Raw genomic sequence first — 56,688 nt, 5'->3', positions numbered from 1 at the left:
GCGGCGCGGCGCGCGATCACCGATCGCCGTGCACCGGTGCGGTATCCGGTGGTGGAGGTGTCGATGGGGAAGTCGGTGAGCAGAGCGGCCGCGCGGCCGATCGTGTCGGCACCGAGACCACGGCCCGGCAGCTCGACGAGGTGCGGGAGCCCGGGCAGTTCGCCGACGACGGTCGCCGCCGCCTCCCGCGGATCGGTGCCCGGCCACGAGCCGATTCCGGTCGCGTGCCCCGCGACGAGCGGCGTCACGAGGCGACGCGCGCGGACGTGCCGGCGATCGTGCCGCTGCCGAGCACGAGGTCCCCCTGGTCGGCGTCCGGCCGGTACATCACGACCGCCTGTCCCTTTGCGACACCGGTGAGCGGCTCGCGCAGTGCGATCCGGATGCCGTCGCCGACGGGCTCGGCGACGGCGGGCGCCGTGCCACCGTGCGCACGCACCTGCACGACGCACTCGACGGGCCCGGTCGGCGCCGTTCCCGACGTCCAGATCGGTCGGGTGGCGTCGATCGCGTCCACCTCGAGATCCTGTGCCGAGCCGACGCGGACCGTCCCGGTGTCGGGTTCGATCGCGGTGACGTAACGCGGCTTGCCGTCCGCGGCGGGCCCCGCGACGCCGAGCCCCTTGCGCTGGCCGATCGTGAAGCCGTGCACGCCGTCGTGCTGCGCGAGCACCTCACCCGACGACGAATCGACGACGGCGCCGGGCCGCACGCCGATCTTCGCGCCGAGGAAGGCGCGGGTGTCACCGGACGGGATGAAGCAGATGTCGTGGCTGTCGGGCTTGTTCGCGACGGCGAGCCCGCGCTCGGCGGCCTCGGCGCGGATCTCGTCCTTCGGGGTGTCGCCGACGGGGAACATCGCGTGCGCGAGCTGCTCCGCCGTCAGGACGGCGAGGACGTACGACTGGTCCTTGTCGGCGTCGACCGCGCGGCGCAACTCGCCGTTCTGCAGCCGCGCGTAGTGGCCGGTGGCGACGGCGTCGAAGCCCAGCGCGAGTGCGCGATCGGCGAGCGCGGCGAACTTGATCTTCTCGTTGCAGCGCAGGCACGGGTTCGGCGTCTCGCCCGCCGCGTACGCGGCGACGAAGTCGTCGATGACGTCTTCCTTGAAGCGATCGGCGAAATCCCACACGTAGAACGGGATACCGAGCATGTCGGCCGCCCGCCGCGCGTCGCCCGCATCCTCTTTCGAGCAACAGCCCCGCGCGCCGGTCCGGAGCGTGCCGGGATCGGTGGACAGCGCGAGATGCACCCCCACGACGTCGTGTCCCGCGGCCACGGCGCGCGCCGCGGCGACGGCGGAGTCGACGCCGCCGCTCATCGCTGCCAGTACTCGCATGGGTGCTTCTCTCCTCGGCGGTGCGCCGTGTCTCGGGTCGTGTGGTGCGGCTCGGGTCGTGTGGTGCGGATGGTTCAGATCGCGCGTGCGACGGCGCGTCCGGCCGCACGCGCGCGTTCGAGTACGTCGGGCAACGCCTCCGCGAGTGCCCGCACGTCTGCTTCGGTCGTGGTGTGTCCCAACGTGAATCGCAGCGATCCTCGCGCGAGTCCGGGGTCCATGCCCATGGCCGTGAGGACGTGGCTCGGCCGCGCGACGCCCGCCGTGCACGCCGACCCGGTCGAGCATTCGATACCCGCGGCGTCGAGCAGCATGAGCAGCGAGTCGCCGTCGCACCCTGGGAACGTCACGTGCGCGTTGTTCGGGAGGCGCGACGACCCGGTCGGGCCGTTGACGATCGCGTCGGGGTCGATCCGGAGGACCTCGTCGAGCAGCAGGTCTCGCAGCGCGCGCACGCCGTCGCGGCTCGGATCGGAGCACACCGCGCGCAGTGCCGCCGCGGCTCCGACGATTCCGGCGACGTCGTGGGTGCCCGAGCGCAGGTCGCGTTCGTGACCGCCGCCGTGCAACTGCGGTTCGCAGCCGACGGTCCGCCCGATCACGAGGGCTCCGACGCCCTGCGGGCCACCGAACTTGTGTGCGGCGAGGCTCAGCGCCGCGACGCCGCTCGCCGCGAAGTCCACGTCGAGATGGCCGACGGCCTGCACGGCGTCGGTGTGGACGGGGATGTCGAACTCGGCTGCGACCGAGGCGAGTTCACGGATCGGCATGATCGTGCCGACCTCGTTGTTCGCCCACATGACGGAGACGAGCGCCACATCGGCGCCGTCACCGATCGCCTCGCGCAGCGCGCCCGGCGTCACTCGGCCGTCGGCGTCGACCGGAATCCAGGTGACGACGGCGTTCTCGTGCCGTTCGAGCCATTCCACGGCGTCGAGGACGGCGTGGTGCTCGACCGCGCTCACGACGAGCCGGGTGCGGTGCGGATCGGCACCGCGGCGCGCCCAATAGATTCCCTTGATCGCGAGATTGTCGCTCTCGGTTCCCCCGGAGGTGAACACGACCTCGGACGGCCGCGCCCCCAGATCGGCGGCGACGGACTCGCGTGCCTCCTCGATGCGGCGGCGTGCTGCGCGGCCCGATCCGTGCAGCGACGAGGCGTTGCCCGTCGTCGTCAGGGTCGCCGTCATCGCCCGGACGGCGGCATCCAGCATCGGAGTGGTGGCGGCGTGGTCCAGGTACACGGGTGACGCGGTGGTGCGTGCGAACGACATGACCCGACCAGGATAACTCAGACCGCGGTGACCTCTTCGCTCGTGCGAGCCGGGCCCGCGAGGCCACCGACGTCGGCCGGGGACCGGGCGTCGAGCAGGGCACGTTCGGCAGCGGCGGCGAGATCGCGGCGCCCGCCTGCTCCGGTCCGCGCCGGATACAGCGCCGGCCTGGTCTCGACGACCGCCGTGAGCTCGCGGGCACCCGCGATCCGCAGCACCGACGAGCCGATCGAGTCCTCGCCGACGAAAGCGGCGAGCGTCGTCGGCCCGTCGTCCCGGCGATAGTGCAACCGGAGCGGGACGACGGGAACGTCCGCCTCGACCGCTGCCTGGAAGAACGCGGGGCGGAGCCGCCCGTGCGCGCGGCCGCACCACGTCGTTCCCTCGGGGAAGACGACGACGGTGCGCCCCTGGGCGAGCCGGTCGCGCACCCGGTCGACCGCATGGGGCAGCGACCGCAGCCGGGCCCGATCGACCGGCACGACGTCGACCGCGCGGGCGAGCGCACCGAGCACCGGCCAGCTCACGAGGTCGGCGCGGGCGACGAAGTCCGCCGGGACGACGGCGGCGAGCGCCACGACGTCGAGCCACGACGTGTGATGCGCGACGACGAGCGCACCGCCGGTGACGGCCGCGGGCTCGCCCGACAGCGCGAGCCGGACACCGAGTGCCCGCAGGAGCGCGCGTGCGGCGCGCCGCTGCGTCTCCCCCGCCGGGCCGCCTCCCCGCCGCAGGGCGAACGGTCCCGCGGCGAGGAGCGCCGCTCCCGCGGCGGTGCGGCGGACGGCGCGCACCCCGGTCGCGGGCCGCTCCCGCGGAATGCACCCGAGTCCGCAGGGACTCGCCGGCGCCCAGGCGTGCTCGGTCACGACCGCACCGCGTCCGCGGCGCCCCGGAGCCGCTCCAGGTAGCGCCGGTCGGCGTCCGCGAGCGCGAGTACCGTCACGAAGTCCGCGACGTCGAATTCGGGGTCGAACGACGGCTCACCGCACACCCGCGCGCCGATCCGGAGATATCCGCGCATGAGCGGCGGAACGGCGGTGCGCGGCGGCGGTGCGATCTCGTCGAGCGTCCGGCCCCCGACGACGACACGCCGGCGCGGCGTCACCACGCCCGGCTCGTACGCGTGGCGACTGCGGACGAGATCGCGGACCCCGCGCACGTCGCCGCCGCGGTCGGTTCCCGGCCGCTCCATCGGCACCGACACACAGCCCATGACGACGTCGTGGCGGGTCAGTTCGAGATAACCGAGGATTCCGCTCCACATGAGCGCGACGACGGAGCCCGTGCGGTGCTCGGCGGCGACGCAGGCACGCCCCATCTCGACGATTCGATTGCGATGGGGCGCGAGTCCCGTGAGATCGAACTCGTTCGCGCTGTAGTACCCCCCGGCGCGCTCGGCGGCGTCGGGCGGCAGCATCCGATAGCACCCCACGACCTCACCGGTCGGCTCGTACCGGACGAGCAGGTGATCGCAGTGGTCGTCGAACCGGTCGGCGTCGCGGCCGTCGCGGCTCGCGGCGTCGTCGGGAAGCCGGAACCCGGGTTCGGCGGAGAAGACGCGGTGGCGGAGCCGCTGCACGGCGACGCGGTCGCGGCGGTCGGTGGAGATGGTCAGGGAGTAGAGCGCGGGCCGCGCGGACGTGGCCGCGCGTGCGAGTGCTGTGGCCATGCCCACAGATGTAGTGCGCCGGGAAGGCCGTGCGGCGTCGGTGCGGTGACGCGTCGAGGTGGACGACGTGAACGTTGCACCACGCGAACGGGCCCCGCTCTCGTGCGAGAGCGGGGCCCGATCGGCGGGTGGGGTGTCAGCCCTTGTGCTTCTTGACGGCTTCCGTCAGCTGCGGCGCGACGTTGAACAGGTCGCCCACGATGCCGAGGTCGGCGATCTCGAAGATCGGTGCCTCTTCGTCCTTGTTGACGGCGACGATCGTCTTCGAGGTCTGCATTCCGGCGCGGTGCTGGATGGCTCCGGAGATGCCGAGCGCGACGTACAGCTGCGGCGAGACGGTCTTGCCCGTCTGACCGACCTGGAACTGGCCCGGGTAGTAGCCCGAGTCGACGGCGGCGCGCGAGGCACCGACGGCCGCACCGAGAGCGTCGGCCAGCGGCTCGACGACCTCGTGGAACTTCTCCTCGGAACCGACGCCGCGGCCACCGGAGACGACGATCGTCGCCTCGGTGAGCTCCGGGCGGTCGCCGCCGACGATCGGATCGGCGGAGGTCACCACGGTGACGCCCTCGTCCTGCGCGGGGACCTCGACGGTGACCTTCTCGCCGGCACCGGCCTGCGGCTGCGCCTCGACGGCACCGGGACGAACCGAGAGGACCGGCACGTCGCCGTTGGCCTTGGCGTCGACGGTGAACGCGCCACCGAAGATCGAGTGGACGGCCGAGCCGTCGGACTTGATCTCGACGACGTCGGAGAGCAGGCCCGAGCCGATGCGCGCCGCGAGACGTCCCGAGACCTCTTTGCCCTCGAAGCCCGCGGCGGTGACGACGGCGGCCGGCGAAACCGACTCGACGAGGCCCGCGAGGACGTCGACCTTGGGCGTCACGAGGAAGCCGTTGGCGGCGTCGGACTCCGCGACGTAGATCTTCTCGGCGCCGGCCGCGGCGAGCGCGTCGGCGATCGCGTCGGTGGTGCCGGGGGCGTCGACGACGACGGCCGACGGCTCACCCAGTGCGCGGGCGGCGGTGAGCAGCTCCGTGGTGACCTTCTTGAGCGCACCCTCTTGCTGCTCGACGAGCACGAGTACTTCTGCCATTGCTGAAAATCTCCTCTGAAAGGTTCTGCTGGTGTGCTGGGTGCGGTGCGATCAGATGATCTTCTGCGCGACGAGGTACTCGGCGACCTTGGTGCCGCCCTCGCCCTCGTCGGTGATCCGCTCGCCGGCAGTACGCGGAGGCTTCGGGGTGGAGGCGGTGACGGTGGTGCCCGCGTTCGCGACGCCCACGGTGTCGGGGTCGACGCCCAGATCCGCGAGCGTGTAGGTGGTGACTTCCTTCTTCTTCGCGGCCATGATGCCCTTGAAGGACGGGAAGCGCGGCTCGTTGATCTTCTCGTTGACCGAGACGATGACCGGCAGCGGAGCCTCGAGGCCGAAGACGCCCTCGTCGGTCTCGCGCTCGCCCGAGGCCTTGCCGTCGGCGATCGTCAGCTTGCGTATGTGCGTGAGCTGCGGGATACCGAGGTACTCGGCGATGATCGCCGGGACGGCGCCGACGCGACCGTCGGTCGCCTCGTTGCCCGCGATGATGACCTCGGCCGGCTCGCCGTTGTCGAAGGTGATCTGGCCGAGGGCCGCGGCGAGCGTCCAGCCGGTCTGGATCGCGTCGGACCCGTGCAGCGCCGGATCGTTGACGTGCACGGCCTTGTCGGCACCCATCGACAGCGCCTTGCGGATGGCGTCGGTGGCGCGATCGGGACCGGCGCTCAGCACGATGACCTCGCCGCCCTGAGCCTCCTTGATCAGCAGCGCCTCTTCGACGGCGCGCTCGTTGATCTCGTCGAGCACGGCATCGGCGGCCTCACGGTCGAGCGTGAAGTCGCCGTCCGAGAGCTTGCGCTCGGACCACGTGTCGGGGACCTGCTTGATCAACACAACGATGTTCGTCATGGGTCTTCGTCGACCTCCTGTGTGGATTTCCGGGTTGTGCGTTAGATTACCCCACGCCAAGTTACCGATGAGTAACTTGCGTGGCAAGCCCCTCGACCATACGAAACCGGCACCGGCAACGGGGAAGGACGGTCACTCGTGGACCGACACTCGATCGCAGAAGCCCAGGGCACTACCCTCGCAGCGGTGGACGACTCACTCGCCGAATCCGCCGTGGCCCCGGACGCTCTCCGGTCGACGGACGCTCTCCCGTCGACCGGGACGCTCCCACTGACCGGAGAGCGGACGGTTCCGGGCATTCCGGAGGAGAACTACTGGTTCCGCCGCCACGAGGTGGTCTACGAGGTCCTGGCGACGCGCTGCGCCGGCCGGGTCGTGCTGGAAGCCGGCCCCGGTGAGGGCTACGGCGCCGACATGATCGCGAATCACGCCGCCGAGGTCGTCGGGGTGGACTACGACGAGAGCGCGGTCGACCACATCCGCCGCCGCTACCCGCGCGTGTCGATGGTGCACGGCAATCTCGCCGCGCTGCCGATGGACGACGAGTCGATCGACACCGTCGTCAACTTCCAGGTGATCGAACACCTCTGGGACCAGGCGCAGTTCCTGCGCGAGTGCCACCGCGTCCTGCGCGACGGCGGCGAACTGCTCGTGAGCACACCGAACCGCATCACCTTCTCCCCGGGCCGCGACATCCCGCTCAACCCCTTCCACACCCGCGAACTCGATGCCCGCGAGCTCGCGGAGCTGTTGACGGAGGCCGGTTTTCGCGTCGAACGCATGCTCGGCGTGCATCACGGAGCCCGGCTGGCCGAGCTCGACGCCACGTACGGCGGTTCGTTCATCGACGCGCAGATCGAGCGTGCGCTCGCGGGCGAGCCGTGGCCCGAGCAGTTGTGCGCCGACGTCGCGGGCGTCACGACCTCCGATTTCACGCTGCACGACGAGCACATCGACACGAGCCTCGACCTCGTCGCGATCGCGGTGAAGGACACCGCCGAGTGACGACGCAGCGCGCGACCGCCGAACCGGGCATGTTCTGCCTGGTTCTGCATTCGCATCTGCCGTGGCTGCCGCACCACGGCAGGTGGCCCGTCGGCGAGGAATGGCTGTACCAGTCGTGGGCGAGTTCGTATCTGCCGGTGTTCGACGTCCTGCGCGAGCTGGCCGACGAGGGCCGGGAGAACCTGCTGACCCTCGGGATCACGCCGGTGCTCGCCGCGCAGCTCGACGACCCGTACGCGCTCGACGGCATGCACCACTGGCTCGGCGACTGGCAACTCCGGGCGCACGAGGCCGCGGCCGATCCCGCGCTGGGCGACCTCGGCGCGCGGGAGCATCGCGGCGCGGCCCGCGCGCTCGAGACGTTCGAGACCCGCTGGCGTCACGGCGCGTCGCCGCCCATCCGCGAACTCGTGGACGCCCGCACCGTCGAACTGCTCGGCGGGCCGCTGGCCCATCCCTTCCAGCCGTTGCTGCACCCGCGGCTGCGCGAGTTCTCGCTCACCGAGGGACTCGCCGACGCCCGGCAGCGCTGGGGCAGCGCACCGCGCGGAATCTGGGCGCCCGAGTGCGGCTACACCCCCGGCCTCGAGAACCTGTACGCACGCAGCGGCGTCGAGCACTTCATGGTGGACGGCCCTGCACTGCACGGCGATTCGGCTCTGGGACGACCCGTGCGCGAGTCGGGTGTCGTCGCCTTCGGCCGCGACCTGCCCGTGAGTTATCGGGTGTGGTCGCCGAAGTCGGGCTATCCCGGCCACGCCGCGTACCGCGACTTCCACACCTACGACCACGGCACCGGGCTCAAGCCCGCGCGAGTCACGGGGCGCCACATCGCCTCCGACGCGAAGGCGCCGTACGACCCGCTGCTCGCCGAACGCGCCCTCGGACGCCACGTCGACGACTTCGTCGAGACGGTCCGCGCCCGGCTTCGGGACGAATCGGAGCGGCTCGGCCGGCCGGCACTCGTCGTCGCGGCGTTCGACACCGAACTGTTCGGGCACTGGTGGCACGAGGGGCCGCAGTGGCTCGGGCAGGTGCTGCGCGCACTCGGCGACGCCGGCGTGCGGATCGGCACCCTCGCGCAGGCACGCGACGACGGATACGTCGGCGCCCCCGTCGATCTCGAGGATTCGTCGTGGGGCTCGGGCAAGGACTGGCGCGTGTGGGCGGGCGATCAGGTCGCCGACCTCGTGACGCTGAACTCCGAGGTCGTCTCCACCGCACTCGATTCCGTCGACAAAGCCTTCGATTCTGCGGCGGCGCACGGACACTCGCGCCTTCGCGACCGCGTCGCGGATCAGATCCTGCGCGAGGCGCTCCTCACCGTCTCGAGCGACTGGGCGTTCATGGTCAGCAAGGACTCGGCTGCCGGATACGCGCGGGACCGCGCGCACAAGCACGCCCACGCGACACGTGAGATCGCGGACGCCCTCGCCCGCGGCAAGCGGAGCCAGGCCGAACGCCTCGCCGCCGGATGGCATCTCGCGGACGGACTCTTCCCGGGCCTCGACGCCCGCCGGCTCGGCTCACGCGGAAGCGGTGATCTGTGATGCGCATCCTCATCGTCTCGTGGGAGTACCCCCCGGTCGTCGTCGGCGGCCTGGGGCGGCACGTCCACCATCTCGCGACGGAGCTCGCCGCCGCCGGACACGAGGTCGTCGTGCTCTCCCGGCAGCCGACGGGAACCGACGCCGCGACCCACCCGACGGCGAGTCGCGTCGAGGACGGCGTGCTCGTCGTCCAGGTAGCCGAGGACCCCGCACATTTCGTGTTCGGCGAGGACATGCTCGCGTGGACGCTCGCGATGGGACACGCGATGGTCCGCGGTGGACTCGCCCTCGCGCGTCCCGGCGTCGGGAACGGCTGGACACCCGACGTCGTACACGCCCACGACTGGCTCGTCGCACACCCCGCGATCGCGCTCGCCGAGCACTTCGACGTTCCGCTCGTGTCGACGATCCACGCGACCGAGGCCGGGCGTCACAGCGGCTGGGTGTCGGGCCGCGTCAACCGCCAGGTCCATTCCATCGAGTGGTGGCTCGCCAACGACTCCGACGCCCTCGTGACGTGCTCGGCGTCGATGGAGGACGAGGTCGCCCGCTTGTTCGGACCGGACCTCGCCCCGATCACGGTGATCCGCAACGGAATCGACCTCACGGCGTGGCCGTACCGCGACCGCGCGCCGCGGGTGGGCCCGCCACGGCTGCTGTTCGTGGGGCGGCTCGAGTACGAGAAGGGTGTGCACGACGCGATCGCCGCGCTGCCGCGCATCCGTCGCTCGCATCCCGGCACCACGCTCACGATCGCCGGCGCCGGAACCCAGTTCACGGCGCTGCAGGAGGCCGCCCGCACACACCGGGTCGCGCGAGCGGTGCACTTCGTCGGCAACCTCGACCACGACGACCTGCTGGGCTGGCTGCACGCCGCCGACGCGATCGTGCTGCCCAGCCGATACGAACCGTTCGGCATCATCGCCCTCGAAGCGGCAGCGGCAGGGACGCCGCTCGTCGCGTCCACCGCGGGCGGCCTCGGCGAAGCGGTGGTGGACGACGTCACGGGCCTGTCGTTCCGTCCCGGCGACGTCGCGGGACTAACGTCCGCGGTGCGCGAGACGCTCGACGATCCCGCCGCCGCAGCGCGGCGCTCACGGGTCGCGCGGGAACGGCTCACGGTGGACTTCGGGTGGGGCGGCGTCGCGGAACGGACCGCGACCGTCTACGCCGGAGCGAAGCGGCGGGTCCGCCATCCGGTCGGGCGTCCCGTCATCGTGCAGCGGCCCCTGCCGGAGCGGTGAGCGCGGGGGCTCAGCTGCTCCCCGACGCCTTCTTGCGGGCGATGTCCTCGAGCGCCGCGATGTACTCGGCCCGCTGCGCTGCGCCGGCCTCCCAGTCCTGCTTGCGGTTCCGGACGGCCTTCGCGGGCGAGCCCACCGCGATCGAGTAGTCCGGAATCTCGCCCTTGACCACGGCGTGGGCGCCGAGGACGCAGCCACGTCCGACACGCGTACCGCGCAGCACCGTGACCTTCGCGGCGATCCACGTGTCCGGACCGATCCGCACGGGCGACTTCACGATTCCCTGATCCTTGATCGGCATCGTGACGTCCTCCGTCCGATGATCGAAATCGCAGATGTAGCACCAGTCCGCGACGAGCGTCGACGCGCCGATCTCGATGTCGAGATACGTGTTGACGACGTTGTCCTTGCCGAAGACGACCTTGTCGCCGATGCGCAGCGAACCCTCGTGGCACCGGATCGCGTTGCCGTCGCCGATGTGCACCCACCGGCCGATCTCGAGCCGCGACAGCTCCGGCGTCGCGTGGATCTCGACGCGCCTGCCGAGAAACACCATTCCCCGCAGGACGACGTGCGGATTCGCGAGCTTGAATCGCGCGAGCCGGACGTAGCGCACGAGGTACCACGGCGTGTACGCCTTGTTGCGCAGAACCCATTTCAGCGAGGCGAGGGTGAGGAAGCGGGCCTGGTCACGGTCGCGCAGCCGCGATCCCTTCCAGCGGCTGCTCAGCGGTGCGCCCCACATGCTCGTCATAGCCGTTCAGGGTACGGACCTGCGCGCCCGGACCCGTCACGGCCCTGTGACCTCGCACAGGGATAGTCTGTTGCCTCGGGTCACCGGGACACGAGCCCACCGGAACACGGGGCCACCAGGACACGAGCACACGGAGGACGGATTCGATGCGACGCGCCCTGCGATCGGCGTCCACACGACGGTCGTCGATCCTCGCGGTGACGATGTCGGCGCTGCTGCTCGCGGCGTGCGGCGGTTCCGGCGACACCCACCACGACGTCTACGCCGAGGGCGGCTGGCAGGGTGTGTACGCGGACGGCCGCAACAGTGCGTCCACCACCCGCGAGGCCGCCGCCGATCCCGCGTTCGACTGGTCACGCCCGCTCGGCGGCACCGCGTCCCGGCCGCCGACCGTCGCACCCAACGGGCAGATCTATCAGACGGCCGCCACCGAGACCGGCTGCAACATGTTCTCGTTCCAGATCACGAGCGAGCGCAAGCGGTGGTGCACACGGCTCGCGCCGTCGGTCGCCGACTCCGCGCCGCTGCTCGACGGCGTCGCGAACGCCTACGTCGGCGACGGCGGGACCCTCGTCTCGTTCACCGAACACGGCCAGACCCGGTGGCGCACTCTCGTCGACGGCACGCCGTTGCCCGCGCAGTTCACCGGCGACGGCAACGTCCTCGTCGTCACGCATCGCGGCCAGGTGCAGGTGCTCGACACGCAGACCGGTTTCGCCGTGACGCCGCCGCTCTCGCTGCTGCCGCAGCCCACGGGCGGCCCGGCGGCGACGCCGCCACCGGGCGAGAACCTCGAGGCGTGCTTCCTCGGCACCGACGCGTGCCCCGTCGCGCTCGCTCCCGCGGTCGACGGAGCGAGCGGCCGGGTCGTCGTGTCGGTGTTCACTCCTAGCGCACCCGCGCCGATCCTCGTCGGGCTGCGCTATTCCGGTGGCGATACGCCGTCGCTCGTGCAGGAATGGGACAGCGGCGCGCTGCCGAGCGGTCCCGCGTCGGCTCCGGTGCTCTCCGCCGACGGCGAGACGATCTACGTCCACGATCGGGAGGGCACGCTGTGGGCGCTCTCGGCGGAGGACGGCACGGCGCGCTGGCTGCACGACGTCGGCTATGTTCCCGCCGGCTCACCCTCGGTCGCGGACGACGGCACGATCGTCGTCGCCGGCGGCGAGTCGGGCGCCCTGGTGGGCCTGCGCGACGCCGGTGACGACGCCGAGGAACTCTGGCGCCGTGACGATGTGGTGCATCTGGGCGTTCCTGCCCAGTCGTCCGGCGGTGTCGGGCACACCGTCGTTCGCGACACCGAGTCGGGCGACGAGGACGGCCTGGCCCTGCTGACGTTCGACACCGCGAGCGGCGAGACCCGTAGCACCGCAGCACTTCCCGGTGGTCGCGGCTTCTCGGTCGGTACTGCCGTAGGCCCGGACGGCGAGATCGTGACGACGACCGCGATCGGCGAGGTGTTTGTCTTCGGCTCCCCCATCGACTGACCCTTGTGACGCGGTCTACGGAGCCGCCACGACGCCGTGCTCGCACACGAACGCCACGGCATTGCGGCCCAGCCGGGTCACGACGACCGAGCGCGGCGTCGCGCCGTTCGTCTTCATCCGCACCCGCAGCGCATCCGGGTCGACGTCGACTCCGCGCACGAGGATCTCGACGGCACCGGCGTCGTGCCGCGCGAGCGCACGACGTAATTCCTTGTCCGAGAACTTCACCCGGTCGAGAATCCGGAATCCGCGCACCCCGGCGGGCACCGCGTCACCGGTGAGATAGGCGATGCGCGGATCGAGTTGCCACAGCCCGTGCCGGGCGGCCCAGTGCCGGACGAGACCCGCGCGCACGATCGCGCCGTCGGGATCGACGATCCACTCCCCCGGTTCGCCGTCCGGAACGTCGTCGGGTTCGGCGTCGGTGATCTCCTCGGTGTGAACGCCACTGGCGTCAACGCCTCCCCCGGAGACGGTGCGCAGCACGCTCGCCCGGCGCGTGACGCCGGGTTCGGCGAACCCGGCAGACCACAGGCACGCTTCGCGCACACCGCCGTCGAGCGAGACGACCTCGATCTCGCCCGCGAAGTCCAGTGACGAGAAGTCCAGTCCGGGAGCACATTTGACGACGAGATCGCGTCCGCCGTAGACGTCGAGCAGGGCCGGTAGCGGCGGATCGAGTGCGGCGGGATCGTGCTTGCGCCGTCCTCCGGCACGCCGCCCGGGATCGGCGACGACCGCGACGTCCCGGGTCGCGGGACGCAGCGCGTCGGCCCGCAGCACCGCGGCGCCGGGCACGTTGTGGCGGGCCATCGCGGCCCTGACCGGATCGAGATCACTGCCGACGACGAGCGGCGACACCTGCACGAGCTGCGCGATCTCGCTTCCGATCGAGCACGTGACGTCGTGCACGGGCCGCGCCCCGATGCGCCGCGCGCGCCGCGCCGCGACGGGAGTCGCGGTCGCCTGCTGCACGGCGTCGTCGGTGACGAGCCACTCCGCCGCACCGTCGAGCTTTCCCGAGGCACGACGGCGCGCCAGTACCGTCTCGATCAGTGCGCCGGCACGAGCACCGAACTCGCCACGCGCCCATGCGGTGTCGGCGAGCAGCGTCTGCCGCGTGAGCGGCCGGTCCGACACCCGCCGGAGAGCGTCACGACCCTCCGGCGAGGTCAGCACGACCAGATCGTCGTCGGTGAACGAATAACCCACGACGAGGTGCGTCAGTTCGCGGGCTTGGTGCCCGTGATCATCACGTTGTAGAAGAAGCTGCGCGGCACGACGTGCTTGAGCACGGTCTCGTCGAGCCAGGTCAGCGCCTTCCAGCCGCCGAAGGCGAACTTCGCCCAGTTCCAGCCGAGCTTCTCGGGCGGAACCGCGGCCTCGAAGGTCCGCACCGGCCAGCCGAGGAAGGCCGCCGCGAATTCCTCCGTCTCGGCGTGCACGTCGACGGCACCGGCGGCCTTGGCGATGTGCTCGAGTTCGCTCGGATCGAACGTGTGGATGTCGACGACCGCCTCGAGCGCCGCGGCACGCGAGGACTCGTCGAGCTCCTCCTGCGGACGGCGCCAGCTCGCGAGGGCGGGCAGCCGCGTGATCCGGGTCGTCGTCTCCCACGTCGCACGCCCGAGCCACCGCGCGTAGAAGTCGCCGATCGTCGACGGCTCACCGGCGAACACGAACCGTCCACCGGGCTTGAGCACCCGCAGCACCTCGCGCATCGACTGTTCGACGTCCGGGATGTGGTGGAGCACCGCGTGCCCGACGACGAGGTCGAAGGTGTCGTCCTCGTACGGGATCGTCTCGGCGTCCGCGACGCGCCCGTCGACGTCGAGGCCGAGGTTCTCGGCGTTGCGCAGCGCGACCTTCACCATGCCCGGCGAGAGATCGGTGACCGAGCCCTTCGCCGCGACACCCGACTGCATGAGGTTGAGCAGGAAGAACCCGGTACCGCAGCCGAGCTCGAGGGCACGCTCGTACGGCAGGTCCTGCTCGCCCGCGGCGGCGTCGAAACGTCCCCGTGCGTAGTCGATGCATCGCTCGTCGTAGGAGATCGACCACTTGTCGTCGTAGGTCTCCGCTTCCCAGTCGTGGTAGAGGACCTGGGCGAGCTTGGTGTCCTGACGTGCGGCTTCGACTTCGTCGGCAGTGGCGTGCGGACGTGGTGCCGGGTCGTTCGGGCTTGCTGTCATGGAGGCGATCCTACTCATGGGTAGCCGGTGGGTGAACGGACCGGTGACGTCGCTGCCGAGGCGCCGGGCCTGCTCATTCGCCGACGAATTCGGCCTTACCGGGACCGTTCTCGATGAACGACGCGATACCGATCTCGCGGTCCTTGGTCGCGAAGAGCGACGCGAACTGCGCGACCTCGATGCGCAGGCCGGTCGTGAGGTCCACGTCGAGGCCCTGATCGATCGACGCCTTCGCGGCGGCGAGGGCGCGCGACGCCGCACCGGTGAACTGGCCGGCCCAGGCACGCGCCGCCTCGTAGACGTCGTCGGGAGCCACGACCTTGTCGACGAGGCCGATCGCGAGCGCCTCGTCGGCACGGACGTGGCGGCCCGTGAAGACCATGTCCTTCGCCTTCGACGGGCCGATCAGGCGGGCCAGCCGCTGCGTTCCGCCGCCGCCGGGGATCAGCCCCAGCAGCGTCTCGGGGACGCCGAGCTTCGCGTTGTCGCCGGCGATGCGGTAGTCGGCCGAGAGCGCGACCTCGAGTCCGCCACCGAGCGCGTAACCCGTGATGGCCGCGACGGTGGGCTTCGGGATCTCGGAGACCGCGCCCAGCGCGGACTGCAGGTCCCCGGCGACGGCACTCATCTCGGCGAACGACATCTCCGACATCTCCTTGATGTCGGCGCCCGCCGCGAACACCTTCTCACCGCCGTACACGATCACGGCCTTCACCGCTGCGTCCACCGTCGCCGCGCGCGACGCGGCCCGCAGCTCCTCCTGCACCTGCCGGTTCAGCGCGTTCATGGGCGGCCGCGCGAGCCGGATCGTGCCGATACCGTCTTCGACCTCGAGAGTCACGAATTCAGCCATGCGCGCTACGTTAGCGTGCGCGGCGTCGCGACTGTGCCCCGAGTCACCGCGGCCGGGCCACGCCTTCAGCGAGCCGCCCACGGGTGCGTGACGGCGGAGTAGTACTCGTCCTGGTCGGGGAAGTCGACGCGGATCGCGCCGGGCTCGCCGACGAGCGTCGGCATGATCGGCTCGACGGCCCGATCCTGCGCAAGCACGTCCTCGACGGCACCGAATTCGGTGAGATCGCGCAGCTGTCGCCACGTCGGGGGCAGCAGCACCGTCTCCCCCGCGCGCCAGGTCTCGAGCGCGTCGCCCGCTGTCGACCAGCGGACGTCGTCCGCCTCGCTCGTCTCCCCGTCCGCGATCTGCCCTTCGGGAACGGCCGCGACGAAGAACCGCGTGTCGTAGCGGCGACGCTCGCCGACGGGCGTGATCCAGTTCGCCCAGGGCCGCAGCAGGTCGGAACGAAGAACGAGATCGTGCCGCGTCAGAAACTGCGCGAACGACAGCTCACGGCGCTCGAGCGCGCGCCGATCGTCCGCGAAGGGCCGGGTGTCGTCGACGGTGCTCGACTCGGTGTGCCCCGCCAGCAGTACGCCGCACTCCTCGAAGGTCTCGCGAACCGCCGCGCAGACCAGCGCCTGCGCACGCGGTTCGTCGACCCCGTATCGCCGCGCCCACCACGAGACGTCCGGGCCCACCCACGCGATGTCGGCCTCCGCGTCGGTGGCGTCGACACCCCCACCCGGGAACACCGTCATCCCGCCGGCGAACTCCATCCCGGCGGCCCGGCGGAGCAGGAAGACCTCGGGCCCGCCGTCCCCGTCACGAAGCAGCACGACCGTCGACGCATCCTTGACCGGGCTCATGCGCGAAACCTACACCCGCCGACGAGACCCAGATCACTCGACCGTCAGCGGCGGTGCCGTCCCGGCGTGCGGGCGCGGCGCGCGAAGAAGCGGTCGTCCGCGCGATCGAGCAGGATCTCCTGCTGGAACGTCGTGCTGAGATTCTCTGCGGTGACGACGTCGTCGAGCAGTCCCTGCGCGACGACGGCGCCGTCGCCGAGCAGCATCGCGTGGGTGAAGCCCGGCGGGATCTCCTCGACGTGGTGCGTCACGAGAACCGTCGCGGGCGAATCGGGGTCGGCGGCGAGATCGGTCAGCCGTGCCACGAGGTCCTCGCGCCCGCCCAGATCGAGGCCCGCGGCGGGTTCGTCGAGCAGCAGCAGTTCGGGGTCGGTCATGAGCGCACGGGCGATGAGCACACGCTTGCGCTCGCCCTCGGACAGCGTGCCGAAGGTGCGCTCCGCCAGGTGCTCGGCGCCGAGGCTCTCGAGCATCTCGATCGCACGCTCGGTGTCGAGGTCGTCGTAGCGTTCGCGCCACCGGCCCAGGACCGCGTAGCCGGCCGAGACGACGAGGTCGCTGACCCGCTCGTCGGCGGGCACCCGCGACGCGAGCGCCGACGACGACAGCCCGATGCGCGGGCGCAGTTCGTTGACGTCGACACGGCCCAGCGTCTCGGCGAGCAGATGCGCGGTGCCCGAGGTCGGATGGACCTCGGCAGCGGCGATCCGCAGCAGCGAGGTCTTGCCCGCACCGTTCGGGCCGAGGATCACCCACTTCTCGTCGAGCTCCACTTTCCAGGAGACCGGGCCGACGAGAGTGTTGCCGCCACGGCGGAGCAGGACGTCGTCGAATTCGATGAGGAGATCGGGATCTGGTTGCGCCACGACCCCATCTTCTCTCACATTCCCGGCGCCGTTGCACCAGGATCGGTAGCCGTGGCCGTACGCAGCACACCCGAGCCGAGCTCGCCGTTTCCGCTCGGGTCGACCTACTCGCGAGTAGCCGGCGGCGGCGCGACACGGTTCGCCGTCCACGCGCCCGACGCCGATGCCGTCGACGTCCGCCTGCTCGGTGACGACGGACGCGAGGAGCGCGTCGCACTGACAGAGCAGACGTACGGCGTGTGGCACGGCGTCGTCGAGGGCGTACGTCCCGGACGGCACTACGGCTACCGCGCACACGGCCCGTGGGAGCCGCGGCGCGGCGTCCGGATCGCGCCCGCCAAGGTGCTCCTCGATCCGTGGGGCCGGCGCGTCACGGGACGGATCGGCGACCGGGCGGCGCTGCGCGCGTACGCGGGGACCGATCCGTTCGGCGAACGCAGCGACGTGAATTCGTGGGGGCACACGCCGCTGTCGGTCGTCGCCGAGCCCGATACACCCGCCGAGACGACCCACCCGCGAACTCCGTGGGAGGAGACGGTGATCTACGAGCTCCACGTCGGCTCGTTCACCGCACGCCGCACCGACATTCCCCGCGAAGTGCGCGGAACGTACCTCGGACTCGCGCACCCGGCCGTGATCGAGTACCTCGTGGGGCTCGGCGTCACCGCCGTGGAACTGATGCCGGTGCACGCGATCGTGACCGAGGAATCGGTCCACCGTCGCGGGATGCGCAACCACTGGGGTTACTCGACCGCCGGCTTCTTCGCACCGCACCCCGGCTACGCGGTGCGTCCCGGCGAGGAGATCGGCGAGTTCAGGGCGATGGTCGCCGCGCTCCACCGCGCGGGCATCGAGGTGATCCTCGACGTCGTCTACAACCACACGTGCGAGGAACGCACCGACGGCATCTCGCTGAGCTGGCGCGGCCTCGACTGCCGCGGCTACTACCTGCTCGACGCCGACGGCGCCGACGTCGATCTCACCGGGTGCGGCAACACGATCGACGCGAGTTCGCCCGTGGCCGTGCGCATGATCACCGACAGCCTGCGGTACTGGGCCACCGTCATGGGTGTCGACGGCTTCCGTTTCGATCTCGCGACGGCCCTCGCCCGGCGTGGCGGCGCGAGCGTCGATCCGCGCGGCGCCCTGCTCACCGCGATCACGACGGATCCCGTTCTGGCACAGTGCAAGCTGATCGCCGAACCGTGGGACGCCACCGGGACCGGTTACGGGCTCGGCGCGTTCGAGCCGGCGTGGAGCGAGTGGAACGACCGCTACCGCGACACCGTGCGCAGGTTCTGGAACGGCGAGCAGGTCGTCGGCGAGTTCGCCTCGCGCGTCGCCGGTTCCGAAGACATCTTCGGCCATCCTCGACGGGTCGGCCATCTCGGCGGACCGCTCGAACCGTGGGGTGGCCGCCGTCGCCCCTGGGCGTCGATCAACTTCGTGACGGCACACGACGGCTTCTCGGCCACCGATCTCGTCTCCTACACCCGCAAGCACAACGAGGCGAACGGTGAGAACAGCCGCGACGGGACGGATCACAATCACTCGGTGAACCACGGAGTCGAAGGCCCGACCTCCGATCCCGCGGTCGTCCGCGCACGCGGCCGGCACGTCCGGGCGCTGCTCGCGACGCTCGTCTTCTCGACGGGAACGCCGATGCTGCGTGCGGGCGACGAGTTCGGCGCCTCGACGGGCGGCAACAACAACACGTACTGCGTCCCCGAGGAGACACCCGTCGCGGATGCGTGGCCGCTCGACTGGGAGGCCGCCGACGACGGCCTTCTCGACTTCGTCACGCGCGCACTCGCGTTGCGCCGCGTCTCCCCCGCGCTGCGTCAACCGGAGTTCTTCTCCGGCCGCGCCGCACCGGACGCGCGTCCCGACCTGGTGTGGTTCGACCGCGACGGCGTCGAGATGACCGACGCGTCGTGGCACTCTCCGGGTGCCGTGACCGTGCAGAGCTGGATCGAGTGTGCGGCGCCTCGCGCGGCATCCGACGACGACAGCAGGCTCGTCGTCGCACACGCGGGTCCCGCGGCCGAGGTGCGCACCGGACGGCCCGAGTGGTTCGACGGCACGCTGGTCCCGGAGTTCGACTCCTCGACGGCCGACGGCGTGCCCACCTCCCGTGATGCGCTTCCCGCGGGGAGCGTGATCCACCTCGACGGACCGACACTCCTGGTGCTGCGCGTCGTGGGCCGTCCGCCCCGAAACGCGCCTCGTCCGTTAGGGTGATCCGGACCCGTACGGCGAGGCGACGCGAAGGGATCACGAATCCTCATGCACGACAACCGCTCCAGTGCCCCTCCCCGCACTCTGCCCCTGTCACGACGACCTGCGGCGGCGGTTCTCGTCGGTGCCCTGCTCTCCGCCACGGCCGTCGCCGTGGCCCCCGCTGCCTCTGCCGCACCGGTACCCGAGCTGTCCTGGGCACCGTGCCCCGCCGAGTACGAGATCGATCCGGCGACCTCCTCGTGCACGAGCGTTCCCGTTCCCCGTGACTACGCGAATCCCGACGCCGGAACGATCGACGTCATGGTGACACGCCACGCGGCGACCGATCCCGGCGCGCGCAGGGGCGTGCTGTTCACGAACCCCGGCGGCCCGGGTGGTGACGCGATCGGCTCGAACGCCATGATCGCGCAGGCACTTCCGAGCGAGGTCCGGTCCGAGTGGGACGTCGTCGGCGTGCAGCCACGCGGCCTCCCGCATGCCGGTCCACTCGACTGCGCCGCAGGCGACGAACTGGCGCTCGCGACGGCGGTCGGCTTCGGCGGCGGCGCGACGCGCGCTGCGTGCGAGGCGAGCGCACCCGGCTCGACGTCCCACCTGACCACCGAGAACACCGCGCGCGACTGGGACGTCGTTCGCCAGGCTCTCGGCGAGGACACGATCGACGTGTACGGGCTCTCGTACGGCACGATCCTCGGCTCGACCTACGCCACACTCTTCCCGCAGCACACCGGCCGGATGGTCCTGGACTCCGCCGCCGACCAGAATTGGCTGTGGAACGACGTGCTGTGGCATCAGAACGACGGCTACAAGGGCCGCTTCTACGACCTCATGGACTGGATCGCCGCGCACGACGACGTCTACGGTCTCGGCACGACGCCCCTGGCCGTCTATCAGCGGTGGTCCGATCGCATCGTCGAGGAGGCCGGCGGAAATCCGACGATCGCGCCGCCGCCCGCGCAGATCGGCGACGTCCCCCCGGGTCTCGAGGCCGTCGCCGACGCCTACCGCGCCGGTGTCGATCTCACCGGCCCCGCGCGCGTCCGGTTCGAGGCGTTCGTGCGCATGCTCGCGAACCCGGAACACATTCAGCTGTCGTCGAGCGTCTACGCCCTCACCCGCCAGCTGCTCCCCGGCCGCAACAACTGGCCGACGCTCGCGCGGGCGGTCCGCGACGGCGAACTCCCCGAAGGAGCCTCACCGGCGGACATGAGCGAGGCCGAACTCGATGCGGTGGCCCAGGCACAGACGATGCAGTCGCTGATCCTCTGCAACGAGAACATCGTCGCGCCGCGGCCGGATCGCCTTCCCGGCTGGCTGTTCTCGACGTTCCTGCAGGGCGATCTGTTCGACATGATCGGCTACACGTACTCGTCCGGTGTCTGGTGCGCGGGTGCACCGCCGGTCACCGCGTTGCCACCGCTCACCGGCGCCGCGCTCGACGATGCGCCGCTCGTACTGCAGAGCCTGCGCGACCCGCAGACCCCGTACGACGGCGGCGTGCGGCTCGCGGAGCAGATGAGCGCCCATCTCGTGACCGTCGGCGGTGGCGATCACGGCACGGCGATCCAGGGCGGCAACACCGTCGTCGACACCGCGATTACCGAGTACCTGCGCACCGGCTCGACCGCGATCACCGAGGCACCCGAAGCGCCGATCAGCGCTCCACTCTGATCCTCCGCCACTCGACACCCCCGCCGTTGCGGCGAAGCAAGGGATGGATCGGAGCGGCCTCACGGTCGGGGTGTGGCGATCACCGTCGTCGATCCGGGCGCGACCTCGGTGAACCCCGCGTCGCGCACGCCTACGGCCTCACCGGAGTTCATGCGCGCGCGCACCGCCTCCCACTGCTGTGCGTCGGCGTCACGCACCGAACACGCGAAGCCCCGCTCCGCCCACGCCAGCGCATCCGGCGCGCTCATCGCGCCCGCGAGGATCATCGCGGCGTGCCCGACCTGGGCCGCCGCCTTGCCGACCGTCATGTCCAGACGCGAATCCACCCACAGCACGGGGAGTTCCGGATCGGGTGGGCCGGGCTCGTCGTGCTCCAGCTCGGTGCCACCGATCTGGAGTTTCCGGATTCGGGGATCGAGCTCACCGACCGGTCCCGGCACGAATGCCCTCGCCAGCGCGCCGTCGACATCCACCGTCACGCCCGGCACGTCCTGTGCAGCGAGCCACTGCGCACCGCGAGCGCGCCGCGCGACCTTGCGGATGCGCGCCGACGTCCAGGCGAGATAGTTCGCGCGCCACGGGCCCGGCTCCCCCGATTCCGCGTCGACGTCGACCCGTGGGTCGAAGCACACTCCGAGGACCGACTGCGCAGCAGCTGCGAGCACCGCACTGCGCGCGGGCGGGTCGATCTTGGGGAGGTGGAGCACCATCGGCATCGCGAGAACGCGATCGCGATCGGCCGGGTCGGGACGGTCCCCGTAACCGCGGGCCAGAACCGCGTGCAGATCCTCGAAACTCATCGGAGCCACCCCGTCACAGTGTGCGCGGGACCGGAGCGTCCAGCGGAACCCGGCGCCCCGTCCCGTCGAGTGCATCGGCGGCCTCGACCTCGTCGCGCGTGACGCCCAGCACGAACAGCACGGCGTCGAGGAACGGGAACGACAGTGCGGTGTCGGCGATCTCGCGCAGGGCGGGCTTCGCATTGAACGCGACGCCGAGGCCCGCGGCGTTGAGCATGTCGATGTCGTTCGCGCCGTCGCCGACCGCCACCGTCTGCGCCATCGGAATCCCGACCTGCGCCGCGAACTTGCGCAGCGCCGTCGCCTTCGCCGCGCGGTCGACGATGTCGCCGACGACGCGGCCGGTGAGCTTCCCGTCGATGATCTCGAGGGTGTTCGCCTGCACGAAGTCGAGTTCGAGATCGTGTGCGAGGCCCTCGATGACCTGCCGGAACCCGCCCGAGACGACGCCGCAGTGATAGCCGAGCCGGCGGAGCGTCCTGATCGTGGTCCTGGCGCCCGGCGTCAGCTCGAGCTCGTCCGCGACCTCCTGGATGACGGACTCGTCGAGCCCCTCGAGCGTCGCGACGCGCTGGTGCAGCGATTCGGCGAAGTCGATCTCGCCGCGCATCGCCGACTCGGTGACCTCGCGCACCTGATCCTCGACACCGGCGCGCGCCGCGAGCATCTCGATGACCTCGCCCTGCACGAGCGTCGAGTCGACGTCGAAGACGATGAGCCGCTTGGCACGGCGCGCGAGTCCCCCGTGCTCGACGGCGACGTCGACGCCCTCCTTGACCGCGACCTCGGCGAGGGCCGTGCGCAGTTCCTTGTCCGCGGCGACGCCCGACTTCGCGGCGCTCACGAGCAGCTCGAGTCCCGTGAGCGGGTAGTCGGCGATGCCGCGAATCGTGTCGATGTTCGCGCCGAGCGCCGCCAACGCGCGCGCGATCGACTGCATCGCTCGCGCACTCACCGGACTACCGAGAACGACGACGACGTGCGTCGACACCGAGGGGCGTCCGGGATCGGCGCCGATCTCGACGTCGACGTCCATCCCCACCGTCGCCATCGCGTCCTCGAGATCCTCCTGCAGCCGCTCGCCGTCACGAGCACCGCCGAGCAGGACGCCGAGCGTGAGGCGGCCGCGGATCACGACCTGCTCGACGTCGAGCAGGCTGACGCCGTGCCGAGACAGCACTGCGAACAACGCGGATGTGACACCGGGACGGTCGGGACCGGTCACGGTCACGAGAACGACGGCGTCGGTGGCAGCCACGAACGTCAACTCCGATCTGTTCGTCCCGCACCGATGACCGTGCGGGTTCCTGTCGATTCTGCCAAGCGAGAAGCCCCGCCCGGTGACCGGGCGGGGCTTCGTCGCAGCGATCGAGTCGCGACCGTCAGTGAGCGCGGTTCGAGGTGGTACCCGCGCCGAGCATTCCGCCCGGGGCGCCACCGCTGTGACCGCCTCCCACATGCGCTTCGTCGCGCATCCGTTCGACCATGTGCGGGTAGTGCAGCTCGAACGCGGGCCGCTCGGAGCGGATGCGCGGCAACTCGGTGAAGTTGTGCCGCGGCGGCGGGCAGGACGTCGCCCATTCGAGCGAGTTGCCGTAGCCCCACGGGTCGTCGACCGTGACGACCTTGCCGTAGCGGTAACTCTTGAAGACGTTCCAGATGAACGGCAGTGTCGAGGCACCGAGTACGAAGGCACCGATCGTCGAGACGATGTTGAGCGTCGTGAACCCGTCCGACGGCAGGTAGTCGGCGTAGCGGCGGGGCATGCCCTCGGCGCCGAGCCAATGCTGCACGAGGAACGTCGCGTGGAAGCCGAGGAAGGTCATCCAGAAGTGGACCTTGCCGAGCCGCTCGTCCATCATCCGGCCCGTCATCTTGGGGAACCAGAAGTAGATGCCGGCATAGGTGGCGAACACGACGGTGCCGAACACGACGTAGTGGAAGTGCGCGACGACGAAGTACGAGTCGGTGACGTGGAAGTCGAGCGGCGGGCTCGCGAGGATGACGCCCGACAGACCACCGAAGAGGAACGTCACGAGGAAGCCGACGGAGAAGATCATCGGTGTCTCGAACGTCAACTGGCCCTTCCACATCGTGCCGATCCAGTTGAAGATCTTCACACCCGTGGGCACGGCGATGAGGAACGTCATGAACGAGAAGTACGGGAGCAGCACCGCGCCGGTGGCGTACATGTGGTGCGCCCACACCGCGATGGAGAGCGCCGCGATCGCGAGGGTCGCGTAAACGAGGCCGCTGTAGCCGAAGATCGGCTTACGGCTGAAGACCGGGAAGATCTCCGACACGATGCCGAAGAACGGCAACGCGATGATGTAGACCTCGGGATGGCCGAAGAACCAGAACAGGTGCTGCCACAGCATGACGCCGCCGTTGGCGGGATCGAAGATGTGGCCGCCGAGATGGCGATCCATGTAGAGGCCCATGAACGCGGCGGTCAGCAGCGGGAAGGCGAGCAGGATCAGGATCGCGGTGATGAAGATGTTCCACGTGAAGATCGGCATCCGGAACATCGTCATGCCGGGAGCGCGCAAGCAGATGACGGTGGTGATGAAGTTGACGCCACCGAGGATCGTGCCGAGGCCGGCGACCGTGAGGCCCAGGACCCACAGGTCCGCGCCCAAACCGGGCGAGTGCAGTGCGCTGGTGAGCGGCGCGTACGCCGTCCAGCCGAAGTCGGCAGCGCCGCCGGGCGTCACGAATCCGGCAGTGACCATGATGCCGCCGAACAGGTACAGCCAGTAGCTGAACGAGTTCAGTCGCGGGAAGGCGACGTCGGGCGCACCGATCTGCAGCGGGAGAATGTAGTTCGCGAAACCGAACACGACCGGGGTCGCGTACAGCAGCAGCATGATCGTGCCGTGCATCGTGAACAGCTGATTGAACTGCTCGTTCGACAGGAACTGCAGGCCGGGCACGGCGAGCTCGGTACGCATCAGCAGGGCCATGAGTCCGCCGATGAGGAAGAACACGAACGACGTGACCAGGTACATGATGCCCAGTACCTTGGGGTCGGTCGTCGTGATCGCCTTGAAGACGAACGAGCCCTTCGGTCCCTGCCGCTGCGGATAGGGCCGGGCAGCAGCTGTCTCGGGGACTGGCTGAGGCGCTACGGCAGTCAATGATCCTCCTGAATGCGCGTCCACCCCGACCAGGGGGAAGACGGTCTTCTCTGGCTTGCGCTCTCCGGAATCGTAGACCGTCCGAATCGGGGCCGACGACTCGGTCCTACCCTGTGTCGTACTCGGCCCTCGCGCAACCGCTGGACCCTCGCTCTCACCTGCACCGTTCCCGGGCACTTCGTCCCGTAATCGGCACTCGCACAGGGCGCGTCGAATGCAAAGATGTGATGCGCATCACCGCAGCGGCAGAATCGGGGTGTGCGCTGGGCGGCGGCTAGGCTGAGTCCGCTCGATCCACGTCCGCTCGACCCACGTCCGCTCCACTCACGAGGGTCCGTCGAAGAGAAGGCCGTCGCACATGACTCTGCGTCCCGTGTTCCGTCCACGAGACCTGTCCCGCTCACGAGCGACGCCGGCCGTCGCCGCGCTCGCGCTCGGTGTGCTCGCAGTGGGCGGTTGTTCGGCACCCGCGGACGATCCGGCCGACTCCATCGTGCGGACGACGACGAGCATCGCCGGTGCCGCCGTCGTCGGAATCGAACGCGACACCGCCACCGCGTGCCCCGACCCCGTGCCCGCCGACCGGCCGGGTGGCGGCGTCCATCCCGTCGAGCACGCGGCCGGCACCACCGACGTTCCGGACGATCCCGCGCGGATCGTCGTGCTCGACCCGGCCGCGATGGACGCCGTGTGCGCACTCGGGCTGTGGGAGAGCGTCGTGGGAGCCGTCACCACCGACGGCCCCGTCGCGCAACCCGCCTATCTCGGGACGGGAATCGCCGAGATCCCGTCGGTCGGCGTCGGCACTGCCGATCCGGCACTCGTCGAGGAGGCGGCACCCGACGTCGTCATCGGTTCCGCTCCCGAGGCCGTCACCGCGCTCGGCACCGAGGCGCCCGCCGTCGCGATCGGCGAAGACTCCGTGCAGTGGAAGGACCGGTTCCGGCTCGCCGCTGCCGCGCTCGGACGCACGGCCGCGGCCGACGCCGCGATCGAGGCGTACGAGAACGAGGCACGCGGGACCGGCGAAGCGCTCGTCGCATCGCAGACCGAGGCATCCGTGGTGAACTTCGCTGGCGACACCCTCGTCGTCGAAGGCCCGGCGAGCTTCGCCGGCCAGGTGCTGGCCGACGTCGGGGTGCGTCGTCCCACGCAGCAGCGGCTCGAGGACGCCGTCACCCACGACATCACGTCGGACGTCGCGGCCGCCGAGGGCGACATCGTCTACGCGATCATGGACGACGCGAGCAAGGAGCACGCCGAGTCCGTCATGACGGGCGAGGACTGGGAGAAACTCGAGGCCGCCGTCGACAATCGTGTGTTCGCCGTAGAGACGTCGGTGTGGACCGGCGGCGGACTCGTCGCGGCCCGCGCGATGTTGACCGATCTGCAGAACACCCTCAACGGATACGCGAGCTGAGCCGTGGCCGTACCCGACTTCGTCAAGGAATTGCGATCGCACATCGGCCACGAGCCGCTCTGGCTGTCCGGCGTCTCCGCCGTCGTCGTCGACGACGGCGGCCGGATCCTGTTGGCGCGGCGCGTCGACAATCTCGAATGGGCCGTCGTGAGCGGCATTCTCGAGCCCGGCGAGGAGCCGGGCGACGCCGTTCGCCGCGAGATCGCGGAGGAGACCGGCATCGAGGTCGAGATCGACCGGCTCACGAGTGTCGACGTCACTCCCCCGATCCACTACCCGAACGGCGACGTGACGCAGTACCTCGATCTGTGCTTCCTGGCGCGCTGGACGTCCGGCGAGCCTCACGTCGCCGACGAAGAGAACATGGACGTTCGGTGGTTCGAACCGGATGCATTGCCTCGCAAGCTCGCCGACTCGTCGCGGCTCCGCATCGAGAAGGCGCTCGCCGGCGACGAACGGGCATGGTTCCGGCGGTGAACCGAGCCGTCCGAGGTTCGCGGTCACCTATCGGTTAACCTGATCGGGATCGAAAATCGCTAGGGGGGCCAGTGCCGGGGGAAGATCTCTATCTGGATGTCGCAGCGTTCGGTGTACTCATCGACACGCTCGACTCCGCAGCGGATGACATGAAGGCGGCGAACGATCGTCTCGCGGACACGAACAGCGGCGATCTGGGCAACGTCGGCCTGGACGCCGCCGCCGGAAAGTTTCGCGACAAGTGGCAGTACGGGATCGAGCAGATCGCGAAGTCCACGGCATCGATGGCCGACGGATTGCGGACCACACGTGACCTCTACGTCGCACAGGAGCAGGCCACCGCGGATTCGATCACGGCGGTCGGCAGCGCGATCCCCGACGTTCCCGCCGCTGGCTCGAGCCTCAACCTCTGATGACTCGGCCCGCATTTCCGGCACTCGGCTTCGACCCGTCCCCCGGCAATCCGTCCAGGGTCGCGTCCCTGTCCGACGAGATGGGCGCCGTCGCTGCGCGCCTGTTGTCGGCCAAGGAAGCCCTCATCCGCGTCGGGTACTCCGACGGGATCTGGCGTGGGCAAGCGGCGGACGCCTTCCGCAGCAAGATCGGCGAACTCCCCTCCTATCTGGACACTGCGGGCACCGCGATGCGGCGGGCGTCGGACGCCCTCGGCGTGTGGCGAGACGATCTTGTCTCGATGCAGCGTGATGCAGACCGACTCGAGGCCGAAGCGGCGATCGCGCGGCGCAATCTCGAGGCAGCGCAGTCGAATCCGGGTCTGAACGAAGCCGGTCGCACCTACGACGACGCCGCCTCGCTCGCCGCCGCACAGGCGCGTCTCGATGCCGCTGTCGCCCAACTCGCCAAGGCCAGGGACGAACTCGAAGCACTCCTCGACCGCGCGAAGATGCTTTTTGCCCGGCACGAAGAACTCGCGGATCTCACCGCGCGGCTACTCCGACAAGCCGCCGACGAAGCACCTGAACAGAGCCTGCTCGACAAGATCATCGACGCGCACAAGGCTCTGCTCGACGGAATCATCGACTTCCATCTCGAGATCTGGGAGTTCATCAAGGAAAACGCCGATCTGATCAACGAGATCTCGAACACGCTGTCGACCCTCAGCACCGTCTTGGGTACGGCTTCTGCGCTCACGCTCGCTTTTCCTCCACTCAGCGGCGCACTCGGAACAGCGTCATTGGCGCTCGGCGTTGCAGCTCTCGCTGGTCACGCTGTGGCGATGAGCGCAGGCTCCGAGAACGTGACGTGGACAGCGATTGGGATGGATGCGTTCGGTGTTGCCACCGGCGGGGCCGGAAAGATCATCGGGCTCTACGCCGAGTCTGCGACCGCAGCAGGCAACTTGGCACACAGTGCCGGCAAATTCGCCGAGAGCGGTGCACTTCTCGCGCAAGCTGACAATCTCATTGCTGTGGGAACCGATCTCACGAAGATGAGTGCATCCGCGTCACTCGCCACACCGGTTGGAATGAAGGCCTTCGGCGTGGAGGGAGCCACGACCATCGTCGACGACATCGGCGAGTATCTCGTCCCCGAGACTCCCTCGGAGCTCGCAACAACAGCATTGACTGGGCCGATCGTCGGCCCGGTCATCAACGTGGTTCGGGGAGACCGATGACCCTGGCACTATCGGTCCCTTCTGGCTTCATTCCTCTACCTGTAACCGGTGACAGCGAACAACGGCATGCCGATGCCTCGCTGATCGCGAGCTTGGCAGGCTTCACCTCAGGGCATGTGAGCGAGGCGATACTCGGGCTATCCGAAAAGCTTCACGAGTCGGGAGTCTTCTTTGCAGGCCAACTCGTCATCCCGGAGCTGGAGCCCGAGCACTACGCGTGCTTCACTATCGCCCGCACGAGTCTGGGCCATCGCAGACTGGATGTCGAGGACTCCGAAGAATCGGCGAGCGAGATGGCACAGGCAATCGGCTCTTCTCTCATGAAGAGCAATCCCGCCGCGGTGGTTCAGTATCGCGACCTCCCGTGCGGCCCGACCGTTCTCGTGCTCCGCTCCGGACGGATCGCGGCCCCCGACGCTGCATCGGGAGTCCGAAAAGAAGTCGCAGCGCCCGATCCAATCACGACAGACACGCTGCAAGCCCTGATTCCATCCCTAGTCTGCCAGGAGATTCTCGTCGCCAGCGTCGGCAGTTCATCGCGAGAACATTGGCCGACCTTTCTGAAGTACGCACTACAGATGATCTCCTCGATCCGGTGGGATCCACAATCGACCGAGAGCGAATCACCAGAAAGCGCGGGTTCACGATGACACACGTCCGCTCTTCCGATTCAGGACTTTTCGATGGGCGCGACATTGTGATCGCCACCCCAGGGCTCTATTCTTCACCGCAGGAGCTCGCAGAAGTCGCGTATCAGCACGGCTACGTGTTCGCGTGGGGCCAGCGCCACGGCCAATTCTCCGACATCACGCTGTACTACTTCCGGAACCTGTTCACGAACCAATGAGAACCGAAACAATCATCCTCGCGGCCGCCTCCGGCGGGTCACCTTCGGGAATTTTCGTCGCACTCGGAACAATCGCGGCGATCTCACTTCTCGTCGTGGCGAGAAACCCCCGGAACCGAGCTCGAGTAATTCGATGGCGAACCCACAGACGGCCTGTTTCCTACAGCACAGCCGAGGAACGGTTTCACTCCAAGTTCGACGGACGACCGATCGTCACTGCCGACCCCCGCCGCACGACTATCGCCGTGTCCAGGATGAACGCGATCGCGAACGGGTACGGATACTACTATATCGGCGAGAACGGTCACCTCGGCGTGAGCACCGAAGTTGCGTTTCAGAAGCTGCCTGGACCGCCGCCCATCCGCCTCCCATCCACTACGAATCGATGGAAGCCGATGGAATAGCGACTTTCCGACTTGTTCGGCAGCCACAACACTGCCGCATCCTCCCAGAGAAGCTCATATATGACCACACCCCGACCTTGGCCGTATTCGGATCCGACCGGGATCTACCATTACGAACTCTTCTTCGATGGCCGTGACGAGGTCGCTCTGATCGCAGATCCGAGGCTTTCTCCCGCCGAAGTCGCCGATACGGCGCGTCGGCACGGCTACGAATTCTCTCGAGGTAAGCGATCAGGGCGTTACGGGCAGGCCGAATACTGGCTGTTTCGGCTCTTGTACCCTGCAACGGGGATAATCACATGACGGACCACGGCACCGTTTCGGCTGCCAGCGGGTCTAGCGATTTCGCAACATTACTATCCGTCCTGGCGGTCACTATAGCAACTATGATCGCCACCGGAGTATTGCTCAGCCACCCGGTTCATCGACTCAAGATTGCCACACGCCGCCTGCGCGCGGGGAATCGTGGGCATCAGTTCAAACGAATCGACTCGAGGTTCGGGGAGGATCGCGTAGTCGCGATAGACCCTAGGAACTACACGATTCGGATTTATGAAATGAACCAGATCGCGAATCAACATGGCTACTTCTATGCTGGCGAAAGGGGAAACTCCGCCGGTGCAACACGCGTATTCTTCAACCGTAGGACAACTCCGCCACCGCCGCGAATCCCCAACATGGACACGCCTTCTTGGCGAGCAGTTCGAAGATTACGCGAAGGAATTCGGCCCAGATGAGTCCCCTCTGCTCTCTGGTCAACAGGTGACTTGGACGAGAGTCTCAGCGCCACCTCCGCGTGAAAAACCTCTGACGTGCTGGTCGCGCCCGACCACGGCTCGCGAGATTCCGTCTGCGGGAATCTTCACTCGGCGGTTGGGGATCCGATCGGGCGGTGGTACCGATCGACAACGCCGCCACAATTGCTGTCCATGGATTTCGGAATGCAACGCAAACAGGATATGGAAAACCTGATAGCACTCGCATTTGCGATCATCGATCGCCTTGATGTCGGTGATCCGATTGTCCAGGAGGGCAGACGATGAACCACCCGCCCCGAGCACCTCCCGCCCTACGCGCACTGGTTCGACGGCAGCGCCCTGGTCGAGTTCGGAGCCTCGCACCATATCCACCCCGAGGTGCTCGCACGTGTCGCCTATGAGTGTGGATACGTGTTCGCCTACGGGACGAGACGGGGCAGCAACGGACTCGACGTCAGTACCTACTATTTCCGCCGACTGTTCCCAGCCGATTGAGAATGAACCGACACATGCACATACTCCTGGATCCCGCTGTCGTCACGTTGGCGTCGGAAGCCCGCCAGGGCAGTGGGGCGGCTGCAGTCACAGTCGTAATCGTCGGGTTCGCAGCGTCGACGCTCCTCGCTTTCCAGATCGCTTTTCGCCTCGATCACCGAATCATCTGCTGGTGGGGCCGTAGACGCGCCGCCGGAGAGGACGAACAGATCCGCCGGATCGACGCAAAATTTCACGGTAAGGATGTCGTCGTCATCGATCCGCGATTCTACACGATCTCCGTCGCCTGTATGAACGCCATCGCTAACTCGCACGGCCACTATTACATCGGCGAGAGAGGCAACATCGTCGGGAGCACCCAGGTGGCTTTCCAACGACTGTCCGGGCCTCCCCCGCTACGAATACCTGCCGCCCCCAGCCGATGGCGCCCGCTTGATGCCTAATCAAGCTCGCACATAAGGATGGCGAATGACCGATCGGAGTTTCGGTACCGTTCCCGTTCGACCTTGCCCCGAATTGCTTTTCGACGGACGCGACGAGGTTTTGCTGCTCCCCGACCCGAGACTGGACGCCGCTGAGGTCGCCCGGGTCGCGAGATTGCATGGATACGAGTTTGCACGCGGAAAACGGTCTGGCCGCTATGGTACGTCCGATTTCTGGTGCTTCCGACTCCTCTACCAGCGCCCGGAGGCTCACCGATGACCGCCATGTTCGCAGCCGGGTCCGCCGGCGAGTCAGCGAGCTTTCTCGAGGTACTGGGCTTCGCGCTGCTCGGCCTCGCCCTGTGCACCATCGCGGTAAGCAATCCCATCCATCGCCTCAAAATCGCAACTCGCCGCCTGCGCGCGGGCTCCGAGGCGAGCCAGCTCAATAATCTGGACAAATTGTTTCGGACAGAGCAATATCGTTGTCGTAGATCCGCGCAACTTCACCGTTCCGATATATACGATTAATTGCGTCGCAAACAGGAATGGGTTCTACTACATCGGTGAGCGCGGAAATCGACGTGGAGCGACCCGTGTCGGGTCCGAACGAATGCCCTCACCTCCTCCACCGAGAATTCCAACAATGGATTCGGAAAGCGTGCAGTTCATCCTCCATACTAAACGCTTCTAAGGTCGATTCCGGACCGGGTTGACCTAGTAGCACGGTCACGTATGGGATCTCGAAACACTGTTCTAGGAGTCCTCTTGTATCTACCACACGAGCAAAGCAATCCGGGAACATTTGCCGCTTATCGTTCGCGCATCGCAGCAAGATTCAACGGTGATGACCTCGTCGAAATATACTCGGAATCGCTTCCTCCTCACGAACTGGCGTTGATCGCCGCGACAAAGGGATACGCGTTCGCATGGGGTATGCGCGGGAAATACCAAAGGACCGGAAACTTCTATTTTCGAAAGACCACACTCGACCGATGATGCAACGCGATTCGCTAGGAAGACCGTGGCATTCCGATTTCGTGACCGTCCTCGCCAATGCGGCTGATTCGGCGCCGGCCAACACTGCAATTCAGTTCGCTTTCTGGGTTCTGCTGATTCTCGGCTTCGCGGCGCTCGGCCTCTTTCCGGTCCACCACCGACTGAAGGTGTGGTATCGGCGTAAGACAGCCGCCCCCACTGACATCCAGAAGAGCCGCATCAGCGAACTGTTCAACGGCCGTTCGATAGTCACCGTGGATCCGCGCAACTACACGATCAGCGTTGCCGAGATGAACGCCATCGCCAACAGCTTCGGCTACTACTACATCGGCGAGACGGGCTACACCTTCGGAAGCGTCAAAGTGGCGTTCCAGATGCTTCCCTCGCCTCCCTCGCCTCGACTTCCCACACTGCGTCACCGGTGGTCCGCATACCCGACTCAGCTGCGATGACAACTCCTGATCGGCAGGTGCCCGGTGCCTGAAGACGCCACGTGGTCACCGTTCGTCCTGTCGCTGGTCGCGTTCGTCGCTCTGGCCGCCCTGGGTGCAGTGGCGATCTCGGCCCTGCGCGGGCGATTCCTATCGCACGAGGACAAGGCTGCGCGGTTCGCCCGTCGGTTCGACGGCGAAGACTGGGCTTTCGTACCCATCCTCCGCACCGGGCTCGACCCGACCGTCATGGCGCAGATAGCTGCTTCCTACGGATACGTGTTCGCTGCGAACCACTTCGCAGTCGGCGGACCGTCGTATCACGCGTTCGCCCGGGTACTCGCACCGCCGAACACCGGCCGCGAACTCCGGTTGGACGACGAACTACGGCTCCACGTCATGGAGCAGTTCGACAGCGGACGAACGCGCCTCGAATTCGTGAACCGCACGTTCGCGGCCCTCCCGATCGTGGCGATCGCACGTCTGGCGAACGAACGCGGACTCCTCTTCGTGAGTGCTGAGGTGCTCCCGTACGGCGGTCTGGCGGTGTCGTTCGCTCCGGCGACCGCGATGCCTCAGTTACCGATTCCCGTTGGGTTCTGGACCGGCAAGCGCTGACCCGCCCGATGAATCACCGAAGCCCTCGATCACACCGTAAACGCCCCAGACGACCGGCCTTCCAACTCCAAGGTGCGCACCAGAACGACTGCGCCTTCGCGCGGCACATGCCCCTGGAATCCGAGCGCACGGTAGAAGGCGACTGCTCCTTTGTTCTCTCGTCGAATCACCGCACGCAATGCGTCGAGCCCTGCCTGTCGCGCGGCGGCGAAAGTGGCATCCGCCAATTGCTTCCCGATTCGGGAGCCTCGCGCACCCTTCGCGATGAAGGTTCCGATGTCTGCGGTTGCGGAGGGCAGGTCGTCGTGAAACCGCTCGGTCGTCTGGAACCCGAGCGCATGCCCGTTCTCGTCGACCGCAACCATGCAGGTGACGCAGTGTGGACCGGACATGAACCACTCCGCCAACTCTTGTGGGCTCAGCGGCCCGTCGATCGCGGTCTTGCCGCCTTCCTCGATGATCGCATTCAAAATCGTCGCGAGCGCCTCGGCATCGGCCTCGGTAGCGTGCCGGATCGTCATCGAGACTCACTCTCTGCTCGTCGAGCCGCCTTGTCGCGCGGCCGAATACAGCGGACACGAAAGGCCCGAATCTGCGGTTGCTCGCGGATCCGGGCCTCCCGTCAGCACTACGAGTTGCAGCGGCAGCAGGGTGTCAGAAGTCCCAGTCCTCGTCTTCGGTGTTGACGGCCTTGCCGATGACGTAACTCGAACCCGAGCCCGAGAAGAAGTCGTGGTTCTCGTCGGCGTTCGGCGACAGCGCCGACAGAATCGCCGGGTTCACGTCCGTCTCGTCCTTCGGGAACAGGCCCTCGTAGCCGAGGTTCATCAGTGCCTTGTTCGCGTTGTAGCGCAGGAACTTCTTGACGTCCTCGGTGAGGCCGACCTCGTCGTAGAGGTCCTGGGTGTAGTCGACCTCGTTGTCGTACAGCTCGAAGAGCAACTCGAACGTGTAGCCCTTCAGCTCTTCTCGCTCGGCCTCGGTGAGCTGCTCGAGCCCCTTCTGGTACTTGTAGCCGATGTAGTACCCGTGCACCGCCTCGTCGCGAATGATCAAGCGGATCATGTCGGCGGTGTTCGTGAGCTTCGCGCGCGACGACCAGTACATCGGCAGGTAGAAGCCCGAGTAGAACAGGAACGACTCGAGCAGGGTCGAGGCGACCTTGCGCTTGAGCGGATCGTCGCCACGGTAGTAGTCCATGACGATCTTGGCCTTGCGCTGCAGGTTCGGATTCTCCTCCGACCAGCGGAAGGCGTCGTCGATCTCGCGCGTCGAGCAGAGCGTCGAGAAGATGCTCGAGTACGACTTCGCGTGCACCGACTCCATGAACGCGATGTTCGTGAGGACGGCCTCCTCGTGCGGCGTGACGGCGTCCGGGATGAGCGAGACCGCACCGACCGTGCCCTGGATGGTGTCGAGGAGCGTCAGGCCCGTGAACACGCGCATCGTGAGCTGCTGCTCGTGCGGGGTCAGCGTCGCCCACGACTGGATGTCGTTGGACACCGGCACCTTCTCGGGCAACCAGAAGTTGCCGGTGAGGCGATCCCACACCTCGGCGTCCTTCTCGTCGGGCACCCGGTTCCAGTTGATCGCCGAGACGCGATCGATCAGCTTGATCGGGGCCCCGTCCGCGGGTGAATGCGGTGCGGCAGTCATGACACTTCCTCTATTCGGTCACGGATTGTTCGGTGGTAGGTGCGCCTGATGTCACAACATGCACGAAACGCAATTTTCCACCTCGGTCCCCTCGAGCGCCATCTGGCGCAGGCGGATGTAGTACAGCGTCTTGATTCCCTTGCGCCACGCGTAGATCTGGGCCTTGTTGAGATCGCGGGTCGTCACGGTGTCCTTGAAGAACAGCGTCAGCGACAGCCCCTGATCGACGTGCTGCGTCGCCGCCGCGTAGGTGTCGATGATCTTCTCGTACCCGATCTCATACGCGTCCTGGTAGTACTCCAGGTTGTCGTTCGTCAGATAAGGCGCCGGGTAGTAGACGCGACCGATCTTGCCTTCCTTGCGGATCTCGATCTTCGACGCCACCGGGTGGATGGAGCTGGTGGAGTTGTTGATGTAGGAGATCGACCCGGTCGGCGGGACGGCCTGCAGGTTCTGGTTGTAGATCCCGTACTCCTGCACCGACGCCTTCAGCTCACGCCAGTCGTCCTGCGTGGGGATGTCGATGCCGGCGTCGGCGAACAGCTGCCGCACCTTCTCCGTCTTCGGCTCCCACACCTGATCGGTGTACTTGTCGAAGTACTCACCCGACGCGTACTTCGAGTCGGGGAAGCCCGCGAAGTACGTGCCGCGTTCCTTCGCGATCGCGTTCGACGCCCGGATCGCATGGAACACAACGGTGTAGAAGTAGATGTTCGTGAAGTCGACACCCTCGTCGGAGCCGTAGTGAACACGCTCGCGAGCGAGGTAGCCGTGCAGATTCATCTGCCCGAGTCCGATGGCATGGCCCTCGTCGTTGGCCTTGCGGATCGACGGAACGGAGTCGATGGACGTCTGGTCCGCGACGGCGGTCAGTGCACGGATCGCGACCTCGACGGCCTGACCGAAATCATCGGAGTCCATCGCCTTCGCGATGTTCATCGAACCCAGGTTGCACGAGATGTCCTTGCCGATCTTGCTGTAGGTGAGGTCGTCGTTGAACTCCGACGGCGTCGACACCTGCAGGATCTCCGAGCACAGGTTCGAGTGAGTCACCTTGCCCGCGATGGGATTCGCGCGGTTCACGGTGTCCTCGAACATGATGTACGGGTAGCCCGACTCGAACTGCAGCTCGGCGAGCGTCTGAAAGAACTCGCGCGCCTTGATCTTCGACTTGCGGATCCGCTTGTCGTCGACCATCTCATGGTACTTCTCGGTGACGTTGATGTCGGCGAACGGAACCCCGTAGATACGCTCGACGTCGTACGGCGAGAACAGGTACATGTCCTCGTTCTTCTTCGCGAGCTCGAACGTGATGTCCGGGATCACGACGCCGAGCGAGAGCGTCTTGATGCGAATCTTCTCGTCCGCGTTCTCGCGCTTGGTGTCGAGGAAGCGGTAGATGTCGGGGTGGTGCGCGTGCAGATACACCGCACCCGCGCCCTGCCGCGCGCCGAGCTGGTTGGCGTACGAGAACGAGTCCTCGAGCAGCTTCATGATCGGGATGACGCCCGAACTCTGGTTCTCGATGCGCTTGATGGGCGCGCCGTGCTCACGAATGTTGCTCAGCAGCAACGCGACTCCGCCGCCGCGCTTGGACAGCTGGAGCGCGGAGTTGATGGCGCGGCCGATCGACTCCATGTTGTCCTCGATGCGCAGCAGGAAGCACGACACGGGCTCGCCGCGCTGCTTCTTGCCCGAGTTGAGGAAGGTCGGTGTCGCAGGCTGGAAACGGCCCGAGATGATCTCGTCGACGAGCTTCGTCGCGAGCACCTCGTCGCCGGCGGCGAGGGTGAGCGCCACCATGCACACGCGATCCTCGAACCGCTCGAGGTAGCGCTTTCCGTCGAACGTCTTGAGCGTGTAGGACGTGTAGTACTTGAAGGCGCCGAGGAACGTCGGGAACCGGAACTTCTTCGAGTACGCGTGATCGATCAGCGACTTGACGAAGCTGCGCGAGTACTGCTCGAGAACCTCGGGCTCGTAGTAGTTCTCCTCGACGAGGTAGTCGAGCTTCTCGTCCAGGTTGTGGAAGAACACCGTGTTCTGGTTGACGTGCTGCAGGAAGTACTGACGCGCCGCCGCGACGTCCTTGTCGAACTGGATCTCACCGTTCGGCCCGTACAGGTTCAGCATCGCGTTGAGGGCGTGATAGTCCAGGCCCTCGTTCACGTCGATACGAGAGGTCTTCACCTCGGTGTCGGTGATGGTCGGTGCCATTGCTGCTCCTGATCACGGGTCTGGATGTCGCGGTCGCGGGATTCGATGTCGCGCCAGCCCCTCCCGGACCCGCTCGACGTCCTCAGGGGTGCCCATGAGTTCGAAGCGGTACAGGTAGGGGACCTTGCACTTCTGGGAGATGATGTCGCCTGCCATCCCGAAAGATTCGGCGAAGTTGGTGTTGCCGCCCGCGATGACACCGCGGATCAGCGAACGGTTGTGCTCGTTGTTGAGAAATCGGATGACCTGCTTGGGCACGTAGTGGGTGTCGCGGCCCGTGATCGTCCAGCCGCCCCCGTAGGTGGGGACGATCAGGACGTACGGTTCGTGCACTTCGAACGTGCCCTCGCGATCACGCAGTGGAATCCGCGTGGCAGGCACTCCGAGCTTCTGGACGAATCGGTGTGTGTTCTCCGACGTGCTGGAGAAATACACCAGCGAGGTCATCGGCTCTCACCAGGTTTCCTGCTCTGTGTTGCTTGTCCGGTGTCACCGCGCGGGGTTGCTTGTCCGGTGTCACCGCGGGAGTCGGTCCGTGCGTCTCGGAGGGTCTTCCCCAAGCTCCTCCGCCGCCGCCGTACCGGGCCGGTCGCCCGCTCGAGTGGGCTCGCCTGCCGTTCAGGCAGCGGCGACCGTGAGCGCCTTGATGCGATCGGGACGGAAGCCCGACCAGTGATCGTCACCGGCGACGACGACGGGCGCCTGCAGGTACCCGAGCGCCATGACGTAGTCACGGGCCTCGTCGTCCTGCGAGATGTCGATGGAGGTGTACTCGATGCCGGCCTTGTCGAGGGCCTTGTAGGTGGCATTGCACTGGACGCACGCGGGCTTGGTGTAGACGGTGATGCTCATGGTGTGCCTCTCTCCCCTGCCTGACGCAGCTGACGAACTCTGTGCTGTCTGCTCCGAGTGCTGTGCTCGGCGCCCCGATCGGCCGGTTTTCGCTGGCCCGCCGCCTCGGCCTCGCCGTTCGGTGTCCGTCGAAGCCCTTGTGGTCTGTCGGTGTCCCAGACACTACACCTAGTGGCCGACGCTTTTACCGAAACCCATGATGTTGTGAACGACAATCGTGAAATTTCACCACCCGGAGTCCTGCGAGAACGCCACGAACCCCAGGTCGAGGCCTGTGCGCGGGCTCACCGATTCGTGGCGTGTCGCAGCCCGTCGGCGTGTCGCGGACCCGGAAGTAACCAGTGGGTTGCCAGAGCCGTCGAACGGTACCTCTTCAACGCCCGATCGAGCCGTGAGATTCCGTCGTCCGCGCCCGTCACCACGGCCACCCCGCCCCCGAACACGACGACGCCGCCGGTGCACTGTGCACCGGCGGCGTCGAGGAGAGCTGCGGGTCAGACGGTGGCGAGCTGACCCGTCGCCTCGACGAGGCTGCGCACGACCGCCTCGACCTCACCGACGACCTGAGCGTCGTCACGCGGGTGGGTCTCGGCGAACTTGCCCATCGTCTCGCCGATCGACAAGCTCGCGTCCTCGACGACCTTGCCACCCGCGATGCCGACGGCCTTGACGGTGTCGTCGTGCGCCCACTTCGCGGCGTTGGGGCTGATCGACGAACTGATGATCGCGACCGGCTTGTCCTTGATCGCGCCCGCGCCGTAGGGCCGCGAGAGCCAGTCGATGGCGTTCTTGAGCACGGCCGGGATGGTGCCGTTGTACTCGGGCGTCACGAGCAGGAAGCCGTCGGCCTCGCCGCCGGCGGCACGCAGCGCGCGCACGGCCGGAAGGTCGGCGCCCTCGACGTCGAGGTCTTCGTTGTAGAACGGCAGGTCCGCGAGACCCTCGTGGATCGTGAGGTCGGCGTCCTCGAGGTGCGTTGCGCCGGCGATCTCCGCGAGCTTGCGGTTGATCGACTCGGTGCGGAGGCTGCCCACGAGAACGAGGATGTTGTTGGCCATGTGTGACGAGTCCTTCGATAGTCGAGCTGTGCACCGCGAATGTAGTCCCGAACCGGACTGTGGTCCACATGTACGTCCGACGCGGTAAGATGTCGGCGTGTCTCTCGACAACATCTCCCTCGGCGCTCCAGCACCGCGCGAACGAGGCGATGCCGCACGAAACCGCAGGCTGTTGCTGGACGCCGCCGCCGCGCTCGTCACCGAACTCGGTGCGTGTGCCGTGACGATGGACGCCGTCGCCGCCCGCGCAGGTGTGGGCAAAGGCACAGTCTTTCGCCGCTTCGGCAATCGCGCCGGGCTCATGCGCGCCCTCCTCGATCAGACGGAGACAGACCTCCAGGAAGCGTTCCTCACCGGGCCGCCGCCGCTCGGCCCCGGGGCCCCGCCCCTCGACCGCCTCGTCGCGTTCGGCCGCGCGCGCCTCGCCGTCATCGACGTCCAGGGCGAGGTGGTCCTCGAAGCCGACGAGTCGCCCACCGACCGGTTCGCCGTTCCCGCCCGCTTCGTCGCCCTGACCCACGTACGCATGCTGCTCGCCTCCGCGGGCGTCCGCGGCGACCTGCACCTGCTCGCCGAATCCCTGCTCGCGCCGCTCGACGCCGCGCTCGTCATGCACCAACTGCGCGAACGCGGGATCCCGCTCGACCGCATCGCACAGGGCTGGGCGGACCTGGTGCAGCGCGTCGCCGGCTCCCCGGAACCGCGCACCACCGTGGGCATCGACGCTGCAAACGAGCAGTAACGATTGGGTGCGACCCGCCCTGTTCGCCGCGTTCGCGGCTTACCTTCGGCTCCATGCGCCCGCTGCGTATCGCCTTCGTGCTGTCGACGCTCGTCGTCGCCGGCACGGTGACCGCGTGCGTCGCCAACAGCGACGCGAGCCCGCCCGACCCGACGGGTCGGACCTTCGTGTCCACCGCGGTGGACGGCGACCCGATTCCGGGCGGCGGGCCGCTGACGCTCACCTTCGGCGACGACGGCAGGCTCGCCGCCGACGCGGGCTGCAACCGTGGCTCCGCGCCCGTCGACTTCTCCGAAGGGCGCCTCGCCACCCGCCCGTTCGCGATGACGATGATGGCGTGCCAGGGCGAGCGGGCCGATGCCGATCACTGGCTGACGGCCCTCTTCGACGCGCAGCCGTCGTGGTCGCTGACCGGCGACACGCTCACCCTCACCGCCCCGGGCACCGCCGTCCATCTCGCCGAGCCACCGCCCGAGCCGGACCGCTCCGTCACCGGCACCCGCTGGATCGTCACCGCGCTCACGTCGCCCGACGCCGTGACGAGATCGGTCGCCCTCGAGACGTCGCCACCCGAGATCACGGTCTCGACGGACGGGACCGTCACCGGGAGTACGGGATGTCACCGGCTCCGGGCCGACGCCGAGATCGGCGACACGGGCATGGTCGTCGGCGACGCCATCACCACGGACGAGCCGTGCCCGCCCGAACTCGCCGAACTCGAGCGCGCCGTCCTCGATGCCCTCGCCGGTCACGTCACCGTGACGGTGGAGGGCACCAGCGCGCACTGGGTCAACGATCGCGGCCTCGGCTTCGAACTCCGGGCGTGGCCGCTCTAGCCGAACCGACCGGTGAGCCACCGCGCGAGTTCGCCCGCGCTCGCATCGACCACCTGCGCCCACGAGAGCGCCGATTCGTCGGCGCCGTCGCTGACGTGCTTGACGAGCCGGCACGGAACACTCGCCCGCGCACACGCCCACGCGATCGCGAATCCCTCCATGTCGACGAGATCCGCGCGACGCGCGAGTTCGTCGCGCACCGCGGCCTCCGACACGAACACGTCACCGGTCGCGAGCACCGAGCCGTCGCCGCCGGCGACGTCGAGCGTGTCCTGCGCGTCGTATCCCATCGAGCGCAGGACGTCCGCGCTGATGTCGTGGTTGAGCACACGCGACGGCACGAACATGCCGGAGTGGTGCGCGTGCAGCGCGCCCACGGTGCCGATGTTGACGACCCACTCGGGTGGGGTGTCTCGCGACGCGAGGGCGGCGGCGACGGCACTCGCCGACGCGACCTTGCCGATGCCCGTGACGAGGACGTCGTAGCCGTCCGGAACGTGGGCGGCCTCGGCGGCTGTCGCACTCACCACCAGCACATCGCGTCGCGTCATGGCGCCGAACGTACCTTCTGCGGCGCGCGATCTCGCTCGCTAGAGTCGGGATCATGACGACTCTGCGTGCCGAGATCATCGACGAACTGGCGGTGAAGGCGTCCATCGACCCCGCCGAGGAGATCCAGGATCGCGTGCGATTCCTCAAGGAGTACCTGCGCACGACCGGTGCGAAGGGGCTCGTCCTCGGCATCAGCGGCGGCCAGGACTCGACGCTCGCGGGCCGGCTGTGCCAGCTCGCCGTCGACTCGCTCCGGCAAGAGGGAGGCGAGGCGTCGTTCCTCGGGGTCCGGCTGCCCTACGGGTCGCAGTCGGACGAGGACGACGCGCAGGTCGCGCTGTCGTTCATCGAGCCCGACCGCTCGATCGTCGTGGACGTCGCGCCCGGTGCCGACGCGACGGCCGCCGAAGCAGCGAGGGCGCTCGAGGACGTCTTCGGCCACACCGGCCGGCTGCGCGACTTCGTGCGCGGCAACATCAAGGCGCGCGAGCGGATGGTGCTGCAATACGCGATCGCCGGACAGCTGGGCTTTCTCGTCGTCGGCACCGATCATGCCGCCGAGGCCGTCACCGGGTTCTTCACCAAGTACGGCGACGGCGGCGTCGACCTCACCCCGCTCACGGGCCTCACGAAACGTCAGGGTGCCGCGCTACTGCGCGAACTCGGCGCACCGGAGAGCACGTGGAAGAAGGTGCCCACGGCCGATCTCGAGGACGGCCGTCCCGCGCTGCCCGACGAAGAAGCACTCGGCGTGCGCTACGAGGAGATCGACGACTATCTCGAAGGCGCGGACGTCGAGCCGGAGGTGGCGGAGAAGATCGAGGGCATGTTCCGCGCGACGCGGCACAAGCGCACCGTCCCCGCTGCGCCGCTCGACACGTGGTGGCGCGAGTGAGGTGCACACGGTGACGCGACCGACGTGAGCACCGCGGTCGTCGTCGGCAGTGGCCCCAACGGGCTCGCTGCCGCGGTGCATCTCGCGCGCAGCGGCGTCGCCGTGACGGTGCTCGAGGCCGCCGAGACGATCGGCGGCGGTGCGCGCTCCACCGAGGCGACGCTCCCCGGGCTCGTCCACGATCACTGCTCGGCGATGCATCCGCTCGCGACGGCGTCACCGTTTCTGCGCACGCTCGATCTCGCCCGTCACGGACTTCGGTGGCGCACCGCCGAGGTCGACTGCGCGCATCCCTTCGACGACGCACCGCCCGCGTTGCTGTATCGCTCGATCGCGGCGACCGCACGGGGACTCGGCCCCGACGGGAGCCGCTGGCGTCGTCTCGTGGGCCCCGCGGCGGCCGACCTCGACCGGCTCGCGCCCGAGATCCTGCGGCCGGTCCTCCACGTTCCCCGGCATCCGGTGTCGTTGGCCCGGTTCGGGATTCGCGCTCTCACCCCCGCGGCCGTCACCGCGACGGTGTTGCGCACCGAGCGTGCTCGCGGACTGTTCGGCGGCCTCGCGGCCCACGGCTTCGCTCCGACGACGGCGCTCGCGTCGGGTGCGGCGGGGCTCGCGATCGCCGCCGCCGGCCACCGCCACGGCTGGCCTGTAGCCGAGGGCGGGTCCGGTGCGCTCGTCGCGGCGCTCGTGGCGGAGTTGCGCGCCGCGGGCGGACGGATCGAGACGGGGCGCAGGATTCGCGACCGTCGCGAACTGCCGCCTGCCGATGTCGTTCTGCTCGACACCGCACCAACCGCCGCGGCGGAGATCTACGGCGACGCGCTGCCCCGCCGGATCGCACGGGCGATGCGCGCGTGGCGGCCCGGCCCCGCGGCCTTCCGGGTGGACTACGCCGTCGCCTCGGGCGTCCCCTGGACGGACCGCGACCTCGCGCGCGCGGGGACGGTGCACCTCGGCGGGACGTTCGCGGAGATCGCGGGAACGCTGCGCAGTACCGCACGCGGGGTGATGCCGGAGCGTCCCTTCGTACTCGTCGGGCAGCAGTACGTGGCCGACCCGACCCGGTCGCACGGCGACGCCCATCCCCTCTACGCGTACGCCCACGTGCCGACGGGCTACGACGGTGACGCCACCGAGGCCGTCACGGCACAGATCGAACGCTTCGCCCCCGGATTCCGCGAGCGCGTTCTGGCGGTCCGGACGACGGCTCCCGCCGAACTCGAACGCGAGAACCCCGCTCTCGTCGGAGGCGACATCGTCGGTGGTGCGACGGCCGGACTCCGGACGCTCGTGCGGCCACGGCTCGCACTCGACCCGTATTCACTCGGTGTGCCCGGCGCCTATCTGTGCTCGGCCTCGACACCGCCGGGCGCGGGCACCCACGGCATGTGCGGATTCAACGCCGCGGAGTCGGCGTTGCGATACCTCGCGCGCTGAGGCGGCTCAGCCGCCGGCGAACGGCGGCAGGACGTCGACGGCGGGCCCGGCGAGTACCGTCCGGTCGCGGGTGAGGTCGTCCTCGACGAGGAACGCCGCGACGGACAGGACGCGTCGCATCCGGTCGCCGTGGCGCTCGACGATCACGGACTCGAGGTCTGCGAGACTCGCGCCGGCGGGCAGATCGAGCGTCTCCTTGACGCAGCCCGCGGCGTCCGACGCGGCGGCGAAGTACCGCACCTGCACTGCAGTCGTGTCAGCCACCGATCGCTCCCATGCTGCGTTCGGGCGGAGTGAAGTCCGCCGCGTCGATGCCGTGTCCGGCCCACTTGTTCCACATCGCTCCGCGCCACAGCTGCGCGAGGTCGTGATCGGTCGCGCCACCGCGAAGCGCGGCGCGCAGGTCCACTTCGCTGTCGCTGAACAGGCACGACCGCACGGTGCCCTCCGCGGTGAGCCGCGTGCGATCGCAGTCGGAGCAGAACGAGCGCGTCACGGACGCGATGATCCCGACCGTCGCGGGACCGCCGTCGACGAGCCACGTCTCGGCGGGCGCCGACGGATCCTCCCGGCCCGCCTCCGTGAGATCGAAGCGGGCGCCCAGCACACCGAGAAGCTGCTCGGCGGTGACCATGTTCGCGCGCGCCCACTCGTGATCGGCGTCGAGCGGCATCTCCTCGATGAACCGCAACTGCGCGCCCTCCGCGACGCACCATTCGAGCAGATCGGCCGCGCCCGCGACCGTCTCCGGCATGAGGACGGCGTTGACCTTGAGGGGGGCGAGCCCGGCCTCGGCCGCCGCGCGAATGCCCGCGAGCACGGACGGCAGCCGATCGCGACGGGTCAGCCGCGCGAAGTGTTCGCGATCGATCGAGTCGAGCGAGACGTTGACGCGGGTGAGCCCCGCCTCCGCGAGCCGCTGCGCCCGATGCTCGAGGCCGACGGCGTTCGTCGTCATCGCGAGCGGAATGCCGGGGACCTCACGGACGCAGCCGGCGAGAATGCGCTCGAGATCCGCCCGCATGAGCGGCTCGCCGCCGGTGAACCGGACCTCGCGAACTCCCAGTTCATGGACGGCGATACGCACGAGCCGCACGATCTCGTCGGCGTCCAGGAGATTCTGCGCGGGGATCGGCGGCAGGCCCTCCTCGGGCATGCAGTACGTGCAGCGCAGCGAGCACTTCTCGGTGATCGACACCCGCAGATCGCGCGCGATCCGCCCGAACCGGTCGACCAGTTCGGGGGTGTCGGGCCGCCCGTCCAGGGACGCCGCAGCGCGCACGGCGGGCACTCCGAGTGATACCGACGTCACCGTGGGACTCGCTCCTTCATGCGTCCCAGTATGCAGGCCCGGGCGCTCGCCGTCGCGAGTACAGGCGGCCCCGTCGCTCTAGGATCGGGTGGCACGGCAGACACTCGACACCGAAGGACGACGTGAGCGCACAGCACGACGAGCGGCGGACCGTCGCCGAGCACGCCGAACACGTGACGGAACTGCTGGCGGGGCTCACCGAGCTCGGCCACGACGACGTACGGCTCACTGCCGCGCTCGGGCGCGCGACGGCCACCGACGTCGTCGCCTCGATCGACCTGCCGCCGTTCCGCAACTCGCAGATGGACGGTTACGCCGTGACCGCGGCGTCGGTGGCGGACGCCCCCGTGACGCTGCCGAGCACGGACGTCGTGCCCGCCGGGCCGGGCGCTCCGCTGTCGCTGGCTCCGGGCACCGCGATCCGGATCATGACGGGTGGCGTGCTGCCCGACGGCGCCGACGCCGTGATCCCGGTCGAGGACACGCATCGCGCGGGCGACGCCGTCGAGATCCTGCGCGGACGCGCCGAGGGCGAGTTCGTCCGCGAACGGGGCAGCGACGTCACGGCCGGAACGGTGCTCCTGCCCGCGGGCACGCTGCTGGAGCCGCGTCACGTCGCCCTGCTCGCGGCGGTCGGGCTGAGCACCGTCGCGGTGCTGCGGCGGCCACGCGTCGCGGTGCTCACGACGGGTGCCGAACTCGTCCCCGCCGGCACCACGCTCGGGCCCGGCGAGATCTACGACTCGAACGGCACCGCACTCGCCGCGAGCGTCCTCGCGAACGGCGGCGAGGTGGTGCTGCAGACCCGCAGCAGCGACGAACCGGCCGAGTTCGCGGCCCTGCTCGCCGAAGCGACCCGGTCGGCGGATCTGGTTCTCACGTCGGGCGGCGTCTCGATGGGCGATTTCGAGGTCGTCAAGGACTCGCTCGCGCCGCGCGGATCGTGGTTCGGGCACGTCGCGATGCAGCCCGGTGGTCCGCAGGGCAGCGGGATGATCGACGGCGTCCCCGTCCTCAACTTTCCCGGCAACCCGGTGAGCACGCTCGTGTCCTTCGACGTGTTCGCGCGGCCCGTTCTGCGCGCGGCGGCGGGACTCCCCCCGATCGACCCGCGACACGCGCTGCTGGCCGTCGCGCTGCGGTCCCCCGCGGGCAAACGGCAGTTCCTGCGCGGCCGCTGGAGCGGCGGGCGCGTCGAGACGGTCGCGGGGCCGAGCTCGCATCTCGTCGCCGCGATGGCGTGGGCGGACGTCCTCATCGACGTTCCCGCCGACACCACCGAACTCGCGGCGGGCGAGTCCGTCACCGTCCTCCCCCTCTCGCCGGCCGTCCCGTCCCCGACACGTCAGGAGTCCTCGTGACCGACCTGCCCGGAAGCCTCACTCATCTCGACGGCGAGGGCCGTGCACGCATGGTCGACGTCGGCGCGAAGCCGGAAACCGATCGCGTCGCGCTCGCGGCGGGCCGGCTCGTCACGACCGCCGAGGTGATCGCGCTCGTGCGTGCCGACGACATGCCCAAGGCCGACGTGCTCGCCACCGCGCGCATCGCGGGAATCTCGGCGGCGAAGAAGACGTCCGAACTGATCCCGCTGTGCCACCAGGTGCCGCTGTCGTCGGTGAAGGTGTCCTTCGGACTCGACGGCGACGCCATCACGATCGAGGCGACAGCGAAGACGCGAGGCGCGACGGGCGTCGAGATGGAGGCGCTCACCGCCGTCGCCGTCGCGGGACTCACGCTGCACGACATGGTCAAGGCCGTGGATCCCGCCGCGAGCCTCACCGACGTCCGGCTCCTGGAGAAGACGGGCGGCAAGCGCGGGCACTGGACCCGGTCGGGCCGGTCCGACGAGGCGGATACGGGCGCAGTCCCGAACACCGCCGCGGTGCTCGTCGCGTCTACCGGCTCGGCGTGCGGCACCCGCGAGGACACGACCGGCCCCCGGATCGCCGCGTGGCTCGCCGAACGCGGTTACGACGTGCGCGGCCCGCTCGTCTACGCCGACGCCGACATCGCCGCCGGGTTGCGGGACGCGCTGTCGACCCGTCCCGCCGTCCTCGTCACGACGGGCGGCACCGGCGTCTCCCCGACCGACGCGACTCCCGAAGCGACACGCGCGGTGCTCGACCGCGAGATGATCGGTGTCGCCGACGCCGTCCGCGAGCGCGGCACCCACGCCACGCCGCACGCCGTGCTCAGCCGCGGTGTCGCCGGCGTCGCGGCGGGCACGTTCGTCGTCAATCTCCCCGGGTCGCCCGGTGGCGTGAAGGACGGCCTCGCGGTACTCGATCCCATCCTCGACCACGTCGTCGCGCAGATCGCAGGAGGAGGAGCGCACGCATGACCGACGCCGCACCCGACACCCGTCTCGCCCGCATCTCGTCCGAACCCCTCGATCCCGCATGGGTCGATTCCGCCGTCGCCGGAGCGCATTTCGGTGCCGTCGTGACGTTCACGGGCGTCGTACGCGATCACGACGACGGCCGGGACGTCCGAGCACTCGAGTACTCGTCGCATCCGGACGCCGAGCGCTTCCTCGCCGCGTGCTGCGACGACGTCTCGGCGGCGTCGGGACTGCCCGTCGCCGCGGTCCACCGCGTCGGTGATCTCGCGATCGGCGACCTCGCGATCGTTGTCGCCGTCGCCGCCGCTCACCGGCGCGAAGCGTTCGTGGCGTGCTCGGAACTCGTCGAGCGCATCAAGCACGACGTCCCCATCTGGAAGCGCCAGCATTTCGCTACGGGCGTATCCGAGTGGGTAGGACTCTGACGGAGCGGGTAGACTCGCACGGTCGGTCGGCGTTCGCGCCGCCGCGCGTCGTAGATCGCATCGGCCTTCTCGGGCATCAAGCGCACCTCTTACGGCGACCACCACGTCCGGACCGCGTGCGCAGCGCACGTCGTCGCCCCGTGCCACCGAAAGGCTTCACCGTGTCGTCACCCTCGTTCGCCGATCTCGGCGTACGTCCCGCCATCTCCACCGCACTCACCAACGCGGGCATCACCGCACCCTTCCCGATCCAGCGCGACACCCTCCCCGATTCGCTGCAGGGCCGTGACGTCCTCGGCCGTGGCCGCACCGGCAGCGGCAAGACGCTCGCGTTCTCGATCCCGCTCGTGCAGCGGCTCGCCGAGACACCCTCGCGCCGGCTCCGGGCAGGCCGTCCGCGCGCTCTCGTCCTGTCGCCGACCCGCGAGCTCGCGACACAGATCACCGCGGCGCTCGAGCCCATCGCCGCCGCCGAGAACCTCAGCATCACGACGATCTTCGGTGGCGTGTCGCAGAACCGTCAGACCGCCGCACTCGCCAAGGGCGTCGACATCGTCGTCGCCTGCCCCGGCCGGCTCGAGGACCTCATGCGCCAGCAGTACGTCGACCTCGGCGGTGTCGAGGTGTCGGTCCTCGACGAGGCCGATCACATGGCCGATCTCGGCTTCCTGCCCGGTGTGACCCGCATCCTCGCGGCCACTCCCCCGTCGACGCAGCGTCTGCTGTTCTCGGCGACCCTCGACGGTGGCGTCGACAAGCTCGTCAAGCGCTTCCTCACCGATCCCGTCCCGCATTCGGTCGACGGCGCGCACTCGCCGGTGGCCGCGATGACGCACCACATCTTCGCCGTCGACGGTGCGGACTCGAAGAAGCAGCTCATCGAGGTGCTCGCGTCCGGCACGGGCCGCCGAATCCTGTTCATGCGCACCAAGCATCACGCCAAGCGGCTCGCGAAGCAGCTCACTGCGGCGGGAATCCCGTCGGTCGATCTGCACGGCAATCTGTCGCAGAACGCCCGTGACCGGAATCTCGCGGCGTTCTCGAGCGGCGACGCCCGGGTGCTCGTGGCGACGGACGTCGCGGCGCGCGGCGTGCACGTCGACGACGTCGAACTCGTCGTCCACGTCGATCCGCCCGCCGAACACAAGGCGTACCTGCATCGTTCGGGCCGTACGGCGCGCGCGGGAAGTGCGGGCGACGTCGTCACCGTCGTGCTGCCCGAGCAGCGTCGCGATCTGGCCGTGCTCATGCGCAAGGCCTCGATCACCGCGAAGCCGGTCGACAGCAACGCCCGTTCGACGCACGTTCTCGACCTCGTCGGTGAGACGGCCCCCCGTGTCACTCCGGTCGCCGTGCCGGAGCCCGCGGAGGCAGGACGCCGCGCCCCGGCGGGGTCGGGACGCGGCGCGCGCCGGACCGACGGTGGTGCGAACCGCGGCCGCGGGACCCGCAGCGAGGGTGCTCGTGGACGTGGCCGGAGCGAAGCGGGCCGCAGCGAAGGCCGGCGGGGCGAGAACGGCGGACATCGCGGCGGCGCGTCGCGCACCGGCGGCTCGGCCGACGCACGTCGCGCCGGTCGCTCGGGCGGTGGCCGTCGCACCGGCGCCCCCGCGCGCCGCGGTCGTCAGGGCTGATACTCGCGGCGTCCGCCGCTACATCGCGACGGTGTAGCGGTGGACGCCCAGCATCGCGTTCTCGTCGGCGGGCTCGTCTCCCACGACGCAGCCACGCAGGCGCGTGAGGACGTCGTGCTCGTCCACTCCGACGCCGATGACGACGAGTTGCGTCCTGCGCTCCTCGCCGGCGTCCCAGCGCCGTGACACGAACCGGATGTGCGGACCGACCGTCTGCACCTCGAACTTGCGCGTCTGCCCCGGCACCGCGAAATGCACGAATCCCTTGGCGCGGTAGACGCCTTCGGGCCGGTCCTCGAGGAGGGACACCAGCGCACGCGGATTCAACGGGGCGTCGGACGTGAACTCCAGCGCCGTGTAGCCCTCGTGGAGATGGTGATGTGCACCGTGACTCTCGTCGGCATCGTCTGCCTCGGCGAGAAGGCGGTCGAGCGTGAGCTGTTCGCCTGGCGACGGTTCGGTGGGCCGCTGAGCGTCGAACAGCAGCGCGGCGTCGAGCCTGCCCTCCGACACCGGAACCACCGGGGCGCGAGAGTTGAACTCGCGGAGCAGTTCCCGGATGTCGAGCACGACCTCGTCGGAGACGAGATCCGTCTTGTTGAGGACGACGAGATCGGCGAGACCGACATGCCGGCCGATCTCGGGATGCTGGGCGAGCGTGTCCCCGAAGGCCGCGGCGTCGACGACGAGGACCGTACCGCCGTAGGCGACGCGAGGATTCTCGCTCGCCCGCACGAGCCGGATCATGTTGTGCGGCTCCGCGAGTCCGCTCGCCTCGATCACCACGACGTCGAGATCGGAATCGGGCCGCACGAGCCGGTCGAGCATCCCGTCCATGTCCTCGGTGTCGACGGCGCAACACAGACAGCCGTTGCTCAGCGACACCATCGAGTCGACCTGGCCCGCCACCATCATCGAATCGATGTTGATCGCGCCGAAGTCGTTGACGACGACACCGATCCGCACGCCGCGATTGCGTCGCAGCAGATGGTTGAGCATCGACGTCTTTCCCGCGCCGAGGAAGCCCGCGAGGATCACCACCGGGACACTGCGTCCGGCCACGGCGGACCTCCTCTCGCTCACGTCAGGGCGCTCATCGTACCGACCCCTGCCGACCGGCCGGTCGGCCGTCCTGCGCTCTCACCCAGTGGACCTCCGAGACCCGCAGCGCTGAACGAGCACCCATCCTGAGGCGACCCATCCGACAGGAGGACGTTCGTGACCGTGTTTCTCGCCTCCGTACCCGTGGCCGAACAACTCGCGTGGCGCATCGAGATCGAAGCGCTGTTCGCGGCGCGCCTGCGGGCCATGGACACCAAGCAGTGGCATCGCTATCCCGAACTCCACACCGAGGACGTCGTGAGCGAGACGTTCGACTTCTCAGGCGAGGATCACAGCCACCTTCCGCCCGCGGAACGTCCGGGCGCGGTCGTCGGCACCGATGCACTGACGACCGCGATCAGGACGTTTCTCGACGGCCCGGTCCACGTCACGTCCGCGCACCACGGCCACAGCCCCGAGATCACCTTCACGTCCGAGACGACCGCGTCGGGCATCTGGGCGATGGAGGACCACCTGTGGTGGACCGACGGCGAGATCGAACAGACCCTGCACGGCTGGGGCCACTATCACGAGGAGTACCGGCGTGTGGACGGCCGCTGGCTCATCGGCTACCGCAACCTCACCCGCTTGCGGGTCGATCACACGCCGGGCTTCTACTCCTACCGCGACCGCGGCTGAGCAGATTCCAGGCGTGACAGGATGATTCGCGCGATGTCGTCCGGGGCCGCGTCGTCGCAGTCGAGCGGCTCGAACTCGTCGCCGATCCACGACTGCTGCACGAACCGACCGAACTTCGCCAGGCGCCAGCGCGCCGCGCCGGGCTCGTCGCGATCGGCGAGGACCCGCCGTTCGTGCACGTTCTTCGTGAGCCGCAGCACGATCGGCAGCACCGGACGATCGCCGTTCAGATTCTCGACGATCTCGTGCCAGTACTCCCGCGACGACACAGTCTGCGGCACGATGATCGGCGCGTCCGTCTCCCCGGCCACGGCGTCGAGCGCGCCGGCGACGAGCCGCCGCCATGCGGGCCAGTCCTGGAAGTCGTGCACCGGCTTCGAGCCCTGCAGGACGTCGCGAAGAAACCCGCCCAGCAGCTCCGGGTCCACGATCACGCTGCCCGGGACCGACGCATGCACGATCCGCGCCACCGTCGTCTTCCCTGCGCCGAACGGGCCGTTGATCCAGACGATCGTCACGTCGCCACCTCCCCCGCAGCGCATTCTGGCACCCGCCGCCGGGTCAGGACGAGCGGCGCGCCAGGTGCTCCGATTTCGTGCGGCGTGGGACGCGATCGGGCGACACGAACGCCGCACCGATCTCGCGCGCGTGTCGCAGTCCGTCGTCGCGGTTCGGCGCGTTGTGGTCGCCCTCGACATCGAAGATCAGGTGGCTCTCGACGTCGTCGATGCCGCAATACGCGAACGTGCCGACGTCGATCTGGGTGCGCATCGCGTCGTCGTACCCGTACTTGGAGTAGGTCGGCTCCTTGGAACCGCCGACCCCGAGGAGGGCGGTCGGAATGCTCGGCAGCAGCGCGTTCAGCGGTTCCTTTCCGCGATCCCCGACGCCCGTGCCGTACTGGTAGGCCCAGCCGCCCGTGAAGACGCGCTCGATCCAGCCCTTCATGGTCGCCGGCATCCCCCACCAGTAGACGGGGAAGACGAACGCGAGACGGTCCGCGGCCTCGACGCGGCGGTGCATCTCGGCGATGCCGTCCGGTATCGGGCCTCCCCAGAAGTGGGCGTGATCGGCTTCGGTGAAGCGCGGATCGAAGCCTTCGGCATGCAGGTCGAGGACGTCGACGGTGTGCCCGGCGGCGCGGATCGGTTCGTGGAAGGCGTCCCGAACTGCTGCGGGGTAGCTGCCGGGGATCGGGTGGGAAAACACTGTCAGCACATGCATTCTCGGTGATTCCTCCGTTCGTTCGAGTGGCGTGGCCGAGCTCAGCGCTCGGCCCGCACCACGGTGGCGGCCGCGTGGCGCGCAGCGTCGATCGCGTCGGTGCCGAGGTAGGAGGCTGCCGACGTCGCGCCCTCGAAGAGCACGAGGATCTGATCGGCGAGGGCATCGTCGGTGCGGCCGATCTCGGTGGCGACGAACCGCGCGATCGCGTCGCGCAGTCGCCGCCGGTAGCCGTCGACGACGGCCGAGACCTCGGGCGTCTCACCGCCGGTCTCGCCCTGGGCACGCAGGAACAGGCAGCCCCGCGCGCCTTCGGCGGCGGTCCACTCGGCGAGGGCGGCGAACAGGCCGTCGACGCTGCTCACGCCCTCGACGCGTTCGGCGAACCGGATCGCCCGCGCCTCCAGAACGGCGGCGACGAGACCCGTCTTGCTCCCGACGTGCTTGTACAGGGTTCGCGTGGAGACGCCTGCGGCCTCGGTGAGCCGGTCCATCCCCGTCGCCGCGAACCCGTGACGGTCGAACACCTGCTCGGCGCTCGACACGATGCCGGTTCTCGTCGTGGACATGGCCGCCACCGTACAACGATCGTTGTACATGTGCCAGGCTCGCCGAAACCCGGGAGCCTCACCGCCGCGGCAGCGACAATGATTCCGACAGCACCGTTCGCGTCGAGAGGACACCCGTGAAGGCCTTCGTCATCGACCGATACGGCGGCGACCTGCACGAAGCCGACGTGCCCGAGCCCACCGTCGGAGCACGCGACGTGCTGGTCGACATCCGTGCCGCGAGCGTCAATCCGCTCGACGTCAAGGTCATGGAAGGCCGTTTCAAGCAGATCCTCCCGTACCGGCCGCCGTTCGCTCTCGGCCACGACCTCGCGGGCGTCGTGACGGCCGTCGGCCCCGAGGCCACCGGATTCGCCGTCGGGGACGCCGTGTTCTCGCGGGTCCGGGACCATCGCGTCGGCACCTTCGCCGAGCGCATCGCGGTCGACCATCGCGATCTGGCACACACGCCGTCGTCGGTCACGTTCGCCGAAGCCGCCTCGCTCGCGCTCGTCGGGCTGACCTCGTGGCAGGCTCTCGTCGAGATCGCTCGTGTGCAACCGGGAAATCGCGTGCTGATCCACGCCGGCGCGGGCGGTTTCGGAACCTGCGCCGTCCAGCTCGCAGCACACCTCGGCGCACAGGTCGCGACGACGGCCACCGCCGGCGACGCCGATCTGCTGCACTCGCTGGTGCCCGGCATCACCGTGGTCGACCACCGCACCGAAGACTTCGCCGAACTGCTCCACGACTACGACGTCGTGCTCGACACCGTCGGCGGCGAGAATCTCGAACGGTCGCTGCGTGTGCTCGCGCCGGGCGGCACCGTCGTCGGCCTCGTCGGGCCACCGACGCCCGAGTTCGCGAAAGATCAGGGCATGAATCCTTTTCTGCGGCTGGCGATCTCTGCGATGAGCGCGAAGGTGCGGCGACAGGCACGCAAGCGCGACGTCGACTACCGATTCCTCTTCATGCGCGCGGACGGCGCACAACTCTCGGAGGTCTCCCGGCTGATCGAGTCGGGCGCCATCCGTCCCGTCGTCGGCGCCTCGTTCGCATTCGAACGCACTCCGGACGCACTCGCCGCGCTCACGGCCGGGGGCGTGCAAGGGAAGGTCGTCGTCACCCGCGGCTGATCGCCGTCAGCCGGATGTCGCCTCGCTCCACGAGGCGGTCGAGGACGGGCGCCCGCAACCGGGGGCCGACCTCTGCGATCACCGTCTGCACCGACCGCGGGCGAGCGCCGATCCGCTCCCATTGTTCGGCCAGGAACGGATCTGCGGGTGGCGTCGTGTCCGCCGTCGCGACACGTCGCCCCTCGACGGTAACCTTGCCGCTCCGAGCCAACTCGGCGAGGATCGCGCCGCCGAGCGTGTAGAACAGCGTTCCCTCCCCCGCGATCGTGCCGGAGCGTGGATCGAACAGAAGCAGCAGCAGATCCTCGGCGAGGGTGGGTGTCGCGGCCATCGATACTCCTCGATTCGCGGTGCTCGGCTGCGGTCCACGGCACCGATGCGGGTGCGCGGCGAGTCCGATGTCGAGAACCGTCGAGCGGTTCCGTCCCAGAGATGCCGGGAGACGCCGCGGCGGAAGCGCGGCGGACCCGGCGCCGAGGCGTCCAGAATGGGCGTCACCAGAGCCGAGGAGAAGACGATGAAGTATCTGCTGCTCAAGCACTATCGCGGCGCGCCCGCGTCCGTCAACGACATCCCGATGGATCGATGGGAACCCGACGAGGTCACGGCGCATGTCCGGTACATGAACGACTTCGCGGCGCGGCTCGAGGAGAGCGGCGAGTACGTCGACAGTCGCGCCCTGTCGCCGAGTGGGACCTTCGTTCGCTCCGACGGCCCCGGCCGCCCGCCGGTCACCGACGGCCCGTTTCCCGAGACGAAGGACCTCGTCGCCGGCTGGATGCTGATCGACGTCGACACCTACGAACGAGCACTCGAACTCGCAGCGGAGCTCTCCGAAGCTCCCGGCGCCGGCGGCAAGCCGGTCCGGGAATGGCTCGAACTCAGACCGCTGCTCGGCGAACCGCCCACCGTCACCGAGTGAACGTCGAGAGCCTGCGGCGACTCGTCCCGGCCGTCATCGGAGTCCTCGTCCGGCGCGGAGCGGATTTCGCGTCGGCCGAGGACGCCGTGCAGGAAGCGCTGATTCGCGCACTCGACACCTGGCCGGACGACCCGCCGCGTGACGAGAAGGCATGGCTCGTGACGGTCGCGTGGCGGCGCTTCGTCGACGCCGTCCGGGCCGATGGGGCCCGGCGAGGACGCGAACTCGTCGTCGAGGGCGAACCCCACAGTGGTCCCGTGCCCGCGGCGGACGACTCGCTGTGGCTGTACTTCCTGTGTGCGCACCCGTCGCTCTCACCGGCCGCTGCGACCGCGTTGACGCTGCGAGCCGTGGGAGGCCTGACGACGCGTCAGATCGCCGCGGCACACCTCGTCCCCGAAACCACGATGGCGCAACGGATCAGCCGCGCCAAGCGGAGCCTCACGGGGGTGCGCCTCGACACGCCCGGCGATCCGGCCACTGTGCTGCGGGTGCTGTATCTGGTGTTCAACGAAGGCTACGGCGGGGGCGTCGATCTCGCGGCCGAGGCGATCCGGCTGACACGGCAACTCGCCGCGGCCGCGAACGACCCCGAGGCATCCGGACTGCTGGCGCTGATGCTGCTCCACCACGCCCGCCGTGCGTCTCGTGAGGATGCGAGCGGAAGGCTGGTTCCGCTCTCTCGTCAGGATCGAAATCGTTGGGACACAGAGCTCATCGCCGAGGGCGTGACGATCCTGCAGAGGGCATTGGCCCGCGATCGACTCGGCGAATACCAGGCACAGGCGGCGATCGCTGCGCTGCACGCCGATGCGCCCACCGCCGCCGAGACCGACTGGGCGCAGATCGTCGAGTGGTACGACGAACTGCTGCGTCTCACCAAGAGCCCTGTGGTGCAGCTCAACCGCGCTGTCGCGGTGGGAGAAGCCGACGGCGCTCGCGCGGGGCTCGCCGCACTGGACGCCGTTTCTGCAGATCTTCCGCGCTACGACGCCGCGCGCGCCTACCTGCTGGAGCGGGTGGGAGAGCTCAAGCAGGCGGCGGATCTGTACGCGGCGGGGGCCGATGCCGCCACGAGCGAAGCCGAACGCGATCACCTCATCCGTGAAGCAGCCCGGGTACGACAGATGCTCTGAGAGACCCGGGATCTCAGCGTCCGGCGGCAGTGTCGAGCAGCGCCGCATGAGCTGCGCGGCGATACTCGGGGACCTCACCTGTGCCGTGGCCGCCCGTCTCATCCACCATGAGCGTCGACGAAGGCCATGCCCCGTGCAGACGCCAGGCGGTGTCCAACGGCGAGGAAATGTCGCGGCGACCGTGAACGAGGAAGCCTGGGATAGCGCGCATCCGTTCCATACCGTCGAGAAGCGGTGGAGTGCAAAACCCATCGTGCGACCAATAGTGCGTCGTCAGCCGCACGAAGGCGATTCGGAAGCGATCGTCGTTCCAACGCGGGTCCCTGGCAAGGGATCCCCGACCGAGCGAGACATGGGTGTCCTCCCACAACGCCCACTCGTGTGAGGCGGCGTCACGAATCATGGGATCCGGCGATGCCGCCAGATCGGCGTAGGCCTCGACGAGCCGATCGATGCCACGTCGGTACCCGATGTCCGCTCGCTCTGCGTAAGATGCGAATCGATCCCATGCCTCCGGGAAGATGTGTCCCATTCCTTCGGTGATCCAGTCGATTTCGCTTCGACTGGTGGTGGACACCGCCCAGAGCACGAGACCGAGCACACGATCGGGGTGCGCTTGCGCATAACT

57 protein-coding genes and 1 pseudogene (1 of these 58 only partly in view) are annotated in these 56,688 nt (G+C 68.8%); 27 read left to right on the top strand and 31 right to left on the bottom strand.

Translation table 11 applies throughout. From position 1 onward, the window contains the following. From RR1_RS08110 to RR1_RS08080, 7 genes are all read right to left on the bottom strand, one after another. On the bottom strand, window positions 1-248 hold the start of the coding sequence (locus tag RR1_RS08110; RefSeq protein WP_010838466.1) for a methionine synthase. Its footprint begins 775 nt before the window's first position; the window shows 248 of its 1,023 coding nt (coding positions 1-248); the start codon lies at window positions 246-248; the stop codon falls past the left edge of the window. Next, the gene (gene mnmA, locus RR1_RS08105) at window positions 245-1,339 is read right to left on the bottom strand and encodes a tRNA 2-thiouridine(34) synthase MnmA (protein WP_010838465.1); all 1,095 of its coding nucleotides are present in this window, start codon (window positions 1,337-1,339) and stop codon (window positions 245-247) included. Before mnmA ends, RR1_RS08110 begins: the two co-directional genes overlap by 4 nt. 74 nt (window positions 1,340-1,413) lie before the next feature. Beyond that, window positions 1,414-2,613: a cysteine desulfurase family protein gene (locus RR1_RS08100; RefSeq protein ID WP_010838464.1), complete on the bottom strand. Its 1,200-nt coding sequence runs from the start codon at window positions 2,611-2,613 to the stop codon at window positions 1,414-1,416. A 17-nt stretch (window positions 2,614-2,630) separates the two neighbouring features. Next, on the bottom strand, window positions 2,631-3,482 hold the full coding sequence (locus RR1_RS08095; protein WP_083581014.1) for a lysophospholipid acyltransferase family protein: 852 nt from the start codon (window positions 3,480-3,482) through the stop codon (window positions 2,631-2,633). Further along, entirely contained in the window at window positions 3,479-4,285 is an 807-nt protein-coding gene (locus RR1_RS08090) for a GNAT family N-acetyltransferase (RefSeq protein ID WP_010838454.1), read from the bottom strand. Before RR1_RS08090 ends, RR1_RS08095 begins: the two co-directional genes overlap by 4 nt. Window positions 4,286-4,421: 136 nt before the next feature. Then, entirely contained in the window at window positions 4,422-5,381 is a 960-nt protein-coding gene (locus RR1_RS08085) for an electron transfer flavoprotein subunit alpha/FixB family protein (protein WP_010838453.1), read from the bottom strand. Between the two features lie 51 nt (window positions 5,382-5,432). Beyond that, the gene (locus RR1_RS08080; protein WP_010838452.1) at window positions 5,433-6,233 is read right to left on the bottom strand and encodes an electron transfer flavoprotein subunit beta/FixA family protein; all 801 of its coding nucleotides are present in this window, start codon (window positions 6,231-6,233) and stop codon (window positions 5,433-5,435) included. Window positions 6,234-6,446: 213 nt separating this feature from the next. On the opposite strand from RR1_RS08080, the gene RR1_RS08075 reads away from it, so the two are divergent. Genes RR1_RS08075 through RR1_RS08065 form a run of 3 tightly spaced genes read left to right on the top strand, consistent with a single transcriptional unit; the run spans window position 6,447 to window position 10,032 of the window. Further along, window positions 6,447-7,238: a class I SAM-dependent methyltransferase gene (locus RR1_RS08075; protein WP_040773444.1), complete on the top strand. Its 792-nt coding sequence runs from the start codon at window positions 6,447-6,449 to the stop codon at window positions 7,236-7,238. A gap of 29 nt (window positions 7,239-7,267) precedes the next feature. After that, window positions 7,268-8,788, top strand: coding sequence for a 1,4-alpha-glucan branching protein domain-containing protein (locus RR1_RS08070; protein WP_051111178.1), 1,521 nt, complete (start codon window positions 7,268-7,270; stop codon window positions 8,786-8,788). Next, the gene (locus tag RR1_RS08065; RefSeq protein WP_040773442.1) at window positions 8,788-10,032 is read left to right on the top strand and encodes a glycosyltransferase family 4 protein; all 1,245 of its coding nucleotides are present in this window, start codon (window positions 8,788-8,790) and stop codon (window positions 10,030-10,032) included. The genes RR1_RS08070 and RR1_RS08065 overlap by 1 nt, the downstream gene beginning before the upstream one ends. 10 nt (window positions 10,033-10,042) lie before the next feature. Here the strand turns inward: RR1_RS08065 and RR1_RS08060 are convergent, their stop codons facing one another. Continuing rightward, window positions 10,043-10,786 carry an acyltransferase gene (locus RR1_RS08060; RefSeq protein WP_010838448.1) on the bottom strand — a complete coding sequence of 248 codons (744 nt, stop codon included), beginning with the start codon at window positions 10,784-10,786 and terminating at the stop codon, window positions 10,043-10,045. Between the two features lie 146 nt (window positions 10,787-10,932). On the opposite strand from RR1_RS08060, the gene RR1_RS08055 reads away from it, so the two are divergent. Then, window positions 10,933-12,273, top strand: coding sequence for an outer membrane protein assembly factor BamB family protein (locus RR1_RS08055; protein ID WP_010838447.1), 1,341 nt, complete (start codon window positions 10,933-10,935; stop codon window positions 12,271-12,273). A gap of 15 nt (window positions 12,274-12,288) precedes the next feature. On the opposite strand, the gene RR1_RS08050 is transcribed toward RR1_RS08055, so the two are convergent. The 5 genes from RR1_RS08050 to RR1_RS08030 all read right to left on the bottom strand — a co-directional run bounded on the left by RR1_RS08050 (window position 12,289) and on the right by RR1_RS08030 (window position 17,035). Beyond that, on the bottom strand, window positions 12,289-13,485 hold the full coding sequence (locus tag RR1_RS08050) for a THUMP-like domain-containing protein (RefSeq protein WP_010838446.1): 1,197 nt from the start codon (window positions 13,483-13,485) through the stop codon (window positions 12,289-12,291). A gap of 11 nt (window positions 13,486-13,496) precedes the next feature. Beyond that, window positions 13,497-14,465, bottom strand: a complete 969-nt coding sequence (locus tag RR1_RS08045; RefSeq protein ID WP_010838445.1) for a class I SAM-dependent methyltransferase — start codon at window positions 14,463-14,465, stop codon at window positions 13,497-13,499. A gap of 73 nt (window positions 14,466-14,538) precedes the next feature. Continuing rightward, window positions 14,539-15,318, bottom strand: coding sequence for an enoyl-CoA hydratase/isomerase family protein (locus RR1_RS08040; RefSeq protein ID WP_010838444.1), 780 nt, complete (start codon window positions 15,316-15,318; stop codon window positions 14,539-14,541). A gap of 65 nt (window positions 15,319-15,383) precedes the next feature. Further along, window positions 15,384-16,169, bottom strand: coding sequence for an NUDIX hydrolase (locus tag RR1_RS08035; protein WP_010838443.1), 786 nt, complete (start codon window positions 16,167-16,169; stop codon window positions 15,384-15,386). A gap of 44 nt (window positions 16,170-16,213) precedes the next feature. Continuing rightward, window positions 16,214-17,035 (bottom strand): ABC transporter ATP-binding protein, encoded by an 822-nt coding sequence (locus tag RR1_RS08030; protein WP_010838442.1) that lies wholly within the window; start codon window positions 17,033-17,035, stop codon window positions 16,214-16,216. A 51-nt stretch (window positions 17,036-17,086) separates the two neighbouring features. On the opposite strand from RR1_RS08030, the gene glgX reads away from it, so the two are divergent. After that, window positions 17,087-19,276: a glycogen debranching protein GlgX gene (gene glgX, locus RR1_RS08025; protein WP_010838441.1), complete on the top strand. Its 2,190-nt coding sequence runs from the start codon at window positions 17,087-17,089 to the stop codon at window positions 19,274-19,276. A 45-nt stretch (window positions 19,277-19,321) separates the two neighbouring features. Next, window positions 19,322-20,947: an alpha/beta hydrolase gene (locus tag RR1_RS08020; protein WP_010838440.1), complete on the top strand. Its 1,626-nt coding sequence runs from the start codon at window positions 19,322-19,324 to the stop codon at window positions 20,945-20,947. Window positions 20,948-21,006: 59 nt separating this feature from the next. Here RR1_RS08020 and RR1_RS08015 read toward each other — a convergent pair whose 3' ends face one another. The 3 genes from RR1_RS08015 to ctaD form a co-directional block, all read right to left on the bottom strand. Further along, complete coding sequence (locus RR1_RS08015) at window positions 21,007-21,747, bottom strand: aminoacyl-tRNA hydrolase (RefSeq protein ID WP_010838439.1); 741 nt, start codon at window positions 21,745-21,747, stop codon at window positions 21,007-21,009. A gap of 13 nt (window positions 21,748-21,760) precedes the next feature. Next, window positions 21,761-23,005, bottom strand: a complete 1,245-nt coding sequence (gene serB, locus RR1_RS08010) for a phosphoserine phosphatase SerB (RefSeq protein WP_040773438.1) — start codon at window positions 23,003-23,005, stop codon at window positions 21,761-21,763. A gap of 124 nt (window positions 23,006-23,129) precedes the next feature. Then, complete coding sequence (gene ctaD, locus RR1_RS08005) at window positions 23,130-24,884, bottom strand: aa3-type cytochrome oxidase subunit I (protein ID WP_051111175.1); 1,755 nt, start codon at window positions 24,882-24,884, stop codon at window positions 23,130-23,132. Window positions 24,885-25,242: 358 nt separating this feature from the next. Here ctaD and RR1_RS08000 point away from each other — a divergent pair, with 358 nt between their 5' ends. The 9 genes from RR1_RS08000 (at window position 25,243) to RR1_RS07970 (ending at window position 33,391) form a co-directional block, all read left to right on the top strand. Further along, on the top strand, window positions 25,243-26,304 hold the full coding sequence (locus RR1_RS08000) for an ABC transporter substrate-binding protein (protein WP_010838436.1): 1,062 nt from the start codon (window positions 25,243-25,245) through the stop codon (window positions 26,302-26,304). A gap of 3 nt (window positions 26,305-26,307) precedes the next feature. After that, entirely contained in the window at window positions 26,308-26,781 is a 474-nt protein-coding gene (locus RR1_RS07995; protein WP_010838435.1) for an NUDIX hydrolase, read from the top strand. Window positions 26,782-26,852: 71 nt separating this feature from the next. After that, complete coding sequence (locus RR1_RS07990; protein WP_010838434.1) at window positions 26,853-27,194, top strand: hypothetical protein; 342 nt, start codon at window positions 26,853-26,855, stop codon at window positions 27,192-27,194. Beyond that, on the top strand, window positions 27,194-28,417 hold the full coding sequence (locus RR1_RS07985; RefSeq protein WP_010838433.1) for a putative T7SS-secreted protein: 1,224 nt from the start codon (window positions 27,194-27,196) through the stop codon (window positions 28,415-28,417). Before RR1_RS07990 ends, RR1_RS07985 begins: the two co-directional genes overlap by 1 nt. Beyond that, window positions 28,414-29,067, top strand: a complete 654-nt coding sequence (locus RR1_RS21895; RefSeq protein WP_010838432.1) for a hypothetical protein — start codon at window positions 28,414-28,416, stop codon at window positions 29,065-29,067. Before RR1_RS07985 ends, RR1_RS21895 begins: the two co-directional genes overlap by 4 nt. After that, on the top strand, window positions 29,064-29,264 hold the full coding sequence (locus tag RR1_RS21890) for a hypothetical protein (protein WP_143153766.1): 201 nt from the start codon (window positions 29,064-29,066) through the stop codon (window positions 29,262-29,264). The genes RR1_RS21895 and RR1_RS21890 overlap by 4 nt, the downstream gene beginning before the upstream one ends. 2,355 nt (window positions 29,265-31,619) lie before the next feature. Then, complete coding sequence (locus RR1_RS21885; protein ID WP_010838425.1) at window positions 31,620-31,874, top strand: hypothetical protein; 255 nt, start codon at window positions 31,620-31,622, stop codon at window positions 31,872-31,874. A 464-nt stretch (window positions 31,875-32,338) separates the two neighbouring features. Then, on the top strand, window positions 32,339-32,794 hold the full coding sequence (locus RR1_RS07975) for a hypothetical protein (protein ID WP_010838422.1): 456 nt from the start codon (window positions 32,339-32,341) through the stop codon (window positions 32,792-32,794). 24 nt (window positions 32,795-32,818) lie between these two features. Next, a complete protein-coding gene (locus tag RR1_RS07970) occupies window positions 32,819-33,391 on the top strand; it encodes a hypothetical protein (RefSeq protein WP_010838421.1) in 573 nt (190 codons plus the stop codon). A gap of 29 nt (window positions 33,392-33,420) precedes the next feature. Here the strand turns inward: RR1_RS07970 and RR1_RS07965 are convergent, their stop codons facing one another. From RR1_RS07965 to RR1_RS07940, 6 genes and pseudogenes are all read right to left on the bottom strand, one after another. Next, the gene (locus RR1_RS07965; RefSeq protein ID WP_010838420.1) at window positions 33,421-33,912 is read right to left on the bottom strand and encodes a GNAT family N-acetyltransferase; all 492 of its coding nucleotides are present in this window, start codon (window positions 33,910-33,912) and stop codon (window positions 33,421-33,423) included. A gap of 133 nt (window positions 33,913-34,045) precedes the next feature. Continuing rightward, window positions 34,046-35,047 carry a class 1b ribonucleoside-diphosphate reductase subunit beta gene (gene nrdF / locus RR1_RS07960; RefSeq protein WP_010838419.1) on the bottom strand — a complete coding sequence of 334 codons (1,002 nt, stop codon included), beginning with the start codon at window positions 35,045-35,047 and terminating at the stop codon, window positions 34,046-34,048. Between the two features lie 51 nt (window positions 35,048-35,098). Beyond that, window positions 35,099-37,264, bottom strand: a complete 2,166-nt coding sequence (nrdE, locus tag RR1_RS07955) for a class 1b ribonucleoside-diphosphate reductase subunit alpha (protein WP_010838418.1) — start codon at window positions 37,262-37,264, stop codon at window positions 35,099-35,101. Then, a pseudogene (nrdI, locus tag RR1_RS07950) lies at window positions 37,234-37,711 on the bottom strand (class Ib ribonucleoside-diphosphate reductase assembly flavoprotein NrdI). The gene nrdE and the pseudogene nrdI overlap by 31 nt, the downstream one beginning before the upstream one ends. A 171-nt stretch (window positions 37,712-37,882) precedes the next feature. After that, on the bottom strand, window positions 37,883-38,116 hold the full coding sequence (gene nrdH / locus RR1_RS07945) for a glutaredoxin-like protein NrdH (protein ID WP_010838416.1): 234 nt from the start codon (window positions 38,114-38,116) through the stop codon (window positions 37,883-37,885). Window positions 38,117-38,610: 494 nt separating this feature from the next. Next, window positions 38,611-39,174: an NAD(P)H-dependent oxidoreductase gene (locus RR1_RS07940; RefSeq protein ID WP_010838414.1), complete on the bottom strand. Its 564-nt coding sequence runs from the start codon at window positions 39,172-39,174 to the stop codon at window positions 38,611-38,613. Window positions 39,175-39,271: 97 nt separating this feature from the next. Here RR1_RS07940 and RR1_RS07935 point away from each other — a divergent pair, with 97 nt between their 5' ends. Together RR1_RS07935 and RR1_RS07930 are read left to right on the top strand one after the other, a co-directional pair. Further along, a complete protein-coding gene (locus RR1_RS07935) occupies window positions 39,272-39,916 on the top strand; it encodes a TetR/AcrR family transcriptional regulator (RefSeq protein WP_010838413.1) in 645 nt (214 codons plus the stop codon). A gap of 53 nt (window positions 39,917-39,969) precedes the next feature. Beyond that, window positions 39,970-40,752 carry an META domain-containing protein gene (locus RR1_RS07930; protein ID WP_010838412.1) on the top strand — a complete coding sequence of 261 codons (783 nt, stop codon included), beginning with the start codon at window positions 39,970-39,972 and terminating at the stop codon, window positions 40,750-40,752. Here RR1_RS07930 and RR1_RS07925 read toward each other — a convergent pair. After that, window positions 40,749-41,303, bottom strand: a complete 555-nt coding sequence (locus RR1_RS07925) for a nucleosidase (protein WP_010838411.1) — start codon at window positions 41,301-41,303, stop codon at window positions 40,749-40,751. The two genes, RR1_RS07930 and RR1_RS07925, sit on opposite strands and share 4 nt — an antisense overlap. Window positions 41,304-41,356: 53 nt before the next feature. On the opposite strand from RR1_RS07925, the gene nadE reads away from it, so the two are divergent. Continuing rightward, window positions 41,357-42,199, top strand: a complete 843-nt coding sequence (gene nadE / locus RR1_RS07920; RefSeq protein ID WP_010838410.1) for an NAD(+) synthase — start codon at window positions 41,357-41,359, stop codon at window positions 42,197-42,199. A 24-nt stretch (window positions 42,200-42,223) separates the two neighbouring features. Continuing rightward, a complete protein-coding gene (locus tag RR1_RS07915; protein ID WP_010838409.1) occupies window positions 42,224-43,639 on the top strand; it encodes a phytoene desaturase family protein in 1,416 nt (471 codons plus the stop codon). Window positions 43,640-43,645: 6 nt separating this feature from the next. On the opposite strand, the gene RR1_RS07910 is transcribed toward RR1_RS07915, so the two are convergent. Beyond that, window positions 43,646-43,903: a MoaD/ThiS family protein gene (locus RR1_RS07910; protein ID WP_040773411.1), complete on the bottom strand. Its 258-nt coding sequence runs from the start codon at window positions 43,901-43,903 to the stop codon at window positions 43,646-43,648. After that, window positions 43,896-44,951, bottom strand: a complete 1,056-nt coding sequence (gene moaA / locus RR1_RS07905) for a GTP 3',8-cyclase MoaA (RefSeq protein WP_010838407.1) — start codon at window positions 44,949-44,951, stop codon at window positions 43,896-43,898. Before moaA ends, RR1_RS07910 begins: the two co-directional genes overlap by 8 nt. A 122-nt stretch (window positions 44,952-45,073) precedes the next feature. Between moaA and RR1_RS07900 the strand changes: the two genes are divergently transcribed. The 4 genes from RR1_RS07900 to RR1_RS07885 all read left to right on the top strand — a co-directional run bounded on the left by RR1_RS07900 (window position 45,074) and on the right by RR1_RS07885 (window position 49,354). Further along, window positions 45,074-46,312, top strand: coding sequence for a molybdopterin molybdotransferase MoeA (locus tag RR1_RS07900; RefSeq protein WP_010838406.1), 1,239 nt, complete (start codon window positions 45,074-45,076; stop codon window positions 46,310-46,312). 50 nt (window positions 46,313-46,362) lie between these two features. Next, the gene (moaCB, locus tag RR1_RS07895) at window positions 46,363-47,295 is read left to right on the top strand and encodes a bifunctional molybdenum cofactor biosynthesis protein MoaC/MoaB (protein WP_051111176.1); all 933 of its coding nucleotides are present in this window, start codon (window positions 46,363-46,365) and stop codon (window positions 47,293-47,295) included. Further along, a complete protein-coding gene (locus RR1_RS07890; protein WP_010838404.1) occupies window positions 47,292-47,720 on the top strand; it encodes a molybdenum cofactor biosynthesis protein MoaE in 429 nt (142 codons plus the stop codon). The genes moaCB and RR1_RS07890 overlap by 4 nt, the downstream gene beginning before the upstream one ends. A 161-nt stretch (window positions 47,721-47,881) precedes the next feature. Then, the gene (locus tag RR1_RS07885; protein ID WP_072713617.1) at window positions 47,882-49,354 is read left to right on the top strand and encodes a DEAD/DEAH box helicase; all 1,473 of its coding nucleotides are present in this window, start codon (window positions 47,882-47,884) and stop codon (window positions 49,352-49,354) included. Between the two features lie 18 nt (window positions 49,355-49,372). Here RR1_RS07885 and RR1_RS07880 read toward each other — a convergent pair whose 3' ends face one another. Further along, window positions 49,373-50,416, bottom strand: a complete 1,044-nt coding sequence (locus tag RR1_RS07880) for a CobW family GTP-binding protein (RefSeq protein ID WP_010837184.1) — start codon at window positions 50,414-50,416, stop codon at window positions 49,373-49,375. Between the two features lie 156 nt (window positions 50,417-50,572). Between RR1_RS07880 and RR1_RS07875 the strand changes: the two genes are divergently transcribed. Next, window positions 50,573-51,094 carry a nuclear transport factor 2 family protein gene (locus RR1_RS07875; RefSeq protein WP_010837183.1) on the top strand — a complete coding sequence of 174 codons (522 nt, stop codon included), beginning with the start codon at window positions 50,573-50,575 and terminating at the stop codon, window positions 51,092-51,094. Here RR1_RS07875 and RR1_RS07870 read toward each other — a convergent pair. The 3 genes from RR1_RS07870 to RR1_RS07860 are packed head-to-tail and all read right to left on the bottom strand — an operon-like array spanning window position 51,076 to window position 52,887. Then, window positions 51,076-51,612, bottom strand: a complete 537-nt coding sequence (locus RR1_RS07870; protein WP_010837182.1) for a P-loop NTPase family protein — start codon at window positions 51,610-51,612, stop codon at window positions 51,076-51,078. The two genes, RR1_RS07875 and RR1_RS07870, sit on opposite strands and share 19 nt — an antisense overlap. Window positions 51,613-51,655: 43 nt before the next feature. Then, window positions 51,656-52,318, bottom strand: coding sequence for an NAD(P)H-dependent oxidoreductase (locus tag RR1_RS07865; protein ID WP_010837181.1), 663 nt, complete (start codon window positions 52,316-52,318; stop codon window positions 51,656-51,658). Window positions 52,319-52,359: 41 nt separating this feature from the next. After that, on the bottom strand, window positions 52,360-52,887 hold the full coding sequence (locus RR1_RS07860; protein WP_040772402.1) for a TetR/AcrR family transcriptional regulator: 528 nt from the start codon (window positions 52,885-52,887) through the stop codon (window positions 52,360-52,362). A 116-nt stretch (window positions 52,888-53,003) separates the two neighbouring features. Here RR1_RS07860 and RR1_RS07855 point away from each other — a divergent pair, with 116 nt between their 5' ends. After that, the gene (locus RR1_RS07855; RefSeq protein WP_010837179.1) at window positions 53,004-54,002 is read left to right on the top strand and encodes an NADP-dependent oxidoreductase; all 999 of its coding nucleotides are present in this window, start codon (window positions 53,004-53,006) and stop codon (window positions 54,000-54,002) included. Here RR1_RS07855 and RR1_RS07850 read toward each other — a convergent pair. Further along, window positions 53,989-54,333 carry a GOLPH3/VPS74 family protein gene (locus tag RR1_RS07850; RefSeq protein WP_010837178.1) on the bottom strand — a complete coding sequence of 115 codons (345 nt, stop codon included), beginning with the start codon at window positions 54,331-54,333 and terminating at the stop codon, window positions 53,989-53,991. The two genes, RR1_RS07855 and RR1_RS07850, sit on opposite strands and share 14 nt — an antisense overlap. Window positions 54,334-54,489: 156 nt before the next feature. Here RR1_RS07850 and RR1_RS07845 point away from each other — a divergent pair, with 156 nt between their 5' ends. After that, window positions 54,490-54,924, top strand: coding sequence for a YciI family protein (locus tag RR1_RS07845; RefSeq protein WP_010837177.1), 435 nt, complete (start codon window positions 54,490-54,492; stop codon window positions 54,922-54,924). Further along, a complete protein-coding gene (locus tag RR1_RS07840; RefSeq protein WP_010837176.1) occupies window positions 54,921-56,060 on the top strand; it encodes an RNA polymerase sigma factor in 1,140 nt (379 codons plus the stop codon). Before RR1_RS07845 ends, RR1_RS07840 begins: the two co-directional genes overlap by 4 nt. Before the next feature lie 13 nt (window positions 56,061-56,073). On the opposite strand, the gene RR1_RS07835 is transcribed toward RR1_RS07840, so the two are convergent. After that, the coding region (locus tag RR1_RS07835) for an alpha/beta hydrolase family protein (protein WP_218017475.1) at window positions 56,074-56,688 on the bottom strand (615 nt) is incomplete at its 5' end.

The organism is Rhodococcus rhodnii NBRC 100604, from assembly GCF_001894925.1.
GTDB lineage: Bacteria > Actinomycetota > Actinomycetes > Mycobacteriales > Mycobacteriaceae > Rhodococcus_F > Rhodococcus_F rhodnii.
The sequence above is the reverse complement of the archived record's forward strand: the minus strand, read 5'-3'. Positions and strand labels throughout refer to the sequence as shown.

Bases quoted from the DNA above. Each gene is read 5' to 3' on its own strand.
- RR1_RS07890 (WP_010838404.1), top strand. From the start codon at position 47,292: ATGACCGACGCCGCACCCGACACCCGTCTCGCCCGCATCTCGTCCGAA.
- RR1_RS07845 (WP_010837177.1), top strand. From the start codon at position 54,490: ATGGGCGTCACCAGAGCCGAGGAGAAGACGATGAAGTATCTGCTGCTC.
- RR1_RS07985 (WP_010838433.1), top strand. From the start codon at position 27,194: ATGACTCGGCCCGCATTTCCGGCACTCGGCTTCGACCCGTCCCCCGGC.
- nadE (WP_010838410.1), top strand. From the start codon at position 41,357: ATGACGACTCTGCGTGCCGAGATCATCGACGAACTGGCGGTGAAGGCG.
- RR1_RS07860 (WP_040772402.1), bottom strand. From the start codon at position 52,887: ATGTCCACGACGAGAACCGGCATCGTGTCGAGCGCCGAGCAGGTGTTC.
- moaCB (WP_051111176.1), top strand. From the start codon at position 46,363: ATGGTCGACGTCGGCGCGAAGCCGGAAACCGATCGCGTCGCGCTCGCG.
- nrdH (WP_010838416.1), bottom strand. From the start codon at position 38,116: ATGAGCATCACCGTCTACACCAAGCCCGCGTGCGTCCAGTGCAATGCC.
- RR1_RS08090 (WP_010838454.1), bottom strand. From the start codon at position 4,285: ATGGCCACAGCACTCGCACGCGCGGCCACGTCCGCGCGGCCCGCGCTC.
- RR1_RS07975 (WP_010838422.1), top strand. From the start codon at position 32,339: ATGATGCAACGCGATTCGCTAGGAAGACCGTGGCATTCCGATTTCGTG.
- RR1_RS08040 (WP_010838444.1), bottom strand. From the start codon at position 15,318: ATGGCTGAATTCGTGACTCTCGAGGTCGAAGACGGTATCGGCACGATC.
- mnmA (WP_010838465.1), bottom strand. From the start codon at position 1,339: ATGCGAGTACTGGCAGCGATGAGCGGCGGCGTCGACTCCGCCGTCGCC.
- RR1_RS07865 (WP_010837181.1), bottom strand. From the start codon at position 52,318: ATGCATGTGCTGACAGTGTTTTCCCACCCGATCCCCGGCAGCTACCCC.
- RR1_RS08045 (WP_010838445.1), bottom strand. From the start codon at position 14,465: ATGACAGCAAGCCCGAACGACCCGGCACCACGTCCGCACGCCACTGCC.
- RR1_RS08035 (WP_010838443.1), bottom strand. From the start codon at position 16,169: ATGAGCCCGGTCAAGGATGCGTCGACGGTCGTGCTGCTTCGTGACGGG.
- RR1_RS08100 (WP_010838464.1), bottom strand. From the start codon at position 2,613: ATGTCGTTCGCACGCACCACCGCGTCACCCGTGTACCTGGACCACGCC.
- RR1_RS08070 (WP_051111178.1), top strand. From the start codon at position 7,268: ATGTTCTGCCTGGTTCTGCATTCGCATCTGCCGTGGCTGCCGCACCAC.
- RR1_RS07940 (WP_010838414.1), bottom strand. From the start codon at position 39,174: ATGGCCAACAACATCCTCGTTCTCGTGGGCAGCCTCCGCACCGAGTCG.
- nrdF (WP_010838419.1), bottom strand. From the start codon at position 35,047: ATGACTGCCGCACCGCATTCACCCGCGGACGGGGCCCCGATCAAGCTG.
- RR1_RS07850 (WP_010837178.1), bottom strand. From the start codon at position 54,333: ATGGCCGCGACACCCACCCTCGCCGAGGATCTGCTGCTGCTTCTGTTC.
- RR1_RS08065 (WP_040773442.1), top strand. From the start codon at position 8,788: ATGCGCATCCTCATCGTCTCGTGGGAGTACCCCCCGGTCGTCGTCGGC.
- RR1_RS08080 (WP_010838452.1), bottom strand. From the start codon at position 6,233: ATGACGAACATCGTTGTGTTGATCAAGCAGGTCCCCGACACGTGGTCC.
- RR1_RS08015 (WP_010838439.1), bottom strand. From the start codon at position 21,747: ATGAGTTTCGAGGATCTGCACGCGGTTCTGGCCCGCGGTTACGGGGAC.
- RR1_RS07965 (WP_010838420.1), bottom strand. From the start codon at position 33,912: ATGACGATCCGGCACGCTACCGAGGCCGATGCCGAGGCGCTCGCGACG.
- RR1_RS07925 (WP_010838411.1), bottom strand. From the start codon at position 41,303: ATGACGCGACGCGATGTGCTGGTGGTGAGTGCGACAGCCGCCGAGGCC.
- RR1_RS08020 (WP_010838440.1), top strand. From the start codon at position 19,322: ATGCACGACAACCGCTCCAGTGCCCCTCCCCGCACTCTGCCCCTGTCA.
- RR1_RS08085 (WP_010838453.1), bottom strand. From the start codon at position 5,381: ATGGCAGAAGTACTCGTGCTCGTCGAGCAGCAAGAGGGTGCGCTCAAG.
- RR1_RS21885 (WP_010838425.1), top strand. From the start codon at position 31,620: ATGACCGCCATGTTCGCAGCCGGGTCCGCCGGCGAGTCAGCGAGCTTT.
- RR1_RS08000 (WP_010838436.1), top strand. From the start codon at position 25,243: ATGACTCTGCGTCCCGTGTTCCGTCCACGAGACCTGTCCCGCTCACGA.
- RR1_RS08060 (WP_010838448.1), bottom strand. From the start codon at position 10,786: ATGACGAGCATGTGGGGCGCACCGCTGAGCAGCCGCTGGAAGGGATCG.
- RR1_RS08055 (WP_010838447.1), top strand. From the start codon at position 10,933: ATGCGACGCGCCCTGCGATCGGCGTCCACACGACGGTCGTCGATCCTC.
- nrdE (WP_010838418.1), bottom strand. From the start codon at position 37,264: ATGGCACCGACCATCACCGACACCGAGGTGAAGACCTCTCGTATCGAC.
- RR1_RS21890 (WP_143153766.1), top strand. From the start codon at position 29,064: ATGACACACGTCCGCTCTTCCGATTCAGGACTTTTCGATGGGCGCGAC.
- RR1_RS21895 (WP_010838432.1), top strand. From the start codon at position 28,414: ATGACCCTGGCACTATCGGTCCCTTCTGGCTTCATTCCTCTACCTGTA.
- RR1_RS07930 (WP_010838412.1), top strand. From the start codon at position 39,970: ATGCGCCCGCTGCGTATCGCCTTCGTGCTGTCGACGCTCGTCGTCGCC.